Origin of the sequence: Paenibacillus ehimensis NBRC 15659 (genome assembly GCF_004000785.1) — a bacterium.
Taxonomy (GTDB): Bacteria; Bacillota; Bacilli; order Paenibacillales; family NBRC-103111; genus Paenibacillus_G; species Paenibacillus_G ehimensis.
Map to the genome: position 1 here is coordinate 1 of NZ_BILX01000042.1, position 54,299 is coordinate 54,299.

General features: G+C 56.8%; 11 protein-coding genes. All 11 read right to left on the bottom strand.

Features of this window, described 5'->3' with window-relative positions; translation table 11 throughout:
* A partial coding sequence (locus tag PEH01S_RS21730; RefSeq protein WP_127487973.1) for a non-ribosomal peptide synthetase occupies positions 1-3,829 on the bottom strand: 3,829 nt, incomplete at its 3' end.
* Between the two features lie 26 nt (positions 3,830-3,855).
* Positions 3,856-16,875, bottom strand: coding sequence for a non-ribosomal peptide synthetase (locus PEH01S_RS21735; protein ID WP_127487975.1), 13,020 nt, complete (start codon positions 16,873-16,875; stop codon positions 3,856-3,858).
* A gap of 110 nt (positions 16,876-16,985) precedes the next feature.
* Positions 16,986-34,820, bottom strand: a complete 17,835-nt coding sequence (locus PEH01S_RS21740; RefSeq protein WP_127487977.1) for a non-ribosomal peptide synthetase — start codon at positions 34,818-34,820, stop codon at positions 16,986-16,988.
* A gap of 17 nt (positions 34,821-34,837) precedes the next feature.
* Positions 34,838-38,737 (bottom strand): beta-ketoacyl synthase N-terminal-like domain-containing protein, encoded by a 3,900-nt coding sequence (locus tag PEH01S_RS21745; protein ID WP_164827971.1) that lies wholly within the window; start codon positions 38,735-38,737, stop codon positions 34,838-34,840.
* Positions 38,738-38,960: 223 nt separating this feature from the next.
* Positions 38,961-40,877: an ABC transporter permease gene (locus tag PEH01S_RS21750; RefSeq protein ID WP_025850428.1), complete on the bottom strand. Its 1,917-nt coding sequence runs from the start codon at positions 40,875-40,877 to the stop codon at positions 38,961-38,963.
* On the bottom strand, positions 40,864-41,625 hold the full coding sequence (locus PEH01S_RS21755; RefSeq protein ID WP_036714359.1) for an ABC transporter ATP-binding protein: 762 nt from the start codon (positions 41,623-41,625) through the stop codon (positions 40,864-40,866). The genes PEH01S_RS21750 and PEH01S_RS21755 overlap by 14 nt, the downstream gene beginning before the upstream one ends.
* 175 nt (positions 41,626-41,800) lie before the next feature.
* Positions 41,801-46,531, bottom strand: a complete 4,731-nt coding sequence (locus PEH01S_RS21760; protein WP_127487981.1) for a non-ribosomal peptide synthetase — start codon at positions 46,529-46,531, stop codon at positions 41,801-41,803.
* 7 nt (positions 46,532-46,538) lie between these two features.
* Complete coding sequence (locus PEH01S_RS21765) at positions 46,539-49,253, bottom strand: type I polyketide synthase (RefSeq protein ID WP_127487983.1); 2,715 nt, start codon at positions 49,251-49,253, stop codon at positions 46,539-46,541.
* Between the two features lie 23 nt (positions 49,254-49,276).
* Entirely contained in the window at positions 49,277-52,525 is a 3,249-nt protein-coding gene (locus PEH01S_RS21770; RefSeq protein ID WP_127487985.1) for a non-ribosomal peptide synthetase, read from the bottom strand.
* A gap of 193 nt (positions 52,526-52,718) precedes the next feature.
* The gene (locus PEH01S_RS21775) at positions 52,719-53,351 is read right to left on the bottom strand and encodes an HXXEE domain-containing protein (protein ID WP_025850433.1); all 633 of its coding nucleotides are present in this window, start codon (positions 53,349-53,351) and stop codon (positions 52,719-52,721) included.
* 21 nt (positions 53,352-53,372) lie between these two features.
* A complete protein-coding gene (locus PEH01S_RS21780) occupies positions 53,373-53,957 on the bottom strand; it encodes a TetR/AcrR family transcriptional regulator (RefSeq protein WP_127487987.1) in 585 nt (194 codons plus the stop codon).
* Between the last annotated feature and the right edge of the window lie 342 nt (positions 53,958-54,299).

Sequence of the window (54,299 nt, forward strand, 5' to 3'; positions counted from 1 at the left end):
GGTCCTTGCCTAGTTGCGCGACGATGTGCTTGTAATGCCGTCCCATCCTGCTAATCGTCTCCGCTTGAAACAATTTGGTGCTGTATTCGATGCTGCATTCGATCGTCCGCCCGTTTTCGTCCGCATTCAGCGTCAAATCGAACTTGGACAGACCGCTCTCCCGCGGGATTGGAGTTAACCGGAGGCCGCGGATCGCCGCTTCGGCTTCATCGTCCGCATGATTCATATTGAACACGACGTCAAACAACGGGTTGCGGCTCGTATCCCGCATCACCTGCACCTTATCGAGCAGCGCTTCGAACGGATAGCTTTCGTTCTCATAGGCTTCAAGCGCGTTTCGCTTGACTTCCTCCAAAAATTGTAAATACTGTTTTTCTCCCGTCACTTGATTCCGCAGCGCAAGCGTATTGACGAACATTCCCATGATGCCTTGCAAATCGGGATGCGGCCGGCCGGCCGTCGGGCTTCCGATCACGATATCTTCCTGTCCGCTGTACTTGGCCAGCAAAATATAAAAGGCTGACAGCAGCACCATCTGCGTCGTGCTCCCCGTCTCCCGGGCGATGCTCCGCACTTGTTCCGCTTCCGCTTCATTCAGGGAGAAGCTTACGCAGCTCCCCTCGAAGCTCTGCATGGCGGGGCGCGCAAAATCATACGGCAGCTCGAGCACAGGAATCTCGTCCTTGAATTGCTCAAGCCAATACGCCTCTTGCCGGCTCATGCTTTCCGACTGCAGGAGCTTGTTTTGCCAAGCGGCAAAATCTTTGTACTGGATGCGAAGCGGCTCCGGCTCCCCGCCGTTGTACAGCTTCTCAAATTCACGCATCAGCAGCCGGACGGATACGCCGTCGCTGACGATATGATGCATATCGACCATAAGATACGTCCGCCCGCGGCTGTGAACAAGCTCCGCCCGGAACAGCGGCGCCCGCCCCAAGTCGAAGGGCCGGATGAAGTCCCGGATCAGCGTGTCGATGTCCCGGTCGTTCTCTTCCCGTATGCCCATCCGAAACTCGAGACCGTCATGAATGCTTTGCATGATGACGCCCTGCCGGTTTTCGAAGGAGGTGCGCAGCGACTCATGCCTCGAAACCAACGCCCGGAAGATCGCTTCGATGCGTTCCGCATCGAAGTCGCCTTCTACTTCGCAGACCGCCGGCATATTGTAGGCAGTGCCTTTTTCGATCTGCTGGACCATAAACATGCGTTTCTGGGCGGAGGAGGTTTCGCACCATTCCTGCGCTTCGCACGGCTCGATCGTTTCGTACGCGCTTTCGTGTCCGAAATCCCGGCCCGCCTCGATATAGCCGCTCAGTTCCCGGATCGTCGGATGCAGAAACAAATCCTTGAGCGCCAGCTTGACGTTCATCTCCTTGTGGAGTTTGCCGATCAGAATCGTCCCTTTTAAGGAATGCCCTCCGAGATCGAAAAAATCCTCATCGATCCCGATCCGTTCGACTCTTAAGACATCGCTCCAGACGTCCGCAAGCAGCGCCTCGATTTCATTTCTTGGAGCTGCATATTCCTCCCCCCGCGATCCGCGCAGATCCGGCTCCGGCAAAGCTCTCCGGTTTATTTTTCCATTGGGCGTCAGCGGCATGCGGTCGAGCCGGATCACGTGCGCGGGCACCATAGAATCGGGCAAGCTCTTTTTTAACCAGGCTTTGACGGCAGACGCAGACACACCCGGATTTCCTGTAAAATAAGCGGTTAAATCATTCTCCTGCTGTTCGTTCTTCCGGACCAGCACAACAGCCTCCCGCACATCCGGGTGGGCCAGCAGCCGGTTCTCGATCTCCCGAAGCTCGACGCGAATCCCTCTGACCTTCACTTGATTATCGATTCTTCCCAGAAACTGAATGTTCCCGTCCGGCAGCCATTTCGCCCAATCGCCTGTTTTGTACATTTTTTTCCCGGGCTCAAAAGGACTGTCGATAAACTTCTCGCGCGTCAGCTCCGGCTGCTTCCAATACCCCCGGGCCAACCGGTCCCCGCCGATGCACAGTTCGCCGGGCACGCCGATCGGAACGAGGTCGTGATGCTTATCGACGATAAATACTTTCGTATTCGGGATCGGCTTCCCGATCGGGATGCCGCCGCTGCCGCCCGGCTGAACTTGTCTCAGAATCGTGGTGTCTACGGTGTTTTCGGAAGGCCCGTACCGGTTGATGATTTCAATATCCGGATTGAGCTGCCGCGTAACCTCGACCGCTTTGACCGGCAGCTCTTCGCCGACCAGCGTGACAGCCTTAAGGTGCTTGGTATCTTCCGCACGCAAGTATTCCAATATCGTCAAATAGATCGCCGGCACGCTCGTATAATAGGTCACTGCGCCACGCTTCAGATATTCGGCGATCCGATACGGATTCGCCGATTCCTCGTCGCTCGTCAAAATGACGCTGCTTCCGGAAATCAAAGGGGTGAACAAGGCGGTGACAAACCCGTCAAAAGCGTAGTTCGTCGTAACCAGCGTGACATCGTCGGCTGTAAAGCCATACTCCTGCCGCTCCCAGAGCATCGTCATGCTCAGCGTGCGGTGCTCGACCATCACGCCTTTGGGAGTTCCTGTCGTCCCCGAAGTATAGACAACGTAGGCCAAATGATGGGGGTTTGCGACAACGTCCAGCTTGCCCCCATCTCCTGCAAACAGACTCGGGTCAGCGGCATCCAGCAGCGTTCCGCCGAAGGAAATGCCGCCCGCCAGGCTGCGGGTCGATAGCAGCAGCTGCGCTCCCGTCTCCTGGAGGATGAACTCAATCCGCTCCTTCGGATGCTTCGGATCGATCGGCACATAAGCGCCGCCGGCTTTCAAAATGCCAAGCAGCCCGACGGCCAGCTCCGCCGACCGTTCCAGCAGCACGCCGACGATCGCTTCCGGTTTAACCCCGTTAGCCCGCAGCACCCTTGCCAAAGCATTGGATTGTTCGTTTAACTCCCGGTACGTGAGCTGCCGGTCTCCAAACCGTAAAGCTATACGATCCGGCGTTGTCTCGGCCTGTGATTCGAACAGCTCCGGCAGCGTGTTCTTTTGTTCGCTGTATTCCACCTCCGCAGGATTAAAATCGACAAGGATTCGATTCGTTTCTTCTTCATGAACAAGCCGAATCCGAGCGATGCTTTGATCCGGAGCGGTTATCATTTGGCGGGCGATTTCAACATATTTGGCCGCAAACAGCCGGATCGTCCCGGCCTCAAATAAGCCGGCGTTATAGACGAAGTCGGCTTCGATGGAGCCGTCTTCGTCCTTATGGATGCATAAAGCGAGTTCATTTTTGCCGGAGCTGCAAATGTAGTCGATATCGTCGCGGACATGCAGACGATTCATCGTCAGACTGACGGGGGTCAGATCCATGACCGTTTCGCATACATGAGCCTGCCGCAGGATATGTTCCACATCGGCATACTGGTTCTCGTAAGCGTCCAGCAGGCGCCGCTGCGTCTCTTTGAGCAGTTGCTTCACGGTCAGCTCCCCGCGCAGGCTCGTTTTCAAGGGCAGCACCTTCGGGCCAAACGTTTGCTGCTTGCCTTTGCCCGAAGCGTACGCCGGAACGCCAATGATTCGTTCATCATGGCCCGTGTACTTGTACAGCGCAATATCCAAGGCCGCCAAGAAAACCACATACAGCAGCAGGTCATTGTTTTTCGTAACGGAGTTTAATTGGTGAGCCAGCCCTTCCTCCAAGGAAACAGCCAGGCTTTCGCGTTGATAGGCATGGCTGAGGAAACCATCGTAGCGTATGCCGGTTCTATCGATTTCGTCCAAAGCTAAGCTTGTCCAGTACGTACCGGAGCCTGCTGCATCGTCATAGATAAGGCCGTTGTTTTCCATGTCAAACCTCCGTCCCCTCAATCGTCTTAAAAATCAAACTCGGCGCTCCTCAAGCTGTGGACCTCCGCTTTTTCTTGTAAAATATAGGCTTCCTCCTCTTCGCTTAAACGGCAAAGCTCATGAATCGTTTGAAGAGGATCGGTACATATCCTGCCGATGATATACATCAAATCGACAATCGCCCGCTCGATCGTTTGCCGCTTGAACAGCTGTGTGGAGTAGGTAAAATTCAGCTCGATATTATTGTGGGTTTCGTAACCGGATAACGTTACATCCGCCCGGGTTAAGCCGCTGTCCAACGGAACGGGCTTGAAAAGCAGACCATCCATTTCCGAACCGGTGCCATAGTCAATATTGTTCATATGAAAGATGGCATCGAATAACGGATTGCGGCTCTTATCCCGCCGGACATTCACCTTTTCGATCAGTTGCTCCAGCGGATAGCTCTGATGGTCATAGGCGCGAAGCGAGTTTTGTTTGACTTCTTGCAAAAACGCGCTGTACGTCTTCCCGCTCTGCGGCCGGTTCCGCAAGGCCAGCGTGTTCACAAACATGCCCACCATCGATTGCAGATCGGCGTGCGGCCGCCCGGCGATCGGCAGTCCGACCACAATGTCCTCCTGCCCGCTGTACTTGGACAGCAGTATCGTAAAGGCCGACAACAGCACCATCGGCATCGTCGCTTCCTGCTCCTTCGCCATCGACCGAAGCCGAACGGTCGCTTCCTCCCCGAGCGCGAAGTGCAGCGCCTCTCCCTCGAAGCTTTGCATGGCCGGTCTTTCGTAATCGTATGGCAGCGTCAGCACCGGCACGCCATCCTCGAACTGGCTTACCCAATACGCCTCCAGCTTTTCCATGGCGCCTTCCCGCAGCTGCTTGTTTTGCCATGCGGCAAAATCTTTGTACTGAATCCGCAGCGGCTCCAGCGCTTCGCCATTGTAGAGCCGGACAAATTCCTTGAACAGAATGCTGATGGACACGCCGTCCGAGACGATATGGTGCATGTCGATCAACAAATACGTCTTCCCTTCGCTCTCGGCCAGCTCCGCCCGGAAGAGCGGCGCGCGCTCCAACTCGAACGGACGCACAAATTCGGCGGCGATCGTATGAATATCCGTCCGGCTTCTCCGTCTGAAGGTCATCGCGAATGCCGCATCGGAATCGATCCTCTGCACGATATCCCCGTCCACCGCAGCGAAGGAGGTACGCAGCGCCTCGTGCCGTTGCACAAGCCGCTTCAGCGCCGACTCGATCCGCTCCGCATCCGGCGCCCCTTCCAGCTCGAATACGCCGGGCATGTTGTAGGCCGTGCTCTGCCGGTCCAGCTGCTGCACCGCGTACATCCGTTTTTGCGCCGAGGACGCTTCGTACCACGCTTGCTCTCCGCACGGCTGGATGGCCTCATACGCCTGTACGGCGCTGCCTGCGATATAACCGGCCAGCTCTTGAATCGTCGGCCTCCGGAACAGCTCCCGCAGCGGCACGTCGACCTGAAGCCGCTTATGGATTTCGCCCATCACGATCGTCGCTTTGAGCGAATGGCCGCCCAAGTCGAAGAAATTGTCGTGAATGCCAATTTTGCCGACACCCAGCACGCCGCTCCATATGCTCGCCAGCGTCTCTTCGATGCCGTTTCGCGGCGCCTCATAATAGCCGCTGACGACCAGCCCGCTTTCGTCCGGTACAGGCAGCGCCTTCCGGTTTACCTTCCCGTTGCTCGTGAGCGGGATGCGCTCCAGCTGGACGAGATAAGAAGGAAGCATGTACTCCGGCAGGGTTTCTTTCAAGCGCTGCCTTAGCTTCGCTTTATCGATGTCGGCCCCTTCGTGGCCGACAACGTAAGCGCACAAATAGCTTTGCTTCCGCTCGTCCTCTCTGGCGACGACGACCGCTTCCTTGACCGATTCGCACTCGGTCAATCGGGCTTCGATCTCCCCCAGCTCGATGCGGTAGCCTCTGATTTTCACCTGATTGTCCATCCGGCCCAAAAATTCGATCTCGCCCTGCGGCAGCCAGCGGGCTAAATCGCCGGTTGTGTACATCCGCGTTCCGGCGGCGAACGGGTTCTCCACGAATTTCTCGGCCGTCAGCTCCGGCCGATGGAAATACCCCCTCGCAACGCCGTCGCCTGCGATACATAATTGTCCCGGCACGCCGATGGGAACGAGCTGATGATAGGCGTCCACGATATAAACTTGCGTATTGCCGATCGGCTTCCCGATGGTCCCCCCGGCCGATTCGCCCCGCATGCGCTTCGCGGCGGACCAGATCGTCGTTTCCGTCGGGCCGTACACGTTGTACAGGTTCAGCCCCTCATAGCCTTGGAGCTGGTTCCCCAGCGCAGCAGGCAGCTCCTCGCCCCCGACGAGCACCGTGTCCAGCTTGCCCAGAGCATGCCGGAACGCCGCATGCTCCAGCAGCAGCTTCAGGCGCGACGGCGTGCTCTGCATCGCTTCGATTCCGTGCCGCTCGATCAACGCCGCCAGCAGCGCGCCGTCGGTGCCTTCTTCTTCGCTCGCCACGACGACCTTCATCCCGCGCGTCAACGGAAGCAGCGTTTCCAGACCGAAGATGTCGAAGGAAATCGTCGTGATGCACAGCAAGCTCCCGCACGAGGTCAGCTCCGTTTCCTTCGCCATCGCATGAATGAAATTGTTGACCTGCCGATGCTCGACCATGACGCCTTTCGGGTTGCCCGTCGAACCGGACGTATAGATGACATATGCCAAATCGCCGTACGTATTTACGAGCTCCAAATTGCCGGATTCGCCGCTGTAAAGCTCCTCGTCGGTGATGTCGATAACGGTCCTGCGAAACGCTACCGTATCGGCCAGCTTGGCGGATGTCGCCAGTATCCCAAGCTTCGCATCCTCCAGCATGTACTCGATCCGTTCCTTCGGATGCTTCGGATCGATCGGCAGGTAGGCGCCCCCGGCCTTCAAAATGCCAAGAAGCCCGACGATCATCTCCAAAGAGCGGTCGACCATGAGTCCGACAATCGTATCCGCCCCGACCCCTTGGCCGCGCAGCACACGGGCCAATTGATTGGACTTTTCATTCAGCTCCCGATACGTGAAGGACCGGTCCCCGAACGCAACGGCGACCCGATCCGGCCGCTCTTCCGCCTGCGCCTCGAACAATTGCTGGAGCGTCCTCTCCTGCGGATATTCCATTTTCGTCGCATTGAACGCATCCAGCAGCAGCCGCTTTTCGTCCTCGGTCGTCATATCGATCTGCGAAACCTTCACTTCGCAGTTCCCGGCAACGGCTCCAATAATTTGCTGAAAATGGCGCATGACCTTCGTCGCGCTTTGCCGATCGTACGTCTGTTCATTGTAAGAAAACATGATCTTCAGCTCGTCGCCCGGGAACACCATCACATCCAAATCATAATTCGTCTGCTCATGCACGGTGACCTCGTTCAACGTAAAGCCCAGCTCGGGCTCATGCGAGCCTTGAACCCGATCTTCCACATAATAGTTTTGAAAAATCACGATATGATTGACTAATTGCTGCCTCACTTCCGACATGGACTGAATGTCCGCCAGCGGGTAGTAATCGTACGGAGCCGATTCGAGCGAATCGTTCTGCATGTCTTTTAACAGATCGATAAATCGGGTGTTCCGATCGCTTCTCACCCGTATGGGGATCGTATTGATAAACAGTCCGACCATCTCTTCGATGCCTTCCACATCGGCGTTCCGGCCGGAAACGACGGAGCCGAAAACGACGTCTTCCGCATTGACATACTTTTGGAGCAAAATCCCCCATACGGCCTGGATGATCGTATTCATCGTCACCTGCGCTTCTTTGCCGATGCCCGCAAGCGCCTCCGTCATCGCCCTCTCCACGGTAAACGTCAGCTTTGCTCGCTTGAACTCCCCGCCTTTAGCTTTAAAATTGCCGGGCAGCCGGGCGACCGTATCGTAGCCGGCCACGTAGTCCTGCCAATAGTGCCGCGCTTTGTTTTTAGGCTGCTGCTGCAACCACCGGATATAGTCCCGATAACGCGCCGGTTCCTGCAAAGCGATTTTCCGTCCGTTCCGCAGCGAGCCGTAAATCGCGAAGAAATCCCGGATCACGATGCCGCTGCACCAGCCGTCCATTAAAATATGGTGCGAGCTCCAAATGACTTTGTAGCGTTCCCGGCCAAGCTTGAGTACGGACAAGCGGATTAAGCTGTCCTCGCTAAGCGTGAAGCCCCGCTTCCGGTCGTCCGCTTCAAAGGCTGCGATACGCCAAGCCCGTTGCTCCTCTCCCAACCCGCTGAGGTCCTCGTAATGGAAGTCCGTCGCCCGGCCTTCGAGTATCATTTGCTTGGGCGATTTCAAATTCTCGTGAACGATAACCGTTCTTAAAATGTCGTATCGCTCGAAGAGCCGACGGAAGCTCGCTTCGAACAGCGCGATATCCAGCTCGCCTTCGCTTACAAACGACGTTTGTTCAAAATAAGCGCCGGAGTCCTGATCCAGCAAGGAGTGGAACAGCATGCCTTCCTGCATCGGGGTGAGCGGGTAAATATCTTTTATTTTGAATTTCCGCTCTTGTTCATAGCTCGCTTTCAACGCTTCCAGCTCTTCGAGGTCCAAATCGCCTGCCGAATAGTCCGAAGGTGTCGGCTCGACGGAAGGCCGGCTTCGACAATGCTCCACAATGGCCAGCAGGCTGCGTTTGTACAACGCCGCGACGGCTTCCATCGTGCTTTCGTTATATTTGCCGCTGTTATACCGGATCGTGATTTCGAGGCGCCGGTTTGTGATGATTCCGCTTATATCGATGTCAAACTCCTGCTCCCCTTCCGGACTGACCGAAGGGCCGGCGGATAAAGGGGACATTTCAAAAATGCTGTTGACGAACGCCTCGTCGAACTGCCCCAAGTAGTTGAAATTGATCCGGGGCCTCACCTTATTCCAAATCCGCGCTTCTCCTAAATATTTCAAAATGCCGTAGCCGATTCCTTTATGAGGAACCTGCCTCAAGGTTTCTTTGACACTCTTGATCGAATAAGAAAGCGGACGGTCTTTCCGCACCGGGAGAAGGACCGGATAATACGTCGTGAACCAGCCTACGGTCCGGGTAATATCGATATCCCCCTCCAGCTTCTCCCTGCCATGGCCCTCCAGATTCACAAGCACCTGCTCCCCGGCCGTCCATTCCCCGATGGCGAGTCCCAGCGCCGTTAGCAGGATGTCGTTGATTTCGGTACGGTAGGCTCGATTCGTGTCCTTCAGCAAATGCTCCGTTTCTTCCTTGCTGAACGTCGCGCTCACGCTTTGAACATGTTTAAGCTTGCAGCTGTCCTCCGCGTCCTTCCGGTCCGCAGGCAAGACGGGGAGTTCGGCTTTGTCGAGACGGTCCCAATACGCAAACTCCCGCTGCAGCCGTTCGCTTGCCGCTTGCTTCCGCAAATAAGCGGCCCACTCTTGGAAGGAATTCGTTTTGCTCTGGAACACGATCGGATCTCCGTTCAACGCCTGTTGGCAGCCCAAGGCGAAGTCCTCCAGCAAAATTCGCCAAGACACCCCATCGACAACCAAATGATGGATGGCTATCAATAGGTGGTCCCCGTCAGCCGCTTTAAACAATCCCAATTTCACCAGCGGACCCTTCTCCAGATCGATGCTGCTTTGAATCAGGGCGCACTGCTCCTGAATCGTGTCCGGATCGTCAGGTCCTGGACGATAATCGATTACGGTCAAATCGAACAGCGCCCCTTCGGCAGCCCGGTTCACCTGGACGATCCGGTTGTTTTGTTTGCGGTAAACCATCCTCAGCGCATCGTGGTGGATCACGATGCGTTCAAACACTTGGCGGACGATACCCTCCTGAAATCCTTGACGGCTGTACAGCATGACCGCCTGGTTCCAATGATGCGGGTCGGTAAAGCCTTGCTCGAAAAACATCGTTTGGATCGGCGTAAGCCCGACTTCTCCGGTAACCGCCGCTTGCTCGATGCGGTTTTCATTTTGCGTTATTCTACGGCTTATTTCCCTTACGCTGCCGCCTTGAAACAGCTCCTTGATCTCCAGGCGGTATCCATGCTTTTGCAGCTTGGAGACGATGCGGATCGCTTTGATCGAATCTCCGCCAAGCTCGAAGAAGTTGTCGCCGACGCCCACCCGGCTTACGCCGAGCACTTCGCGCCACACCTCGGCCAGCCTCGCCTCCGCCTCGGTTCCCGGCGCCTCGTATTCGCCCGCCCCTCCCTCGAGATCCGGCTCCGGCAGCGCACGGCGGTCCACCTTGCCGTTGCCCGTTAGCGGCATCCGCTCCAGCAGCGTGAAATACGAAGGCACCATGTAGTGCGGCAGACTCTCCCTCAAGCGGCTCCTGATTTCGGTTAGCGCGGCTTTGTCCGGTCCGACGAGATACGCCGCCAAAACGGTCTCCCGCTCCCGGATTTCCTTCGCCAGAACGACCGCTTCCTTGACGGCCGGATGGCCGAGCAGCTTCGCCTCGATTTCTCCCGGCTCGATTCGGAAGCCGCGCACCTTGACCTGATCGTCGATCCGGCCCAAAAATTCAACGGTTCCGTCCGGCAGCCAGCGGGCCAAGTCTCCTGTCCGGTACATCCGCTCGCCCGGCGCGAACGGGTTGTCTACGAACTTCTCCGCGGTCAGCTCCGGACGGCGAAGATAGCCTCTCGCCACCCCGCGCCCGCCGATATACAGCTCGCCGGTCACGCCAATCGGCTGAACCGCCATCGTCCCGCTTAAAATGTACAGCTTGACGCCCGGCAGCGGCTTGCCGATCGGCAAGCTCCGGTATTCGCGCGGCGCTTGCCCCTCCGTTTGCTCAAAATAACTGGCATCGATGCACGCCTCCGTCACTCCGTAGCTGTTAATAATTCTCATGTCTGCGCCGAAGCGGTCGTTCAATTGGCGGAACTCACCTGCAGGCCATTGATCCGAGCCGACGATCAGCGTCCGCATAAAGCTCATATCCCACCCGTGCTCAAACGCGTCGTTCATCAGAGGAAGGACGAGGGCCGGGGTGGATTCGAAAATGGTAACCCGATGCTCCCGCATTAGCCCGTAAATGGCCGCAGGATCCAGCCTGGCGTCGCCCGGGCACAGGATGAGCTCCCCGCCGTTCAGCAGCGCCCGCACCAGATCGCCGGTAAACACGTCGAACGAAAAGCTTGCCCATTGCAGCAGCCGAACGCGCTCCTCCAGGCGGTACTCCCGCCTCCACGCCTCGGACAGGGCAGCCACCTGCCGATGCTCGACCATGACGCCCTTGGGCTTTCCCGTTGTGCCCGACGTATAAATCACGTACGCCAAATGATTCGGCTCCGCCGCAGGCTCCAGGTTCGCTCCATCCGCATCGTAAGCCTCAGCGTCGTCCAACGCCACGATGTTACCCGCATAACCCGTCCGTTCCTGCAAGCGGCGATGACTCAGCACAAGGAGCTGCGCTCCCGAATCGTCCAGCATATATCGGATGCGCTCCCCGGGGTAATCCGGATCAATCGGGACGTACGCGCCGCCCGCTTTCAATATCCCGAGAATCCCGACAACCATCTCCAGCGAGCGCTCCGCCATAATGCCAACCAAGCCGTCAGGGCGCACGCCTTCGGCCCGCAAGGTACGGGCGAGCCGGTTGGCCTGTTCGTTCAGCTCGCGGTACGTGAGCCGTTCAGCCCGGTACACCACGGCCGCGTGGTCCGGCGTGCGCTCCGCCTGTTCCTCAAACAAGCGATGGATCGTCTTCACCCGCGGAACGTCCGCCAACGTGACGTTAAAATCGTACAAAATCCGGCGCTTCTCTTCCGGCGTAATCATCTCGATCTGCGACACCGGAATTTCTGCATTCGCGACGACCGTCCCGATGACCTGCTCCAAATGGCGCTGCACGCCGGCAGCGCACTCCGCATCGTATACATGCTCGTTGTACGCAAGCAGAATTCTCAGCTCGTCGCCGGGAACGATCGTCACGTCAAGGTCATAGTTGTTTTGCTCGTAGAGCGTCGCATCCGTCACTTTCAACTCCGGATTCGTATTCCAGCGGATCATTGCATCGTCGACATAATAATTTTGGAAGGTCACAATATGATTGACCAGCTTCCGCTTGACCTTCGACAGCGCTTGAATGTCCGCGAGCGGAAAATAATCGTATTTTCCGGATTCCAGCGCCTCCTGCTGCATTCGCTGCAGCAAATCGACAAACCGGGTGCTCTTATCGGTTCTCACCCGCACGGGGATTGTGTTGATGAACAGCCCGACCATCTCGTCGAGCCGGTCCACATCGGCGTTCCGTCCCGAGACGACGGTCCCGAACACGACATCCTCCGCATGAACGTATTTTTGCAGCAGTACACCCCAAACGGCTTGGATGACGGTATTCATCGTCACCTGCGCCTTTTTGCCGATCGTTGTCAATGCTTCCGTCCATGCCTGGTTTAGCGTAAATACGAGCTGGCCCTTTTTGTAGGCTTTACCTTCCGGTGCAGCGTTGCCGGGAATTTGCGCTACCGTCTCGTAGCCTTCCACATACCGTTCCCAGTACCGGGCCGCCTTGCTTTTGGACTGCCGCTGCAGCCACTCGATATACCGCGAGTAAGGTACCGGCGCTTCCAATGCCGGCTCTTGCTGATCCAGGAGAGAGTAGTAAATCGTGAAGAAATCGTTCATGACAATGCCGCCGCACCAGCCGTCCATTAAAATATGGTGCCAGCTCCAGACGATCCGGCACCGCGTTCCGCTCAGCCGGAATACGGTCAAACGGATCAAGGGATCTTCGCTAAGACGGAATCCTGCGGTACGATCTGCAGTTTCAAAGGCCGCGACATAATCCGCACACTTCCCTTCCGGCCATGCGCTCAAATCCTTATAACGGAACCTTGCCTGCCGACCTTCGAGTATGATTTGCTTCGGCGTCCTCAAGCTTTCATGAACGACGGCCGCTTTTAAAATATCGTACCGCTGAACGAGCCGCCGGAAGCTTTCTTCAAACAGCGCGATGTCGGGCAAGCCTTCGACCGTAAACGCTCTTTGTTCAAAATAGGCGCTGGATTCCCCATCCATCAGCGAATGGAACAGCATGCCCTCCTGCATCGGCGTGAGCGGGTATATTTCATTGATTTGAAGCTGCATACCGCTTTCATATTTCGTTTTCAGCGCATCCAGCTCTTCCAGCTCCAGATCGCCCGCCATGTAATCGGAAGGCGTTCGCTCCCCATGAGGTTGGCTCATGCAATGGCGGATGACCGCCAGAAGATGGCGCTTAAACGAATCGGCCAGATTCGTTATGGTCGTTTCGTGATGGCTGCCGCTGTTATAGGCAATCGTCAGGGCGAGCCGATCGTCCGAAATGTCACCGACGATATCGATCTCGTACAAAGGCTCGGCGTTCGGGCTGACGGAAGGACCGCCGGACAGCTTGGACAGCTCGAACATGCCGCTGCGAAGCTCCTCGTCGAATTGCCCTAAATAATTGAAGCTGATTTGCGGCCGGGCCTTCCACGGCTTCGGCTCGCCGAGGTGCTTCAGGATGCCGTAGCCGATTCCTTTATGCGGAATTTGCTTCAGTGTTTCTTTTACCCGCTTGATCGAATAAGCGAGGCTGCTGCCCCGGTCCGCTTCCAAGAGAACCGGATAGTGGGTAGTGAACCAACCGACGGTCCGGCTGATATCGAGCTCCCCTTCCGGCGTTTCTCTGCCGTGTCCTTCCAGATTGACGAGCACCCGTTCTTCGGCCGTCCATTCCTGCACGGCGAGCGTCAGCGCCGTCAGCAAGACGGTCTGGATGTCCGTATTGTAGGCACGGTTCGTTCGCTTTACTAAATCTTCCGTATCGTCCCGGCTGAATTCGATTCGAACCTTCCGCTGCGACGCCGGCTTATGCTTGCCGTCCGCTTCGTTCCACGGCCTGTCGGCCGGCAGCGGTTTCACATCGGCCTGTTCGATCCGTTCCCAATAGGCCGCTTCTTCCTGCAGCCGTTCGCTTTCCGTCAATCTCCGCAAATACGCCCCCCACGCTTGAAAGGAGTCGGTTTTCTCCTGAAAACCGATGCGCTCGCCGTTCAGCGCCTGCTTGCAGCCCAAGACGAAGTCTTCCAACAAAATCCTCCACGATACGCCATCGATAACCAGATGGTGGATGGCAATCAGCAGATGATCCCCTTCGTTCGTCCGGAACAAGCCCAGTTTGACGAGCGGCCCATGCTCCAGATCGATGCTGCTTTGAAGCCGATACCCTTGCTCGCGAATCAGCTCTTCCGCATCCGCCTCCTGACGATAATCCGCCACCATAAAATCGAACAACCGGCCGTCGGCAGCCCGGTTCACTTGTCTGATCCGGCCGTTCCCAGTTGGATAAACCATCCTCAGGGCGTCGTGATGAATGACGATGTGCTTGAATACCTCGCGCACGACGTCTTCCCGAAAGCCGTCCTTGCTGTACAGCATGACGGATTGATTCCAATGGTGCCGGTCGGTGATGCCGCGCTCGAAGAACATCGCTTGAATCGGCGTTAACGCGGCCTCTCCCGTGACGGCCTCTTGCCGGATACCGCTTTTTTTCGCAGTGATTTTACCGCTGACCTCGTGAATGGTGCCGTGGTTGAACAGTTCTTGGACTTCCAGCCGGTAGCCGTATCTCTGCAGCTTGGAAGCGATTCGGATCGCCTTGATGGAGTCGCCGCCCAGGTCGAAGAAGTTGTCGCGAATGCCGACCCGCTCCACGCCGAGCACTTCTGCCCACACATCGGCAAGCCTCGCCTCCGCTTCATTCCTCGGCGCTTCGTATACGCCCGCTCTTCCGCCCATACCGGGTTCCGGCAGCGCCTTCCGGTCGATCTTGCCGTTGCCCGTCAGCGGCAGTTGCTTCAGCTGCGTAAAGTACGGCGGCACCATGTATTCAGGCAAATTGTCTTTCAAGTAGCTTTTGATGTCCGAAATATCCGCCTTGGCGGTTCCCACAAAATAAGCAGCCAAATATTTTTCGTTCCGTTCATTCTCTCTGGCGAGCACGACGGCTTCCCTCACCTCGGGATGACCGAGCAGCCGCGCCTCAATCTCTCCGAGCTCGATGCGGAAGCCCCGGATCTTCACCTGATTGTCCGTTCTTCCGAAAAATTCGATATTGCCGTCCGGCAGCCATCTTGCGAGATCTCCGGTCCGGTACATTCGTTCTCCGGCGTGAAACGGATCTTCCGCGAACTTCTCCGCCGTCAGCTCGGGCCGGTTCCAGTAGCCTCGGGCCAGCCCGTCCCCGGCGATCCACAGCTCGCCGACGACGCCTATCGGCGCCAGGCTGCGTTCTTGATCGAGAATATAAACTCTCGTATTGTGAATCGGCTTTCCGATCGGCAGCGTCTTTTCCCACTGCTCCTTCGGTTCATACTTGTACACGATGCAGCCTACGGTCGCTTCGGTAGGCCCGTATTCGTTAATAAGGTCGACTTTCCCTTGGAACTTGCGGTAAATGCTGTCGGTCAGCGGATAAGACAATTCCTCCCCGCCGACGATAAATTTCGAAATGGCGATATCGTGGATCGGCAATCCGTTAATGACGCTTAAATGGGCCGGGGTGAGCTTCATGATGTCTAACGGCTGTTCCACGATATCTAGAAAAGAAAGCTTGTCGCTCGTATCGTAGACCGTTATTTTTTTGCCCGATAAGAGAGGAACGTAAATCGATGTTACCGTTAAATCGAACGAAATGGAGGTGAACAAAGGAAAATCGCCGATGCCGTTTTGCTGATAGTACGCTCTGCAGAAGCTGATGTAATTGATCAGGGAGCGGTGCTCGATCATGACCCCCTTCGGATTTCCCGTGCTTCCGGACGTATAGATGACATAGGCCAAATTTCGGGAGGAAGCGGCCGTCTCCGGATTGCTGGCGTCTCCGGCGAAGAGACTATCGTCCGTCAGATCGAGGAAGGTTCCCTCGAAGGCGAGCCCGCCCATCAGCTCCGGGGTGGATAGAACGATATCGACGCCGGCATCGCGAAGCATGTATTGTTTCCGCTCGTCAGGGTAGCTGACGTCGATGGGCACATAGGCTCCGCCCGCTTTCAACACCGCCAGCATGGCGACGATCAGCTCTAAAGAGCCGTGGGTCATGACCGCGACAAGGGTATCCGGCCGTACGCCCTTCCTGCTCAGCAGCCGCGCCAGCTGGTTGGCCTTTTCGTTCAATGCTTTGTAGGTTAACGACCGGGTCCTGCACACGACGGCGAGACGGTCGGGCGTCTGGTCCGCCTGTGCCTCGAACAGCTCTTTCACGGTCGCTTCGCGCGGATAGTCGGCGAACGTATCGTTAAAGGTATGCAGGATTTGCCGCTTTTCTTCCTCCTCGATCATCTCAATGTCACGGACGGACCGTTCCAGATCGGCAACGAGCTCGCGGACAATGCGGAGATATCTTGCTCCGAAAAGCTCCATCGCTTCTTCTTTGAACAGCCTGGCATTATAAACGAGTGATACGTCCAAGGAACGGGTCCCCTGCTTGTCCAGACATATGGCGAGCCGATTGTGGGCGGACTGGCTTAAACATTCGATATGCTCCGGCGTATGCAAGGTGTTCAAGGCGATATTGACCGAGGTCAATTCCATCACGTTCCGGCATGTATTCGCGCTTCTCAAGACGTGCTCTACATCGCAATACTGATTGTCATATGCCTTCAGCACGCTTTCCTGCACGGCCTTCAGCAGCTGCTTGACGGTCCCTTCCCCGGAGAAGACGGTTTTCAAGGGAAGGATTTTATTTTTAATGGGATGATCCTCTTTCAGCCTGCCTACATAAGCGGGAATGCCAAGTATATACGCCTCTTGATTGCTGTACCGGGACAATTGAACAACCAGCCCCGCCGCAAAAACGACGAATAAGGGCAGGTCGTGGTGATGGGTCAGCGCGCCCAGCTTTGCAAGCAGCGCCCCGTCGACGGAGAAGGTCGCGATTCGCTTCTCGTACTTGCCTTCGCTAAAAAAATCATGCGGCACTGCGCCCCGATCTACATCGCCAAGTCCCAGACTTTTCCAATATTCACTGGACTGCACGATTTTTTCGCCCGATGACAGTTTCTCACCCTGATTGAGCATATTCACCTTCACCCTCTATCCGATCTTCCGGCCGAACCGGACCGGCACACCGGCCGGCTCGAACGGAAAAAAGATTTTATCGTAAGGCCGCTTCGAAAAAGGCAGCAAGATTAAAACTGAAACGCGGTGTTTCGCAATTGGTTGAGCTCGTCCTCGATAGCCGATAGCTTGGCTTCCTCGGCTTGATTGAACAAGCTGATATGCTTAAGCGTTATTTCCGGATTTCGTACGATCTCCGTCACGATTAACCGGAAATGCTCGGCAGTCCGTTCCATCGTCTCCCGCTTGAACAGCGCAGAAGCATATTCCAGCGTTAGCCGGATCCCGGACGCGGTTTCCGCCGCTTGCAACGTCAGATCGAACTTTGAAATTCGGCTCTCGATCCCGATTGGCTTTAGCGTAAGCCCGTCTAAGGCAATGGCCGCCGTTTCTTCCAGGCCGGACATGTTGAACATGACATCGAACAACGGGTTTCTTCCCGGCTCTCTTCGGATATTCGCCTTCCCGATCCATTCCTCCAGCGGGTAGCTCTGATGATCGTGGGCGCGGAGCAAGCCGTCCTTGACCTCCTGCAGGAATGCGCCGTACGTCTTTCCGCCCTCCGGCCGGTTCCGCAGCGCCAGTGTGTTCGCGAACATCCCCACCATCGGCTGCAGGTCCGCATACGGCCGTCCGGCGGCAGGCATACCGACGACGATGTCCTCCTGCCCGCTGTACTTCGACAGCAGAATCGTGAAGACCGACAGCAGCACCATCGGCATCGTCGCTTCATGCTCCCTGGCTATCGCCCGCAGCCCCAGCGTCGCTTCCTCTCCGAGCGCGAAGTGCAGCTTCCCGCCCTCGAAGCTCTGCACCGCCGGTCTTTCGTAATCGTACGGGAGCGTCAGCAGTGGCGCCCCGTCCTCGAATTGACCCGTCCAATACGCTTCCTGCCGCTCCAGCTCACCCGAGCGGAGCCGTTTGTTGTGCCAGGCCGCAAAATCCTTGTACTGAATCCGCAGCGGCTCCAGGCTTTCCCCGTTGTACAGCCGGACAAACTCCTTGACCAAAATGCTCATCGACACGCCGTCCGAAACAATATGGTGCATGTCGATCAGCAGGTACGTTTTCCCTGCGCTTTCGGCCAGCTCCGCCCGGAACAGCGGCGCGCTCTCCAGCTCGAACGCGCGCACGAACTCTGCGGCAACCGTCTGAATATCCGTCTGCCCGCCTTGTCTAACCGCCATCGTGAACGCAGGCTCGCGCTCGATTCTCTGCACAATGTCCCCGTCCACCGTCAGGAACGAGGTACGCAGCGCCTCGTGTCTGTGCACGAGCCGCTTCAGCGCCGTCTCGATCCGCGCCGCGTCCGCTTCGCCCTCCAGCTCGAACACGCCGGGCATGTTGTACGCCGTGCTCCGCTTGTCGAGCTGCTGCACCGCGTACATCCGTTTCTGGGCCGACGACGCCTCGTACCAAGCCTGCTCCCCGCACGGCTCGATCGCCTCGTACGCCCGGGCCTCGCTGCCTTCGATATAAGCGCTAAGCTCTTGGATCGTCGGATACCGGAACAGCTCGCGGAGCGGTACTTCGATCTGCAGCTGCTTGTGGATCTCGCTTATCACGATCGTCGCCTTCAGCGAGTGACCGCCCAAGTCGAAAAAGTTGTCGTGGATACCGATCTTCCCGACGCCCAGCACGCCGCGCCAGATGTCCGCCAGCGCTTCCTGAATGCCGCTCTGCGGCGCTTCGTAGTCGCTGACGAGCAGTCCGCTCCGGTCTGGCGCAGGCAGCGCTTTTCGGTCGACCTTGCCGTTGCTCGTCAGCGGAATGCTGTCCAGTCTGACGAAATAGGACGGGATCATGTACTCCGGCAGGCACTCCTTCAAGTGCTGCTTGAGCTTCGCTTTATCGATTTCGCCGCCTTCCCGAGCGACGACGTACGCGCACAGATAGCTTTGCTGCTGTTCGCCGGCCCGGGCCGTCACCACCGCTTCCTTGACCGACTCGTGGCGGATCAGCCGGTTCTCGATCTCGCCCAGCTCGATGCGGTACCCCCGGATCTTGACTTGATTGTCGATCCGGCCCAAAAATTCGATTTCCCCGTTCGGCAGCCAGCGGGCCAGATCGCCTGTCTTGTACATCCGCGTTCCGGGCGCGTGCGGGTTGTCCACGAACTTCACGGTCGTCAGCTCCGGCCGGTTGAAGTACCCCCGGGCTACGCCGTCGCCCGCGATACACAATTCTCCCGGCACGCCGATCGGAACGAGCTGATGATGGGCGTCCACGATGTAAATCTGCGTGTTGCCGATCGGCTTCCCGATGGTCAGACCGACAGCTTCTCCCTGCATGCGCTTCGCCGTAGACCAGATCGTCGTTTCCGTCGGGCCGTACACGTTGTACACCTCTGGCTGCCCGAAGCTTCGCAGCCGCTGCCACAGCGCCGCAGGCAGCTCCTCGCCTCCGACCAGAAGCTTGCTCAGCCCGCCCAAGGCGCGCCCGAACGCCGGATGCTCCAGCAGCATCTTGAGCCGCGACGGCGTGCTCTGCATCGCGCCGATCCCGTGCCGCTCGATCAAGGCGGCCAGCTTCGTCCCGTCGCCGCCTTCTTCCTCGTCAGCGATGACGACCTTCATACCATGCGTCAACGGCACCAGCGTCTCCAGACCGAAGATATCGAAGGAGATCGTGGTCAAGCACAGGATGCTCGCGCAGTGGTGCAGCTCCGTTTCGCTCACAATGGCGTGAATGAAATTGTTCACCTGCCGGTGCTCTACCATAACGCCCTTCGGGTTGCCCGTGGAACCGGAGGTATACAGCACATACGCCAAATCGCGGCATGTATTCGCGGCCTTCGGATTGCCCGTTTCGCCGTCCCGGTACAGCGCCTCGTCCGTCATATCCAGCACCGTTCCGCTGAACGCCAGACCGCTGCCCAGTTCGCGGGATGTCGCCAACAGTCCGATCTTCGCATCTTCCAGCATGTAAGCGATCCGCTCCTTCGGATGGGTCGGATCGATCGGCAGGTAAGCGCCGCCCGCCTTCAGGATGCCGAGAATACCGACGAGCATTTCCAGCGACCGCCCGACCATAAGGCCGACGATCGTCTCCGGCCCGACCCCGTGGCTCCGCAGCACACGGGCCAGCTGGTTGGACCTGGCGTTCAGCTCCCGGTACGTGAAGGACCGGTCTCCGAACACGGCTGCGATCCGGTCCGGCTGCGCTTCGGCCTGCGCCTCAAACAATTGCGGCAGCGTCTTTTCCCGCGGATATTCCATTGGCGTAGCGTTGAATTCCACCGTCAGCTTCCGTTTTTCGTCCTCAGTGACGACTTCGATCGCGGAAATCGCCGCTTCGGGATCAAGGCACAAGCGGTTTAAAATGTGCGAGTAATTCCGGCCGATCCGTTCGATCGTCTCCGCGCGGAACAGCTTGGTGCCGTATTCGATCGTATACCGGATCGTCTTCTCGCTCTCGACCGCATGCAGCGTCAGATCGAATTTGGAGATGCTGCTGCCGGTAGGGACAAGCTTCAGCGTGAGCTCCGGCGAAGCGGCCACCCGCTCTCCGTCCGCATAGCTCATATTGAACATCACATCGAACAGCGGATTGCGGCTCGTATCCCGCTTCACCCGCACCTTATCCAGCAGCTCCTCGAACTGGTAGCTCTGATTCTCGTAGGCGTGGAGCGCGTTTTCCTTGACTTCCTTCAAAAACTCGCTGTAGCGCTTTTCTCCCGAAGCCCGATTCCGCAGCGCCAGCGTGTTGACGAACATCCCCACGATGCTTTGCAGATCGGCGTGGGGTCTTCCGGCGACCGGGCTTCCGATCACGATATCGTCCTGTCCGCTGTACTTCGACAGCAGAATATGGAAGGCAGACAGCAGAACCATATGCAAGGTGCTGCCGGTTTCCCGGGCCAGCTTGCGCAGCCCTTCCGTCAACGCTTCGTCCAGAGCAAAGCTCAGGACATTCCCTTCGAAGCTTTGCATGACAGGCCGTTCGTCATCGTACGGCAAGTTCAATACCGGGATTTCACCCTCGAACCGGTTCACCCAGTAAGCCTCCTGCCGCCTCATCGCCTCCGATTGCAAAAACTTGTTTTGCCAAACCGCAAAATCCTTGTATTGAATGCGGAGCGGCTCCAACGGCTTGCCGTTGTACAGCTCGATCAACTGCCTCATCAGCAGCCGCATGGACACTCCGTCGCTGATAATGTGATGCATGTCCACCCATAAATACGTTTTGCCCCGCCTCGGAACGAGCGCCGCCCGGAACAAAGGGGCTTTCCCCAGGTCGAAGGGGCGGACAAAAGCCGCAAACCCCGCTTCCGCATCTTCGTCGCTCCCGGCTCTTCGCTCCAGCGTAAACACAAGCTCCGGCTCGATTCGCTGAACGATGCTGCCGTCCAAGCTTTCGAAGGAGGTGCGCAGCGACTCGTGTCTTCTCACCAGCGCTTGGAATGCCGCCTCGATGCGGTCGGGATCGATATTTCCTTCAACTTCGCAGATGGCCGGCATGTTGTAGACGGTACCCTTCTCCAGCTGCTGGATCAGGTACATCCGTTTTTGGGCGGAAGACGTTTCGTAAAACGGCTGCGGTTCGCACGGTTCGATCGAGGTGTAGAGGGTTTGCCCGCTGTTCTCGATGTACCGGCCCATCGCTTCGAGCGTCGGACTGCGGAACACTTCCTTCAACGGCACCTCGACGTTCAGCCGTTTATGGATTTTGCTGACCAGCACGGTCGCTTTTAGCGAATGGCCGCCCAGATCGAAGAAGTTGTCGCGGATGCCGACCCGCTCCACGCCCAATACCTCGCGCCACACTTCGGCCAGCTTTGCCTCCGCTTCGGTTCCAGGCGCTTCGTACTCGCCCTCCGGCCCGCCGCCGAAATCCGGCTCGGGCAGCGCACGCCGGTCGATCTTGCCGTTGCTCGTCAGCGGCATCCGCTCCAGCAGCGTAAAATGAGCCGGCACCATGTAATGCGGCAGGCTTTCCTTCAATGCGCTGCGGATGCCGGCCAGCTCGGCGCTGCCATCTCCGACGAGATACGCCGCCAGAACCTTCTCGTGCTGCCGGTTCTCCCGGGCGATGACGACGGCTTCCTTGATACCCGGAAGGCCAAGCAGCTTCGCCTCGATCTCCCCCGGTTCGATCCGGAAGCCCCGGATCTTCACCTGGTTATCGGTCCGGCCGATAAATTCGATCTGTCCGTCCGGACGCCACTTCGCCAGGTCCCCGGTCCGGTATAGCCGCTCCCCGGGCTCGAACGGATTCTCAATAAACTTCTCCGCGCTTAATTCCGGCCGGTTCAAGTAGCCTCTCGCGAGTCCCGTACCGGCGACCCACAGCTCGCCCGGCACCCCGACCGGCGCAAGATGACCCTGCCGGTCAACGATATATACCCGGACATTGGACAGCGGCTTGCCGATCACGCCCGCGAACGACTCCAGCCCGTCCCGGGGAATCGGCGCCGTCACGCAGCCGATCGTGCTTTCCGTCGGTCCGTAATGGTTCATCAGGCGAACCCGCCGCTGCCGGTCCATCCGGTAAAACTGTTCGATATCCTTGACATTGAATGTCTCCCCGCCGAGGATGATCAGCCGGAGGCGGCCCGTTTCAATCATCCGCTCGACGCCTTCTCCTTGCAGCAGAAGCTGGAAGAGCGACGGTGTCATTTTCAAATACGTGCAGTGTTCCCCGACATACCGGACAAGCGCGTTCGGCTCCTTGTACGTGTCCTCCGGCAGCAGATGCAGCGTGATGCCGCCGGCCAAGGCAGTGTACACCGACGTATAGCCCAGGTCAAACGCATACGAGGAGAGCAGCGCCGTTGCGTCCTCATCCGTAACCGAAGCTTTCTCCAGCATCGCACGGCAGTAATTGGCCAGGCTCGAATGGGTGATCATTACCCCCTTCGCCTTGCCGGTCGTGCCCGACGTGTAGATCACATAGGCCAAGCTGTCGCCCGTATGGACGGGGACGGGATTGCCTCCTTCGCCTTCGCCCGCTGACAACACGTCGTCGCAGAGATCGACCGCTTCGCCGTGGAAATCTACTTTTTCCAGCCCGACGTCTCCGGCGGTCACAAGAACCCGGACGGCCGCATCGGCAAGCATATACCCAATCCGTTCCTGCGGCTGGCCCGGATCGATCGGCAGATAAGCGCCGCCCGATTTCAGAATGCCGAGAATACCGACCGCCATCTCCAGCGATGGCTCCGCCAGCAGCCCGACAATAGTATCCGCTCCCACGCCCCGGCTCCGCAGCGCGCGGGCAAGCCGGTTGGATTGTTCGTTCAGCTCCCGATACGTAAGCAGCCGGTCTCCGCACACAACCGCGGGATGGTCCGGCCTTCTCTCCGCCTGGGCCTCGAACAGCTCCACCATTGTATCGCCCTGCCGCATGTAGTCCGCCTTCGTGTCGTTAAAGTCGTACAGAATCCGGCTTTTCTCTTCCGCCGTGATCATCTCGATCTGCGAGACCGGAATGCGCTCGTTCGCAGCGACGGCTTCAAGCATATGCTCAAAGTGATGCTTGACGCCGGTCACGCTCTCCCGATCATATAGCAACTCATTGTAAGAAAATGTAACTTCCAACTCTTCATTCGGTACGATCTTCACGTTAAAATCAAAGCTGGTCTGCTCGTATCCGTCGAAATCCTGCACGCTGTAGCCCAATCGCTTCTCGAAATCGAAGCCGATGAACTGTTCGTCCACGTAATAGTTTTGGAACGTCATTTTGTTATGAATGAGCTTATCCTTTAAGGCGGTCAGCGCTTGAATGTCCGCGAGCGGATAATAATCGTACTGTGCGGATTCAAGCGATTGCCGCTGCGTTTCCTTCAACAAGTCGATAAACCGGCTGTCCGGACCGCTGCTGACGCGCACGGGGATCGTATTGATCAATAAGCCGACCAATTCGTCAATTCCGCCGATCCCCGCATTCCGGCCGGATACGACAGCGCCGAAAACGACATCCGAAGTATGGTTAACCTTCTGAAGCAGAATGCCCCATACCGCCTGGATCACGGTATTGATCGTCGTCTGCGTGCGTTGGGCGAGCCTCCTGAGCCGCTCGCTTCGCGTCTTGTCGATCCGGAACTCCAGCCGGCCCAGAACGTATTCTCCGGCGGCCGCTTTCGCGGACTCCGGCAGTTTCGCAACCGTCTCGTACTCCTCCAAACGGCGCTCCCAATACGCCCGGGCCTTCGATTGATTTTGGCGCTGCAGCCAGTGAATGTACTCGGCATACCGTTTCGGTAGCGGAGCGTCCAGCGGCTCGTTGTTTTTCAGCTTGGCGTACAGCTCGAAGAAATCTTTCATGAGCACCCAAAGGCTCCATCCGTCGGCCAAAATATGGTGCGAGCTCCAAATCACTTTATATTGCCGGTCGCCAAGCTTCAGGACGGACAGCCGGATCAACAGGTCCTCGCTTAATTCAAACAAGTTCGCCCGATCCGCCCGTTCAAACTGCTCGATGTAGGCCTGCCGGGCCGCCTCGTCCAGATGCATTACGTCTTCGAAATACACGTTCGCCTGCCGCTCCGCCAGCACGACTTGTCTGGGCCGATTTAAGTGCCGGTGAACGATGACTGTCCTTAAAAGTTCGTACCGTTCAATCAGCTTGTTGAAGCTTTGCCTCATCAGCTCCATGTCGAGATGCCCATGGGCCATATAAGTATTTTGCTCGAAGTAAGCGGCGGACTCACGGTCTAATAACGCGTGGAACAGCATGCCCTCCTGCATCGGGGTCAGCGGATAAATATCGGCAATGCGGAAACGGTTATCGGCTTCGTATTTCTGCTTCAAGTATTCCAGCTCTTCCAAAGTCAAGGCAGGGTCCGAAAAATCGGAAGGCGTCGTTTCGGCCGTTTCCCGGCTTTTGCAATGGTCGATAATCGCCAGCAGGTGCTTCCTGAAGCTCGCCCCTACTTCGGCCATCGTGCTTTCGCGATACTTCTTGGCATTGTAGGAGATCGTAAAGGCCAGCCGCTGTCCGGTAATCATTCCGTTGATATCGATCTCGCTGATTCGCTCCCCTTCCAAGCTCTTGCTGTCCCCGCAGGATAGAGGCGACCATTCGAACATATCGGTGCTCAGTTCGCCGTCGAACTGCCCCAAATAATTGAAGCTGATTTCCGGTTCCCGCGAAGGCCATACACGCTTACGGTCCATGTATTTGAAAATCCCGTAGCCAATCCCCTTGTTCGGCACATGCCGGAGCGTTTCCTTGACCCGCTTGACGGCATCGGATAGCGCCGCGTCTTTCATCGTCAGCAGCAAAGGATACTGGGCCGTAAACCATCCTATGGTCCTGTTGACGTTGATATCGCCCGCCAGCTTGACTCTGCCGTGACCCTCCAGATTGATAAGAACGCGTTCTTCCGAAGTCCATTCCCGTATTGCAAGCCCCAAGGCCGTCAATAAAATATCGTTGATGTCCGTGTTGTAGGCCATATTGACATTTCTTAACAAATCGTCGGTTTCTTCCATGCTGAATTCGACGACGATGTCCTGCGCATACTTGATTTTATTGTACTCCTCGCCGATCGCCCGATCTGCCGGAAGCGGCTTAACATCGGCTTTTTCAATCGAATCCCAATACGCAAGCTCCGCTTGAAGCTCATCGCTCTCAAGCTGCTTTTGCAAATAAGCGCCCCACTCCCGGAAGGAGTTCGTTTTGGCTTGGAATTCGACAGCCTCTCCGCTCAGCGCCTGCCGGTAGCCCAATGCAAAGTCTTCGAACAAAATTCTCCAGGATACCCCGTCCACCACGAGATGATGAATCGCGATAAGCAGGTGATCGCCTTCGTCCGTCCGGAACAGGCCAAGCTGAACCAGCGGCCCCTTCGCCAAATCCATCCCGCTTTGCAGTTCGCTGCAGCGAAGCTTCATCTCTTCTTCATAGCCGTCGCATCCGGTATAATCAAACACCTTGAACGCAAACAGCGCCCCATCCGCATCCGCTTCCGTCCCACGGTTATACTGGACGATGCCGTCGTCCTCTTGACGGTAAACCATCCTTAATGCGTCGTGATGCCGCACGATGTGACGGAACACCTGACGGACGATGTCTTCTTGAAAGCGCTCCTTCCTGAAAATCATGGCCGCCTGGTTCCAGTGATGCTTATTCGTCAGCTTCCGCTCGAAAAACATCCGTTGAATCGGAGTCAACGCCGCTTCACCTTCAACGGAGGCTTGCTCGATGCCGGTTTCGCTGCTCTTGATTTTGCTGCCGATGCTTTTTAGCGTTCCGTCGTCGAAAATATCTTTGATTTCCAAGGTATAGCCGTACTTTTGCAATTTGGAGGTAATGCGGATCGCCTTGATCGAATCCCCTCCGAGATCGAAGAAATTCGCGTTGATTCCGACCTGGCTGACCCCCAGCACCTCGCTGCAAATTTCGGTCAGCTTCGCTTCGATATCGTTGTGCGGAGCCTCATACTCGCTCGCGGTCAGTGCGCGGATATCCGGGGCGGGCAGCGCTTTGCGGTCGATTTTGCCGTTGGGCGACAACGGCAGCTCCTCCATGACGACGATGGCCGATGGCACCATATAGTCCGGCAGCCTGCGGCGTAATGCGCTGCGCCATAGCGCAGACAGGCCCGCCGTTTCCAGTGCTGCATTTTCCGGCACCACGTAGGCCACAAGCCACGGGCTCCCCGGCTGATCTTCCCTGGCCATGACGAATGCATCCTTCACGCCTTCGATTTCCCGCAGCGCCGCTTCGATCTCGCCCGGCTCGATTCGGTAGCCCCGCAGCTTGACCTGATGGTCGATCCGGCCCAAATATTCAATCGTCCCGTCGGGCAAAAATCGTGCCAGATCTCCCGTGCGGTACAATACCGGCGTCTGCTCCTCCGCATACGGGTTCGCCACGAAGCTGCTCGCGGTCAGCTCCGCGTCGCCGATATACCCGCCGCCAACCTGCACGCCGGCAATGCACAGCTCGCCCGGTAAGCCTATCGGCACCAAGCCCAGCTCCCGGTTCAGGATATACACGCGCGTTCCTGCCACGGGCCGGCCAATGGGCACCGGCTTTCCTGCAAGAGACGGCATGTCCGTCAGACGGCTGTAGACCGTGACATCCGTACACTCCGTGGGACCGTACGTATTGACCACCTCGGCCCGGCAAGCGTCCGACGCCGTCCAGAGCACAAGCTTGTCCGCCGCAATCGGCTCCCCGCCGAGGAAGACGTGCCGCAGCGTACTTAGCGGCCTGTAGCCCGCGGACGCCGTTTCGTCCAACAGCGGATAAAAGGCGCTTGGCGTCCCGTTCAGGAGCGTGATTCCGTGCCGCTCGATCAGCGCCGTCACTTCGCGCGCATCGTAAGGACCCGTCGGCAGCAGCACCAGCCGTCCTCCGGTGACGAGCGGAGCGAAAATGTTCTTCTGCGTAAGGTCGAAGCTCGGCGACGAGATGAGCAGCACCCGATCCGCTTCCGTCATTTCGAACTCGCTGATATACCACTGGATCAGGTTCGCGAAACCGGACCGATAGACGCTCGCTCCTTTCGGCATTCCTGTCGACCCTGACGTATAGATCACATACATCCGATGCTGCGCGCCGGCCGCGCCGTGCGGGTTATGCTCCGGCTCGTTGTCCAGCCCCTCCGCTTCGTCATCCAGACAAACCAGCGCCATGTCTGGCGCCGTCAAGCCTTCCGCCCATACCCGCTTGGTCACCAGCGCCTTTAATCCGGCGCGCTCCGCCATCATGCCGAGCCGCTCCTTCGGCAGCGCCGGGTCCAGAGGCACATAGGCGCCGCCGGCTTTGAGCACGGCCAGCAGGCTTGTGACCAGCTCCGGGCTGCGCCCCAAGCAGACGCCGACCAGCGTATCCGCTCCGACCCCGAGCGATTTCAGCCGGTGCGCCAGCCGATTCGCTCCCGCATTCAATTCCCGGTAAGTGAGCCGCTGCTCTCCGGCGATGACGGCGATCCGATCAGGCGTTCTGGCCGCCTGTTCCTCGAACAATTCGTGAACCATTTCCTTCCGGTCGTTCGCTTGCGTGCCGCTGAAACGATGAAGGAGCGTATGCAGCTCTTCCCGGTCAAGCATCTCGATTTGCGAAATGCTCCGCTCGGCATGACGGCATATGCCGTTTAAGATTTCGATATAATGCTTAGCCATTCTTTCGATCGTTTGCTCTTGAAACAGCTTCGTGCAGTATTCGAAGCTCAGCTTCAAGGCTCCATTCTTTTCCAGTACAAGTAAGCTGATATCGAATTTGGCAATGCGGCTGGGAATGCCTTTCAGCTCCAGCGCAAGTCCGTTCGCTACCGACGTCGTCCCCGCACCTTCCGGGGCTTCCACGCTATACATGTCAAACAAGACGTCAAACAGCGGATTTCGGCTGATATCCCTGACGATATTCAGCTTTTCCAGCAGCCGTTCCAGCGGATAGCTTTCATTCTCGTAGGCTTTCAGCGAGTTTTCCTTTACTTCGTTCAAAAACGCAAGATACGATTTGTCTCCACGTGGGCGGCTCCTGAGCGCCAGCGTATTCACAAACATCCCCATCACGGATCGAAGCTCCGCACGGGGCCGCCCGGCCACCGGTACGCCCACAACGATATCGTCCTGTCCGCTGTACTTGGACAACAATACGTAGAAGGCGGACAGCAGAACCATCTGCAGCGTGCATTCCCGTTCCTTCGCGAGCTCGCGCAGCCGTTTCGTCGCAGGTTCGTTCACCGTGAAGCCGATCGTATTTCCTTCGAAGCTCTGCAATGCGGGGCGGGCATAGTCGTACGGCAGCTGCAGAGCCTGAACGCCGTCCCGGAATTGATTCATCCAGTATTGCTCCTGCTTCTTCGCGTCTTCCGATTGCAGGTAACGGTTATGCCAGACGGCAAAATCCGAATACTGGATGCGCAGCGGTTCCAATACGGCCCCGTCGTAGAGCATAGCCAATTCGTCGGTGAACGTCCGGATGGACAAACCGTCCGAAATGATATGGTGCATATCGACCAGCAAGTAACGGTTCTCCGGGGTCTTAACCCATTCCGCGCGGAACAGCGGAGCTTTGTCCAGCTCGAACGGCCGGATGAAGCCGCTTGCGATCCCTGCCAGATCGGCTTTGCTCCCCTGCCGAACCTCGAATTGAAACGAAACGTCGCGGGCGATTTTCTGAACGACCTCGCCATCCGCCGTTTCGAACGAGGTTCTTAACGCTCCATGCCGGCGCACCAGCTCTTGAAGCGCCTGTTCGATGCGGCCTTGGTCGGCCTCTTCTCCCAGCTCGAAGATGCCTGGCATATTATACGCAGTGCTCCCGGGATCCCGCTGCTGTAAAGCATACAACCGTTTCTGTGCAGAGGACGTTTCGTACGCTTCCTTCTCCCCGCACGGCTCGATAGGCTCATAGCCGTGCTCGCCGCTTCGCTCAATATAACCGGCAAGTTCGCGGACCGTCGGATGCTGAAACAGCTCCTTGAGCGGAATTTTGACCTGAAACGCCTTGTGAATCTCGCTCGTTACCGCAGTCGCTTTTAACGAATGCCCTCCCAGGTCAAAGAAGTTGTCATCGATGCCAACTCTCGGAACGCCTAACGCCGCTTCCCAGATCGCCGCCAACGTAGCTTGAAGCTCGTTGTGCGGAGCTTCATATCCGGACGAGAGCAGGCTGCCAATGTCCGGCTCCGGCAGCATTTTCCGGTCCACCTTCCCGTTGCCCGTCAGCGGAAACCGATCCATCCGGATGAAGAAGGCGGGGATCATGTAATCGGGCAAGCTTCCTTTTAAGTAGGCTTGGAGCGCCACTTTATCGACTTCCGCGCGGCTTACGAAATAAGCGCATAAATAAGGCTGCTGCTGGTTGTCCTCCTTCGCCAGCACAACGGCATCTTCGATAAGCGCATGGCTGAGCAGCCGGTTTTCAATTTCCCCAAGCTCGATGCGGTAGCCTCTGATTTTCACCTGATGGTCGATCCGGCCCAAATATTCCATCTCTCCGCCGGGCAGCAGCCGGACCCAATCGCCCGACCGGTAAATCCGCTCGAGCTCCTTGTGCGGATGGCGCAAAAAACGCTGCTGCGTCAGCTCTTCGCGGTTTAAATAGCCCCGCGCCACCCCGTCGCCGCCCACGTACAGCTCGCCCGGAACGCCGAACGGTTGAATGTTCAAATGCTCGTCCATCACGTACGTGGACAATGTCGGGATCGCTTTGCCGATATTGCTGATCCCGCTGATGATCTCCTGCATCCCGATTTCTTTATACGTGACGTGCACCGTCGTTTCGGTGATGCCGTACATGTTGATCAGTCGCGTATCCGGGTATTTCTGTTTCCATGCCTTTAGCATTTTCGGCTTCAAGGCTTCCCCGCCGAAGATGACATACCGTAAGCGCAACTGCCGGCTGCGCTCCTGCATTTCCAGATTCATCAAGTTATAAAAAGCGGACGGCGTTTGATTCAGCACCGTTACGTTTTCGTTTTTCAGCAGGGCCAGAAAGCTCTCGAAATCTTTGGTCGCAAACTCCGGCACCACAACCAATTTGCCACCGTACAGCAAAGCGCCGTACATTTCCCAAACGGAAAAATCGAAGCAGTTCGAATGGAACATCGTCCAGACGTCGTTCTCCGTAAAATCAAACGGCATCTTATCGTTGAATAGAAGCCGGACCACGTTGTTGTGCTCGACCATCACCCCTTTGGGCTGGCCGGTCGTCCCGGAAGTGTAGATGATATACGCCAGGTGACGGCTGTGATTGACGGAACAGAGCGGGCCTGCCGGACCGTGATAAATGCGCTCATCCAAAATGTCGATCCGGGTTCCGGTAAAATCGGTGTCTCGAGCCAACCCGCCGGAGGTAATCAATACGCCAAGCTGCGAGTCCTTGATCATGTAGTCGATTCTGTCCTTAGGCAGCTTGATATCGATAGGCAAATAAGCGCCCCCCGCCTTCAGCGTTCCCAGCATGGCTACGACCATCTCGACGGACCGGTCCACCATGACCCCTACGATCGTTTCCGCTTGGACCCCTTGATCCCGCAGCCAGGCGGCGAGCTGGTTGGAGCGCTCGTTTAGCTGCTTGTAAGTGAATGAACGTCCCTCATACACGACGGCGATGCGCTCCGGCGTACGCTCCGCCTGCTCCTCGAACAATTGATGAATCGTTTTGTCCGCAGGATACGTCGCTTTTGTATCGTTCAGCCCGTACAATAATTCGTGCCTTTCGTCCTCGCCGATCATTTCCAGCTCGCACAGGCGCTGCCCCGGCCGCTCCACGATATTTTCCATCAGCTTCAGCCAATGAACGGCCATACGCCCGACCGTTTCCGGCTTGAACAGATCGGTATTGAACTCGATGCCGCATTGGTACCGCCCCTCATGCCGCACTTCAAAAAATAAATCGACCTTCGAGCTGCCCGTCTTGAGCTCATGACAGCTTAGCCGAAGCTTCTCGCCTTGAAAGGTCAGGCTTTGATTGTTGTGAAACGTAAACAGCACGTCAAACAGCGGGTTGCGCCTGACATCCCGGGGAACATGGAGCAGATTGACCAGCTCTTCGAACGGGTAATCGGCATGCTCGAGGACGCTTAACGCATGGTCCTTCACATCCGTGAGAAATTGAACGAACGTCTTGGCGGGAGCCGGAACACTGCGCATCGGAACGGTGTTGACGAACATTCCGAGCAGCGGGCCAGCGTCCGCGTGATTCCTGCCTTCGACCGCCGTTCCGATGACGATATCGTCTTGTGCGGCGTATTTGGACAGCAGCACATAAAGCGCTGCGAGAAAAAACATATAGGGGGTAAAGTGATTCGCTTTGCACCATTCGTCGATGTTCCGGCCGATATGATCCTCAAGCGGCAAAGAAAGGTAGCTTCCGTGAAACGTCTGCCGGGCCGGCCTGCCCGAATCCGTCGGAAGCTGCAAAACCGGGATACGGTCCGCGAACACGCCACTCCAGAATTGCTCCTGCTGGCGGGTCTCTTCCTCGGACCGGTGCCGTTGGTTCCATAACACGTAGTCTTTATACTGAATGCGGGGCGGAGCCAGCTCCAGACCGTCATAGGCGGCCAGCAGCTCCTGCGCGAACAGGACCGCGCTCGCTCCGTCAAAAACAATGTGGTGCGTATCCAGCAGCAGCACATGCTTCGTCTCTTCCAGCTTGAGCAATTTCACTCTGACCAGCGGAAGACAATTCAAATCAAAGGGCTGTATAAATTGCGTGGCTTGCTCTTCCAGATAACGGCTTGCTTCGATCCCTTCCGGCTTTTCGTCGTACGCTATCGGAAGGTCGAGGTCGCGAACGATCCTTTGGACGACCGTTCCGTCCGCTTCTTCAAAATACGTTCTTAGCGCTTCATGTCTGGCGATTACTTGAAGAACCGCTTTCTCCAGCGACGCGACATCCAGACGCCCTTCGATTTCAATCGCGCTGGATACGTTGTAATTCAAGCTTTCCGGATCCAGCTGATGAAGAGCGTACAGTCTTTTTTGTGCGGAGGACGCCGGATAATGCTCACGCGGCTCCGCAGGCAGGATGGTCCGCTCCTCCCGTTCCTCCGCCGTCGCGGCATCCAGCAGCGAGGAAAGATGCCTGATCGTCGGCCGTTCGAACAGGCTCCTGAGCTGGAGCTTCTTGTTGAACTGCTTTTGCAGGGCCGCGAGCAGCCTCATCGCCTTCAACGAATTTCCGCCCAGCTGGAAGAAGTCGTCTTCCGCTGCGGCAGACTGTACCTGCAGGATGTCCAGCCAGAGACGGTGCACCTGCTGCTCCGTTTCGGTGAACCGTTCCTTGGACGCCACGACCTGCGCATTCGCTCTGGTACGGATGTCGTCCACCTGAAAGAAGACGTCCGGAATCATATAGGAAGGCAGCTCTTTCCTGAGTCCGGCGGCGATCGCGCTTGAATCCGCCAATGGTTCGACGGCAGTGACGTACGCGATCAGCCCGGAACGCGCTTCGTCATGCTCGCATGCCGCTTCGGCAATGAGGGCGTGGCTTCTTAAGCGCTCCTCGATCACATGGAGACTGACGAGTCTTCCTTTGATGCGAAGCAGCTTCGCTTCCTCGCCCAGCACCTGCAGCTCTCCGCGCTCAAGCCATCTTCCGCGCAAGTTCGTATTGTAAATTTCGATGTCGCTCGGGCCGATATAAATGTCGCCCACGATCCCCAGTCCCGCAAGCTGCATTTCCCGGTCCAACACGAACACTCTCGCGTCTTCGTGCCGCGCAATGCCGTAATCGGCAGCCTTGACTCCCAGCTTTCGTTCGACATCCTCTTGCTTCAAGGTCGTATATCGGGCAAGAATGCGCTCCACTTCTTCGCCGGGAACGATATTGATTTCGGCCACGGGCCGGGTCTCTTCAGCGATCCGGATTCGCATCAGCTGCTGAAAATACGCCGCCCACCGCTTCGCCGTATCTTCCGATATGACCCCCGTATTATAATCAAATCTTATAATTAGCTCGTTTCCGAATTCAAACAGGGTGACGAACAAATCGTACTTGCTCTCGGCGATGCCGACCGGCACATAGTCCGTTTCCGTTCCATGGAAGGCGTCGCCCGCAAAGCCCCGGACCATGTTAAAGACGACATTGCAGCTTTGCTCCGCATGCGCAGAATCGAAGTAACGGGCCGCTTCCAGCTCTTCAAAATAATGCTTCGCTTTGCCTGCAAGCCGCTCCAACGAATCCGTCTCTTCAACCTCCAAATCGACACCGATCATCTCGACGCAATTGCCTACCAACGATTCGACCCCAACGATATGCTGCCCTGCGAAAGGGACTCCGAAGGCCGTATGCCGGTTTTGCGTCACCTTGCTTAAGAAGGCGGCAAATAACGAAGCTGCTGTGTGAAACAGGCTTGTGCCGCTTGTCGCCGACGCTTTTCTCAGCAGCCGCAGCGTCTCCTTGCTTTCTCTCAGCTCGAAGCGCGCCCCCGTGAATTGCTTGGGTCTAGCGGAGAAATCCGTCGACAGATCGACGAAGCTGTCCGTTTGCGGGACGCCGGTCCCGGGCGGAAATAGCCGCGCTTCGTCACGCTCCTCCGAGCGGAGCCATTCTTCTTTTACCCGCAAATAGCTTCTGAACGGCCAAGCAAGCTCCAGCTCCGGCTCACGTCCGGTACAGTGACTGTTGTAAATTTCGGAGAGCTCATGGTATAGAACCCCGATCGACCAGCCGTCGGCAATGATGTGATGGACGACAAGAGCAAAAATCGACTGCTCCTCCGACTCCCGAATGAGCGCCGCCCGGAACAGCGGTTCGGTCAGCTTAAAAGGTTTTGCCGCGAAAGCCTCAAGCATCACGGCGGCATCCTGTCCCAAGGCGTCCATCGTTTCGATCTGCGCCGGTATCCGGCTCCGTACCGTTTGCGTCCGACTCACCGGATCGACAACCGTCCTGAGCGCCTCGTGACGCTCCATCAGTCGATCCCAGCTTTGCTGGAGGGCGCTCAGATCGATGCTGCCTTTAATTCGAAACGCCAGCGCTTCGTTGAAAGCCGAGCCGCCCCCTGCAATCTCGCATTGTCCCAATATGTTTACTTGCTCTTTGGATAATAGAAAAGCGCGGTTTTCCGTTTCCGGCTCCGCCATCGCGTCGGCTACGAGCTGCTTCATCCTGTCGCGTCTTCGCATCGCCGCTTCCTCTTCGGCCGATCGGACGGTCTGAGCCCGTGCGGCGGCCGTCACGGCAATTTCCTGCAGCGCCGGAGCCTCGGGCGTACGGTCAGTTTGAACCCGTTCGGACGGCCGATCCTTCGAGACGCTCGCGAGATAAAGCGCAATTTTGTTTATATCCGTCAGCTCTTCGTACAGCTTCGAGTAAGGAATATCGACTCCGAATTGACGGACAACCGCAGCACGGATTTTTGTATAGATCATCGAATCGATGCCAAGCTCAATCAAATGTTCATGAGGATCGAGCTCGCTTTTTTTGATTTTCGTCATTCCGGCTACGATGTCGGTGAACTGCTCCAGCATGTCATGGAAGGATACGTTACGCATAAGGGTATGTTTCCTCCTCAATTATAGGTCGCTCCCGCTTCGGAAGCCGCAACTTCCCGCGCAGCATCGGAAGCAAGCTCAAAGCTTGGCCAGCATCTCAACGGGTCAAACGCATAAGTCGGAAGATGAATCCTTCGCACCTGCTGCCGGTCGTACAGGAGAGTCCACGCAAGCTCGGCTCCTCGGGTATAAATCTGCGCGACTCGCAGCAATTGGCTTTCCCGGTTCGCAAGGTCCAGCTCCGCCAACAACTGATTTCCGGTGAGACTTAGCTGCGCCACATCGTTCTCGTTCAATTCTCCGACGTTCTTGACCGCCTTTGACAGCTTTACTTTTTTATGGGTTCCGTAGAATATCCGCTCGGCCGGCTGCGTCTTATGGTCAAACCGCTTCAGCTTCGTCAACAGCTCCGCCGTGGAATACGCCAGCACAGCCACTCTCACCTCATGGTGCTCGCGCGCGGTACCTGACGTATAGCATACGTCCTCGATACGCGCGTCCCCATTCCGCTCAAGGAAGCGGACATAGTCCTCCACCAGCCTTTTCAGCACGGTTTTATGTTTGGCGCTTAGCGTAAACAAATGCAGCGCCCCGTTTGAATCCGCCGGTTGCGCTCCGCCCCCGTCCGTGTCAACGAACTCTTCCAGAATCACATGGGCATTCGTGCCGGAAAAGCCGAAATTGTTGATCGCGCATCTTCTTACTCCGCCGATCGGCTGCCAATCCGCTGCGCTCCGCGCAACATAAAACGGCGACTCTTCGAAACGTATCTGTTGATTTGCCTCTGTAAAATTGGCGAGCGGCGGAATTTGCTTATGCTTCAGCATCAAGCAGCATTTCACCAAGCTCGATAGCCCGGAGGCTTCGTACAAATGGCCGATATTCGCCCGCACCGAGCCGATCGAACAGTACCCGGTGTCGGCCGTATATTGGGCATAGGCATCGGTCAGCCCTTGCACCTCGATGGGATCGCCGGCAGGCGTGCCCGTCCCTTGCGCTTCCACATAGCCTATCGTGGCCGGGTCCACCTTCGCCCGCTGCAAGGCTTCTACAACCGCAGCCGTCTGAGCTGCCGGATTCGGGGCCGACATCCCTGCGGACGTCCCGTCATGGTTCACCGCGCTCCCTTTGATGACGGCATAGACTGGGTCCCGGTCCCGTATAGCTGCGCTTAAGGGCTTGATCAATACGGCAATCACCCCTTCGCCTTCTCCCGTCCCGCCGCCTGACGAATCGAACGGTCTCGACCTGCCGTCGGCGGACTCGAACCCCGCTTTGAACCCGTCGTCGACCGGCACGGTTTTCAAGCGGACTCCGCCCACGAGCGCCTGCTCGCACTGCCCGTTCCGAATGGCTTCGCAAGCGAGATCCAAGGCGACCAAGGAGGAGGAGCAAGCCGTATCGACCATCAGAGCCGGGCCTTTCAGATCAAAAATATACGAGACTCTGCCGGCGATATTCGCGGACAAATATCCCGTCGGCGTACTCGCATCCTGCGACAAAGCGAGCATCCGCTGGTACTTGTAGCCGTCCATGTCCCCGATATAGCCTACATACACGCCGGTTTTCGTCCCTTTCAACCGGCCTCCGCCGTAGCCCGCATCCTCAAGCGCCTTAGCGGCCGTCTCCAGAAACAACCGCTGCGCCGGCGACATCGCGATCGCTTCCACGGGCAAAATTTTAAAAAACGGATAATCGAAGGTATCGATTTCATCCAGATAGGAAACCCGATGATACCGGAGGCGGTCCGGGTCGTACCCTTCTTTGGCCGCATAGGCAGACAAGTCCGCTTGACGGTTGGCCGGGAGGTCCCTGACCGTGTCGAGTCCCGAAATGATCGTTTCCCAATAGTCGTCCAGATTGTCGGCCTTGGGCAGCTTGACGGCCATGCCGACGATCGCCAGCTCCCCGGAGCGGTCATTCCCTTCCTCCATGCGGGGGAGGCGGGCTTGCTCCTGCCTGGCCTTGCTGCCGTATTGGATATGGCGGGCCAGCTCCCGAATGGTCGGATTCGCATACAGATCGGGCATTTTGACCTTGTCCCCATACCGTTCCTGCAGCGCGAAGGCGACCTGATTCAACTGAATCGAGCTGAAGCCCATCTCAAAAAAGTTGTCCGTCACTCCCGCCTCGGCGCCTTCCAGATGCTCTTGGCATACGGCTGCGATCTTCTGCTCCAGACCGCTAAGCTCCTCGTGCTCCAGCCTTTCCTTCCGCTTCCGGGCATCGGCAAGCTCGTTTAAGATCGGCGCGAATTCGCCGGCTTCGAACCGTTCAACCAGACTGAAGCGCTGAACCTTGCCGCTCGTCGTTTTCGGTATTTGCTTGATCGGTACTACATAGGCAATTTGAATGCCTGCTCGTAAATTAACCTCCCTTTTAATGTTACTTTCGACAAATAAGAAGTCTTCCGGCTTTTTGGAAAACTTAATAAAAGCGGCGACCTCTTCGGTTTGTTGTTTATAGTCACGTACCCCTCCTATCGCAACCTCGGCTTCGGTTAACGGTATGCCGGCAACCTCCAGCACGATCCGTTCCAAATCATGGGCATAATAATTTTGACCGTTTAAAAATAAGACATCCTTATATCTCCCGATCACCACCAGTCTGCCGTTTCGCATAAAGCCCAAATCGCCGGTGTTTAGCCACCCCTCCGGATTGAGCACTTCTTTCGTTTTTTCTTCCATATTATAATAGCCGCTCGTCACGTTCTCGCCTTTAATCTCAATAAAACCGACGGTGTTGTCCTTAACCGGTTCCCGCTCCGCATTCGTGATCCGCACGCTCGTATGCTTGATGGGATAGCCGACATCGACAAATGCCGCGGCATGAGCCGAGTGCTTGTCCTCCAGAAAAACGACCTCTTGGCCCACATTCATCCGTCTGCGGTCAATATAATAAGTTCTTATATTCCCCTCCGCAGCCTTCGGAAACGATACGACAAGACTGGCTTCGGCAAGCCCATAGCCCGGGTACATCGCCGCAGGGCTAAGGCTATACCTGCTCATGGCGGTCAAGAATTCCTCGCACAGGTTGGGAGATATCGGCTCCGCCCCATTGAAAATTTTGCGGACATGCGATAAGTCGTAAATGCCGCCGCCATCCGATTTTTTCATAAACTTTAAAAGATACCGGTACCCGAAATTCGGCGAGAACAAAATCGTGGAGCGATGCTTGCTGGCCTTCTCCAGCCAGATCGTCGGCCTTCGGACGAAATCGTTCGTCTGGATCTGCACCTGATCGATGTTGCAGACGACGGGCATCAGATGACATCCGATAATGCCCATATCGTGCGTGAGCGGCAGCCAAGTCAGCAGACTGTCCGCTCCGGTCATGTTCGATATATCGACGATCCCCTCGATATTGGCGAGCAGATTGCGGTGCGTCAGCACGACGCCCTTGGGATCTCCGGTCGAGCCTGACGAGAATTGAATGAAAGCGGTATCATTCGGTTGGGTGTCGTGGACCGTTCCTTCGGTTTCGTGGCCGTAAACCTCCGCGATGGGAATGACCTTTCCGGAAATGTTCGAGAAATCGATGCCCTTGCTGTCCGCATATTTCTTCAGGGTATCGTAGTGCTCCGCATCGCATATCAAATACGGATTGTTCAACCGGTTCCATATTTTAAAAAATTTCAGTCTGTGCTCATCGTTGCTGCCCGGGGTAACGGGCACCGGGACCATTCCGCCGAGAATGCCGGCCCAAAACATATGAATAAAGTCTTCGTTATCCTTTAACTGGAAAACCAATTCATCTTTGTGCCGGATGCCCTTGCTTTGCAGAAAACCTAATATTTTGGAGCTTGTTTTCAATAATTCGCGGTACGAGATTTTCTTTTCCTCGCCCTGCTTCTTCACAAAAACGATATGTCTTTCCTCGACCGACGTTTTGCTTAGAATCATCTCCGTTAATGTCATATGCCCCTCCATTTTTGCGCCATCAAAAATGCAGCTTTTCGAGCTAACATAGGGGAAAAATAGGATAAAAGCCTTGGAATAAGGATACACTAATACCTTCATCTGGTAAATAGGAAAAAGGCATTAGACGCCATTCGCGCCGAAACGACCCAACCAATTCAAGGTCATGAAAAAACCGGCCCTGAGCCAGGCCGGTTTTCCAGTTTCCCGTATATTGCTGCGTCTATTCTTCATACACCATTTTCGTATAATTTTTACTTATTCCGACATAAAATGCGATCATGACCAAGACGAATAGTCCTATTCCCAGCACCATTTGCAGGACAAAATTCACATTCAGCACCTTCTCCAGCATGTCCATCGCCACGACGCTGTGGGCGATTCCGACGATGACCGGCAGCACAAACGCGATACCGACTTGCAGGTAGACGGACCGTTCCACCTCTTTTTTGCTCATGCCGATTTTTTTGAGTATTGCATACTGCTCTTGATCCGAGAACGCGTCGCTCAATATTTTAAAATAGATCGTACTGAACGTGGCCAGCACAAAAACGATCGACATGATCAGCCCCAGGAAGAAAAACGTACCGAGCGTGTAATAATCCTGCGCAAATTGCTTCAAATATCCGTTCACTTTGCCGTCCGGTACGATGCCGGCAAGCGTCTGGACAAGCTTTTCGCTGTTTTCCTGCCCGGTGATCCGAATGCCGTTAAACGTAATTTCCGGGCCGCTCTCCCTCGCCTTCTCGTACGCGCTGTCCGGCACGACATAAATATTTTTTTTGCCGAACTTGGCGACGTTCCCTGTTACGGGCACCTGCCTGGCTTGCTTCAGCGAATACGTGGTTCCGTTCCAACGGATCTCTTCGCCGCCGACCCGAATCGGCGACGCCAGCGTATTTGCATTAATGATAAAGACGGCTTCGTTTTTATCCGGATCAATCCGTCTAAGCAGCTTTTCACATTCCGGATATTGCAAAAATTGAAGCGTCTTTTCAAGCTCGGAGTAACCGATCATATATGCGTCGTTGTTAAAATCGACTTTTTTACCGCTCACATACTCCACTTTCCCCGGCACCAGATGAATGGCGTTCCAGCCGAGCAATTGATGCTCCGACGCGGCGATCGCTTCCATCACTTTCACCTTGACCGCCGGATCGCTGCCCTCATAGCTGATGCTGTACGGCGCTTCGATAAGCTCGTGATCCTTCGCGTACTGCTTGAACGCCAGGCTGACACTGAAGGCGGTTACGGTAGCCGCCGCCAAGATGGCCGTCATCGCCAAGCTTCGATAATTCGACTTCAGCCGAAAAAAAATGTTGCTGACGCTCACCAGCCGGACGTTTTTATACACCATGTGCTTGGCCTTGACCCATCGGCTGAAAATAATCGTCAGGAAGCTTCCGAAGAAGAAGTAGGTGCCGAAGCTGACCAGAATCAGCGTCGCCATCGAAGCGGACAGCAGATCCGAAATCCAGTGCGTAAAGCCGGATGCCACCGCATAGCCTGCGGCGATCAAGATAACTCCCAGAATGCCTTTCGTATAATTCAATTTCGGGACAACGGGCTTCGCTTTCGTCGCATGGATCATTTGGATGAGCTGGCTTTTCTGGACTTCCCGGAAATTTCTGAACCCCAGCACCACGAAGATGAGTCCGAACACAATCACAAGCTGGATGATCGCCTTGATGGAGATCATGAACGGAATCTCAGCCTCCAGATACATCGCTTTTCCGAGAAGCATGAAGAACAGCTTCGAGAACAAAATGCCCGCCGCCAAGCCCAGAACCAAAGACAGCATACCCAGAAGCACACTTTCGATGGCGAACACTCTTCCGATCTTGGAGGTGCTGATACCCATCAGCATATAAATGCCGGTTTCCTTCTGCCGCTGCTTGAAAAAAAATCCGTTCGCATGCCACATAAAGAAAACGACGGTACACATCAAGACGAACCCGCAGGTCATGCTCGCCACCGTAGCCGATTGCAGCCGCGCCGTGATTTGGGCAAACGTATCGTTATATTGAATGGCCACGAAATTATAGTAGGTGGCTACGGTTACAACCAGAACGATCAAGTAAAATCCGTAGATTTGCAAGTTGTTTCTGAGAAGCGTGCAGGCGATCCTAAAGGAATTCATGACTGGTCCCTCCCATAACCGCTAGCATATTCAGCACCTTCTTGAACAGCTCCTGCTTATTGCCGTCGCTATCCAGCCGTCCGTGAATCCGGCCGTCCTTCAAAAACATCACTCTGTCGCAATAGCTTGCGGCTACGGCGTCGTGGGTCACCATAATAATCGTGGTGTCCAGCTTTTTGTTGACGCTTTTGAAGCATTCCAGCACCTCGGAGGACGATTTGGAGTCGAGCGCCCCAGTCGGTTCGTCGGCAAAAATCACTTTGGGCGACGTAATCAGCGCCCGGCATATGGCGGCACGCTGCTTTTGCCCGCCCGACAATTCGTACGGATATTTGTCGAGCTGCTCGGAAATGCCCAGCAATTGCGTAAGCTCGTCGATTTTGCTCAAGATAATATCGAGCTTGACGTTATTCAGCGTAAGCGGCAAGGCAATATTGTCCCGGATCGTCATATTGTCGAGCAAATTGAACGCCTGGAACACGAAGCCGATCGTATCTCTGCGGAACTTCGCCAGCTCCTTGTCCTTAATCGTCGTAATATCGTATCCGTCGATCGTGATGCGCCCCGAGCTCGGCCGGTCGATCGTCGACATCATATTTAACAAAGTCGTTTTGCCGGACCCGGACGGTCCCATAATCCCGACAAATTCGCCTTCGTCAAAATCAAGGCTTACCCCCTTCAAGGCCATAAAGGTGCTTGCCTTTTCGCCGTATTCTTTGGTTACATCCGACACCTCAACAATTTTCATCACTGCAATAACCCCGCTTGTTGGATTTATTCGAAAATGGTTGCTTTTATTATAAAGGGTTGGCGAAACAATCATCTATGGCCTAAGATTACATTTTGCACCGCTAAAGTGACATTCTTGTCACAGTAGACAAAAAAACCGCTTTTTGGGCAAAAGCGGTTGGACAAGAAAGGGATTAGGACTCCACCCATGTGCGAACGGGCTGTTCGGGAGCTTCGCAAACGCGAAGGAACGTCTCCCGCAGGTCGCCAAGCATCCGGCTGACGGCTTCGTCGCGGAAGCAGGCCTTCAGGTAAGTCATATAGATTTCGTAGCCTTCCGGGATGACACACACATCGACACGCAGCGGTGTCCCGGAATCGAAGATGGCCAGCGCTTTTTCGTACTCGTTCTCCAGCGGAACGTCGTGAAACCAGTCCATGCCGCCGGAAACCTCGAAATAAGAAGGCAGGTTTTGGAAAATCATATACGATTCGAATAGCGGCTCATCTTCCGCCACACCGATCCATGCCTTGATTTTCCTCAGCGGCGTATAATCCCATTGCGTGAGCAGGAGCTGCTTCTCTTGAATTTGCTGCAGAAGCTGCAACGCATTCTCGTTCCCGTCCACCCGGATGCGCAGCGGCAGCGTGTTGATCGTGGGACCGACAATGTCTTCCGCCCCTTCGTATTCCGGCTGTCTGCCGTTCGACATGACGCCGAACAGGACCTCCCTTTCTCCGGTATACCGGACCAGCAGCAGCGACCACGCCAATTGGAACAGCACGTTCACCGTAACGCGGCTTCGCAGAGCAAGCTCCCGCACCCGGTGCGGCGCGATAGGCTTGATCTGCACCAATTGCTTCGCAAAGCCCCGCTCTTTGGGCTGCCCGTTGAAAGGCGCATGCTTGATCAGCGGCGTTGCCCGGCGGAAATCCGCCAGCTCCGCGCTCCAATAGCGTCTGGGCTCCTCCAGCTCTCTGGAACGGAGCCAGGCCGCGTACCGGCCATAATACCGTGCAGAGGGTAGCTCGTAAGGCTTCCCTTCAAGCAAGGAGTAATAGCATTTGATCACGTGAATCAATACGATAAAATGGCTCCAGCCGTCCATCATCAGGTACGAGCAGCTCATTACCAATTGATGGTCACGCTCTCCGAGCGTGGCGAACATCACATCGTAGGTCGTCGGCCGGCCGATATATGCAAGCTCGCTTTCCAGCAGCTTGCGTTCCTGATAGCGCTTCAGCTCCTCCTGCTGGCGTTCTGCATCCCACCTGCGCCAATCGAGATATTGAACGGGAACCCGGATGCTGCGGCGCGTCAGTTGCACCGGCTCGGCAAGCCCTTCATAGACGACGGAGGTTTTGGTTAGCGCAAAATGGTTCGCTACCCGCTCCCACGCTTCGGTCATGAGCTCCGGCTCCAGCTTGTCCTTGAAGCGCATGACCATATTGACGAAAAATTGGGCCGGCTCGGGACGCCGCCGCATGACAGACAGCATGTAATCCTGCAAAGGCGTAAGCGGATAGACGTCTTCGATCTCTTCGGGAGCGATTCCCTCTATTCCCGCAAAGTCCTCCCGATTCAGACCCGCAAGCGGAAAATCAAACTCGTACCCGGCCGCCGCTTCGACCGGCGGCTGCTTCTCTGTTCCTCCTATTGCGCCGACCGCACGGCTCAGCTCGGCAATCGTCTGATGCTGGAACACCTGCTTGGTCGTAAGCTCCAGCCCGGCTTGTCTCGCCCGGGCGATCAGCATCATCGTCTTGATCGAATCGCCGCCAATCTCAAAATAGTTTTGGCGAATTCCTACCTTATCCAAAACGAGCAGCTCTTTCCAGATGTTGCACAGCACCTCCTCGACAGGATTGCGGGGCTCTTCGAACCGGTCGCCGGACAGGTCCGTTTCGGGCGCGGGCAGCGCTTGACGGTCGAATTTGCCGCTCGGCGTGAGCGGAAGCCGGTCCAGCACGACGAACGCCGAAGGAATCATATAGCCCGGCAGCCGGTCTCTCAGACTGCGGCGCAGCGATTCGATGTTCGGCGCAGAGCCTGCCTTTCCAGTCACGTATGCCGCAATCCGTTTGTCGCCGGGAGCGTCTTCGCGAACAAGCACAACCGCTTCTCTGACGGAAGGATGCGCGGCAATCGCCGCTTGAATCTCACCGAGCTCGATGCGGAAACCCCGGATTTTGACCTGGTCGTCGGACCTGCCCAGAAACTGAATGCGTCCGTCCGGCAAATAGCGTCCGAGATCTCCGCTCCGGTACAATAGCGCGCCCTCCTGTGCCGCGAATGGGTCCGGGACGAATTTTTCCCGTGTCAGCGCTTCCCTGCGCCAATAACCGCCCCCGACTCCGCGGCCGCCGATGCAGATTTCGCCGGGCACCCCGACCGGCACGGGCCGCAGCTCCCGGTCGGTAATATAGATCGTCGTATTCGGCAGCGGCCTGCCGATATGCGGAGGCCTGTAGGCTTCCCCGTCAGATTCGATGATGCGGAAGGTGCTGGCAATCGTGCATTCCGTGGGACCGTACAGGTCGTATACCTCGAACGGCAGACCCTGCGGCAGCTTGACGGTCCATTGATCCCCTCCGGTAAACAGCCGGCGGAGAGGCGCTTCCGCAGACCAGGGCACGGAGATCAGCCGCTCGGCCAGCGGGGTCGGCAGGAAAGCGAAGGTTATGCGGTTCCCCAGCATCCAATCGCGCAGCCGCTCCGGCTGCATTCTCGTCTCTTCCGAAGGGAGCCATAAAGACGCGCCTGAAACGAGCGCTCCCCAGATCTCGGCTACGGATAAGTCAAAGCCGACCCCCGAGGTAAAGCAGACCCGGTCGGAAGAAGACAGCGCCGAAGCGTCCCGGTACCAGTGCAAGAAATTGACGATCGACGCGTGCGGGATCATCGTTCCTTTAGGCCGGCCCGTGGAGCCGGAAGTGTAGATAACATAGGCCGTTTCGTCCTGAAGCGGCTTGTCTGAGGCGGGGGGCCGGTGTGCGGCCCGGTCACGCGACAAATCCCCGGACCGTTCCGCTTTCTGATCCACATAGAAGATCCGCGCATCGATTGCTTCGGGTAAAATCGGTCGAAGCAGCTCCGCCGTCAGCAGGATGGAAGCGAGCGAATCGCTCAGAATATATGCGATCCGCTCCTTCGGAAGGGCCGGATCGACCGGCAGATAGGCGCCGCCGGCCATCAGTACCGCCAGTTGGGCGACGACCATCTCCGGGGTACGCTCCAAACATACCGCCGTCACCGTTCCGGGACCCGCGCCAAGCTCGCGCAGCTGTACAGCCAGCCGCCCGGCCTGATCGGCGAGACCGGCATACGCCAGGGTGCCGCCGCCGCTTACAATAGCCGGACGCTCCGGCCGAAGGGAAGCCTGCTCCTGCACCATCCGGTGCAGCGTCGTCCCGAGCGGGTAATCCCGGTCCGTCCGGTTCCACTCCTCAAGCAGTACCCGCTCTTCCGCGGAGAGGATCGGCAGAGCGGCGACCGAAGCGTCCGGGCTGTCGGCGATGCCGGAGAGAAGCGTGGTCAGGTGGGTGATCAGCCGCCGCATCGTCGCTTCCTCGAAGAGGCTCCGGTCGTATTCCAAGGCCCCTTTCCAGCCGCTCTCCGTCTCGAACATCTCAAGGCTGAGATCGAATTTGGACGTCTCCGTCTCCACATCGAGCGGTTCGGCGGTGAGTCCGTCCAGGTCGAACGAAACCGGAGGCGTATTTTGCAGCGTGAACATCACTTGAAACAATGGAGAATAGCTAAGGCTCCGCTGCCCTGCCGTCTCTTCGACCAGCAATTCGAACGGAACGTCCTGATGGGCGTAGGCCTCCAGAGCGTTTTGGCGGACCTGCCGGAGCAGATGCCGGAAAGGAAGGCCTGCGCTCACTTCCGAGCGGATGACCAGCGTGTTGACGAAAAATCCGATCAGCGGCTCGACCTCCTTGCGGTTCCTACCCGACAACGTTGTTCCGACGCACAGATCCTCCTCCCCGGTATAGCGGTGCAGCAGCGTCTGGAACGCGGCCATCAACAGCATGAACGGGGTCGCCTGCTCTTCGGCGGCAAAACGGCACAGCCTTTCTTTAAGCTGCTGCGGCACCGTGAAGTGCAGCTTTCTTCCCAGATACTGCCGGACCGACGGTCGGGGGTAATCGGTCGGAAGCCGGAGCAGCGCAGGCGCTCCGGCCAGCCTCCGCTTCCAGTACGACAGCTGCTCTTGAACCGCATCCTCTTGGACCCATGTCCGCTGCCACTCGGCAAAATCGGCATACTGCAACCGAAGGGGCGGCAGCGGCGCAGCTTCTCCGCGAATAAAGGCGTTATACAACCCCAACAGCTCCCGGCCGAACCGGTGATGAGACCAGCCGTCCGTTATAATATGGTGAAAAGCCCAAAGCAGCACATGCTCTTTCTCCGCAAGAGCCAGCAGAACCGCGCGAAGCATAGGACCCCGTCTCAGGTCAAACGGCCTGTTGATGCGGGATATTTGCTCCCGGATCGCCGTCTCCTGCAGCTTGACCGGCCGGTCCCGCAGGTCCTTCCGCTCCAGCGGAACGTTCATCGTATCCAGAACAAGCTGATAAGCGTTGCCCTCTTCTTCGCCGAACACGGTGCGAAGCATCTCATGCCGCTGCACAACCGCCTGCAGGCTCCGCTCCAGCGCTCCGGCCCGGAGAACACCCTTCAGCTTGATGGCGTAGACCAAATGATACGCCGTTGATGCCGGCTCCAAAGAAGAGAAAAACCACAACCGCTGTTGGGCATAGGAGAGCGGACTTTTTCCGTCTTTATTCTGTCGCGCAGGAATTCCCTGCGACTGTGAAAAAACCGGGGCAGCCCCGCCTTGAAGCAGCCGGCCGAGCAGCGCCCGTTTTTCTTCCGACAATTGCGACCTGCGGGCCTCGATCGGATCTGGATTGGCCATCGTTCCTCTACTCCTTTACCGATTGGTCTTGTTCCAGCAGCTCGATGAAGGAAAGCTCGATGCTGTCCGCCAGCTCGGCAATGGTCTGCGCCTCGTACAGCCGCTTCACATTCAGCGGCACCGGATACGTTTCCCGGATGCGGGAAATCACCTGCATCTTGTTGAGCGAATCGCCGCCAAGCTCGTATAGCGGGGTATGGATGTCGATCTGCGGCAGGCCAAGCACTTCCTGGTAAAAGCGGCTGAGGTTCCGCTCCAACATCCGGCGCGGATCTCCATCTTCAAGCCGGCCCGGGGCTTCCGGTTCGGGCGGACTCGCACAAGCGGCTATCTCCGGCTCGGCGGCGCGGATTACGCTCCCGTCCTCCAGACGCCGAAGCGTGTACCGCTTGCGTTCGAACGGATACGTCGGCAGCGGCACGCGGCAGCGCTTCTCCAGCCGGTAGCGCGCCGGCCAATCGAGATCGCAGCCAGCCTCCCACAGAACGGCCAAGGTTTCCGTCAAGGATAAAGCATCGAAGCAGCTTAAAGCATCCCGGCTATCATCGCGCATCGGTGCACCGATGCTGATGACGCGCATAGGCCGCTCCTCCAGCGGCAAGTCAAGCGCCATGCGCAGCCAGCACCCATCACCCGGCGGATCCGGATCATGCCCCAATTCTCCCTGTCTTTCGTTTAAATACGGAATCTGCGCGGCGGCATGGGAAACGCTTCCAAGCACTCTTGCGAACGCCTCCTCCTCACCGCCCTCTTCGAGACTCACGCGGGCTATCGCCAGCCGGATCGCCTCCTCCAAGGGGTATACCCCGGCTATGCAGGCGGCGGCATATTCGCCTTCCTCCTCGCCGCCCACGAGCGCGGGCTGCAGCCCTAATTCCCCGAGGAAGGCGGCAACACTGCAAGAGGCGGCAACGGAAACAATGGCTCTTAAGCGGGGGGGCAGCTGCGGCAGCTCCGCAGCAGGCGGATCGGCACACAGTGCCGACGCAAGCCCGCTCAGCGACATACCGCTGACGGCTTCCGCCTTTTCCAAAGCTTGCAGTAATCCGTGACGAAAGACCGGCTCCGACCGGCACAATTCGAGCAGACCCGGAAGCTTGTTTTCCTCCCAAGGCAGAAACAGCCAGGCCTGTGCCTGATCTTCCGCCGGAGGACGGACCGTCCCCTCTGCAGCCCGACGGTCCAACAGACGCCGAGCTTCTTCCGCATCCCGGCAGACGACCGCTCTGCGCAGCGGATAAGCTTTTCGGCCTACCTGCGTCGTGAATGCAATTTCCTCCATCGGAGCGGACGGATGGGCCGACAAGTAGGCGGACATTCGCCCGCAAGCCGCAACAAGCGCGGGCTCCGTCTTCGCAGATAGCAGCAGCGCGTGCCAGGGTCGAGCAGACTCCGCTTCCTTTATATCAGGCGCTTCCTCCAGCACGACGTGGACGTTGGTCGCCCCGATGCCGAAGGAGCTGACACCCGCCCGCCGCGGGCTGCTTCCGGCCACCCAATCGGACAGCTTCGTATTGACGAAAAACGGACTGTTCAAAAAATCGATCTGCGGATTCGGCTCGCGGAAGTGAAGCGAAGGCGGAATTTGACGGTGATGCAGCGCCAGCACAGTCTTGATCAATCCGGCCACCCCGGCGGCGCAGTCGAGATGACCGATGTTGGTTTTGACGGACCCGATCGCACAAAATCCGCTTCGCTCGGTCCACTGCCGATAAGCCATCGTTAATCCGGCGATCTCGATCGGGTCTCCTACGGAAGTACCCGTGCCATGCGCTTCGACGTACGACACCGTATCCGGGTGAACGCCCGCCGACGCCAACGCATCGGCAATAACCTCCGCTTGCCCTTCCGGGCTTGGCGCGGTGAAGCCTGCCTTGAGACGGCCGTCGTTATTGACGGCGGAGCCGCGGATGACGGCATAGACGAAGTCTCCGTCCTCCACTGCCTTCTCCAGCCGCTTCAGAACGACGACCCCTACGCCGTTGCCGAAGACGGTCCCCTGCGCCTCGCGGTCGAAAGCGCGGCAGACGCCTTCCGGCGAGGTGATCAGCCCTTGCTGATACCTGTAGCCGGCGCGGTTCGGAAAGGTCACGGTGCTTCCCCCCGCCAGCGCCATGTCGCTTTCCCCGCTCAGCAGCGACTGGCAGGCCATGTGGACCGCGACCAGCGAAGTGGAGCAGGCGGTCTGAACCGTCACGCCCGGCCCTTTCAAGTTCAGCTTGTAGGAGAGCCGGCTTGTCAAGTAATCCTTGTCGTTCCCGAGCATGAGCTTCATAAGCTCCTCCAGACCGCTGTGGGGCTCATAGCGGGCAATGTGGTTCAGCATGTAGGTGCTGAGCGAGCAGCCCCCGAATACGCCGATCCGTCCTGCATACGTATCGGGCACGTAAGCCGCATCCTCCAAAGCTTCGTATCCGCATTCGAGGAATAACCGCTGCTGCGGATCGGTCCACTCGGCTTCGCGGGGGCTCATCCCGAAAAATTCGGCGTCAAACAGCTCCGGCTCGTCCAAAATTCCCTTGGCCTTGACATACTGCGGATGATTGAAGATTTCTTCCGGAATCCCGGCTTCTCTCAGCTCCTCGTCCGAGAACTGCCGGACGGCATGGATCCCCCGGCTCAATAGATCCCAGAACGCTTCCGGATTGCCCGCTCCCGGGAACCGGACGGACATGCCGATGACGGCAATGCCCTGTTCCCACAACGCTTCATCTTGGTTCAACTGCTTCGCCTCCCCTTAGCTTCCTATTTTTTAATTCCCGCAGCCCCTCTGGACTCCCTCTGCTTCCGCATCGTCGCTTTGCGCATTTCCGCCCTTGCTTCGGCCGCTGCCGCCCATGTCTTGCATACACGTTCGCCGAATAATCGTTCTGACAGCGAAGCAATCGTCGGATGCATAAAGAAGTCGGTCAGTTGGATGTCGCCATACCCCCGGCTTTGAATTTTCTCTACGAGCTGCGCGGCGTGCACGGAGTGGACGCCCAAGTCCAAAAAATTATCGTGGCGGCCGATCTCCTTCAAACCCAGCACCTCTTTCCACAGGCCGGCCAACAATCGCTCCCCGTCATTGCGGGGCAGCGTATCGACGGAAGCGGGGGCGACCGAAGCTTGCGGACGTGGCAGCGCTTTCTTGTCGATTTTGCCGTTTGGTGTGAGCGGAAGGCTGTCCAAACGTATGAAGTACGACGGAATCATATAAGCCGGAAGCTGCCGGCCGATATGCTCCCTCAGCTCGGCCCCGGAGATCGGCTCCGCCGATACGTAATACGCGGCCAAGTACGCGCCGCCCCGCTCTTCTTGGCCGTCCGCCACTACCGCCGCATGAACGAGCGGATGCCCGGACAAGACCGCAACAATTTCGCCCGGCTCGATCCGGTAGCCCCGAATCTTCAACTGATCGTCCATGCGCCCCAAGTACTCGATCGTTCCGTCGGCCAGATAGCGGGCCCGGTCGCCGGTCCGGTACATCCGGCCAGTCCGGTCGGTCTTATCCTCTGCCGGCTCCGGCACGAACCGTTCGGCCGTCAGCTCGTGACGGCCCAAATAGCCGCGGGCCACGCCCATACCGGCTATGCACAGCTCGCCCGGTACCCCGACCGGCTGAAGCCGGCCTTTTTCGTCCACAATGTAGATCCTTGTATTGACGATGGGGCGGCCGATCGTCAAATGCGCATCGTCCGTCACATCCTTCACCGTGGCCCAGACGGTCGTTTCCGTCGGACCGTACATGTTGAATACCCGAGCCTGCGCCGCCTCCCGCAGCCGCTCAAGAAGCTTCCCGGTCAGCGGTTCGCCCCCGACCAGCACGAAGCGCAGCGCAGCCAGCGCTTCCGTCATCCGCGGGCTGCCGAGCAGCAGCTGCAGCCGGGATGGTGTCGCTTGCAGCAGCTCGACCCGATGCTCCCGGCACAAATCGGCCAGCCGGCCCGGGTCCGTCTGCTCCTCCCGCGAAGCCATGACCACCGTGCAGCCAAGCATCAGCGGCAGCAGCGTTTCGAGCACGAACAGATCGAAGGTTACGGTCGTTAGCGACAATACCGTATGCAGCGAATCGATTGGTATCTCCCGAAGCATGCCGAGAAGGAAATTATGCACGGACCGGTGCTCGATCATGACGCCTTTGGGCTTTCCCGTCGACCCTGACGTATAGATGACATAAGCCAGATCCGATGGACCTGCCTCCTCCCCGGCCGAGGGTGGGGATGGAAAGGCCCATTCCTCTTCCCGGTCCAGCAGCACCGTCTTTCTGCCGCCCGTTCCTTTCTCCGCGTAGGCCGACTCGGTGAGGACAAGCGTGCATCCGCTGTCCTCAAGCATGCCGCGGATCCGCTCTTCCGGATAGTCGGGATCGAGCGGAAGATACGCCGCTCCCGCCTTGCTTACGGCAAGCATTCCCGCAACGAGCGGAACCGAGCGGTCGGCCAGCAGAGCGACGATCTCCCCGCGGGCAATACCGTTCGTCCGGAGCACGCCGGCCAGCCGGTCGGCCAACCGGTTCAATTCCTCATACGTTATCCGTTCTCCGCGGCAGACGAGCGCGGTCCGCTCCGGCGTCTTCGCCGCCTGTTCTTCGAACAGCCGATGGATCGTCTTCTCCTGCGGATATCCGACCCGAGCCCCGGTGAATAAAGCCAGCAGCCTGCTTTTCTCTTCCTCGCCGGCAAGAGTGACGTCCGCTACCGTATCGTCGGGGGACCGAAGAATCTGTTCCGTAACGGTTACGATCTGCTGCAGCATCGTCTGGATTTCCTTTTCGTCAAACAAACGGGTCCGGTAGTCGACGACCAGCTCCAGCCTGTGCATGTCCGGCCATTCTTTGATATGCACGATAAAATCATTCGCCTCATGCCCGCAAAAAGCAGGGTGAACTTCCACCTCGAAACGTTCAAACTTCATGATATCGAACGGCTGGTATTCTACCGAGATGCCGAACAACCGTTGGATATCTTTGACGTGGTGCCTCCTTCTTACGTCTTGAATCAATTTATTGTACGGATATTTTTGGTGGCGCAGCATGACGCTCTGTTCTTTTGATACATTTTGTATCAATGCGCTTAGCTTCCATTCCGGATTCAGGCTTAATCTGGCTGCAACCGTGCTGGCAAACATGCCGACCGTCTCTTTGAGCTTCCTCGCTGTCCGGTTTCCGAAGATCGCCCCGATGACAACGTCGCTCTCTCCGGTTACTTTATAGACGTAAGTGTAGAAAGCCGCCATAAAAACGGTAAACGCGCTCACCTGATGGCTTTGACAAAACCGTTTCAGCCCGGCATAAAGCTCGTCGGACAAAGTCAAGCCTGTTCTTTCCGCAGCCGTGCTTGTAGACAAGGGATTGTAGCTCTTCATCCCTGTGAGCTGCGGAAGCTCGCGGTATTTGTCCGCCCAGAATGCTTGATCCTTATCATGCCGCTCCGACTTTTCATAGTCGAGCTCCGCCAGAATACAATCCGCATAAGCATCCGTCTCCTTCTTTTCGGGAACGGTTCCATTCAGCGAAGCATCATAGTTTCGGCTAATCCGGTTAATGGCCAAAATCATCGCTATGCCGTCGCAGATCGCATGATGCATTTGAAAGCTGTACCAGAGCTCCTCCGGACCGATTTTCAGAATGACGAATTGATACAAATTGGCGGCAAGTCGTTCGCCGGGCGCGCTGTTGTGACCTTTCAGCCATGCCTCGGCTTTGGCTTGCGCTTCGGTTTGCGGCAACTTTTCATCGTGGGAGAAATCGATCGTTTTAATTTCTTGAGGCGTATAGGGGGTGACGATTTGCATGAGCTCCCCGTCCTTGGAGACGATCTTAATGCGAAATGCGTCATTTTGCCGGATCGTCCATTGCATAGCTTGCTCCAACAGCTCAGGGGAGGCCTTTCCTTTCATTTTCACGGTTGCGGAGAGAATCGAAGCGGTTGTATTCGGATAAAGCAAGTCTGTGTACCACACTCTTCGCTGAGCTTGCGTTAAAGGATAGTACCGGACGGCATCCTCGCTCAAAACAGCTCACTCCCTGCTAAATGAGGTTTTTTATTATATTTTAAGCTAATTATAGTATACTTGTCATATTTTGTCTCCCCAAAACAAATATTTTTCTATCTCTGACCGGGAAATACGCCAGCCGTTACGTGAAAATGACCAGGTTCGACAAGCGAATCCCGGTCTTGGAATAAAGAAAATGCGACGCATAGCTTTACATCGTCTTCGGCTTATAAGGTCCTAGCTGCCGGGGAGAAAACCGGTAACGGGAGTTCGGGTCCTTCAGCCACATGTTCCCTTTGATGATCAAAAGATAAACGGCAATGACAAAATATACGGTGCCCGCAATCCAGTCCGTCGCGCTAGCCAGCTTCTGCGTCACGATGTGATGAACGTACCATCCTCCCACCGGAATATGAAGAAACACGACGGCGAACAAACCGGGATTGTATAAGGTCCTTCCTTTCAGATTGGCGAAAATGCCGTGCCAGATCAGTTGGAAAAAACCCATGAGCATCGGAGCGAGGCCAAGCCAGATAACATTCGGATACAGCAGGGGAAGCAGGTAAAAGACGTAGGCGATGACCAGATTGATGACCATGGCCGATTGCGAATTGAGCGGATACCGGTCCGGGTGCCCGCTTTTAAAAATAAGCGCATTGAACAAGCCTCCGAAATAGCCCGGCCAGCGGTACTCTTCGAATTGATGCACCAGAATCGCGACAAAGCTCAGCCACAGCACCACGTTTATTTTCGGAATTCCGCTTCCGCTCACGATCAAGTAGATGCACACGGCCAGTGCTACAAGCATCCCCAGGTCCTGCCAATACTTTCTTAAGAAATTCATGGCTTCTCTCCCCTATTCTCTTTATTTTCCGTGAAAATAGCGTTCCAAGAACCAATCGATCTGCTCCCCGACCGGCAGCATCTTCACGCCGGCTCCCGTTTCGAGAATCGGCTTCATTAAAGCGGGAAGGAAAATCGCGCCGAACAGCTGCGTTATCATCATCATTAACTTGTCCGGACGGTCCTCCTGCGTGATCTGCTGCAATACGGCTTGAATTTTGTGAAAACCCATCTCGCGGAGGAACTCGCCGTATTCGACCTGCGATGCGAACATGGCGGTTCCGGTGGCGATGATTCGGGAGACGAGCTCCGGGTGCTGCTGAATGACCTGTACGTAAAGCGTCAGAAACGTTTTTAACCGCTCTTTCGGCGGCACGGCGGAATCGTCCAATACGTCGAATGTCCCGCGAAAGCCGAGCAGCATAATTTTAATCGCCTCGCTGATTAATTTTTCTTTGGAGCCGAAATAGTAATTGATCAGCGCAATATTGGTGTCCGAGCGGGCGGCGATTTTTCTTATGGTGACGTTCTCGAAGCCTTCGTTCTTGATCATGTCCAAGGTCGCTTGCAAAATTTTGTCTTTGGTTTCCTTTTGATCCGGCGGCATAGGCGCTCCTCCTCTTAGAAGCTGCGTATTAATCAATGTTTTAAACAATGTTTTAATCATTGTTTAATTGAATCGTAACACCCTTTTTATTCCAACGCAATAGGTCAAACGCTGCCGTCTGTGAATAAACCGTGACATGATCCAAGCCCCTTAAGACTGTCATATATTACAAATTAAGTAATACAATGAATTTCGTAACGCATTCCCATCTTCATGGAGGTGTTTTTATGTTCAAGCGTCGCAAGCTTTGGAGTACGGTGGCCGCCGCAATCGTACTCACCCTGGCGGTCCCTGCGGCTATGGCGGGAACGGAAGTCCCGGCCAGCGCCGAGCAGAGGCAGC

What these genes read in the sequence shown, in the direction of transcription:
- PEH01S_RS21735 (WP_127487975.1), bottom strand. Translation starts at nt 16,875, where the DNA reads ATGCTCAATCAGGGTGAGAAACTGTCATCGGGCGAAAAAATCGTGCAG.
- PEH01S_RS21760 (WP_127487981.1), bottom strand. Translation starts at nt 46,531, where the DNA reads ATGGCCAATCCAGATCCGATCGAGGCCCGCAGGTCGCAATTGTCGGAA.
- PEH01S_RS21745 (WP_164827971.1), bottom strand. Translation starts at nt 38,737, where the DNA reads ATGACATTAACGGAGATGATTCTAAGCAAAACGTCGGTCGAGGAAAGA.
- PEH01S_RS21780 (WP_127487987.1), bottom strand. Translation starts at nt 53,957, where the DNA reads ATGCCGCCGGATCAAAAGGAAACCAAAGACAAAATTTTGCAAGCGACC.
- PEH01S_RS21740 (WP_127487977.1), bottom strand. Translation starts at nt 34,820, where the DNA reads ATGCGTAACGTATCCTTCCATGACATGCTGGAGCAGTTCACCGACATC.
- PEH01S_RS21755 (WP_036714359.1), bottom strand. Translation starts at nt 41,625, where the DNA reads ATGAAAATTGTTGAGGTGTCGGATGTAACCAAAGAATACGGCGAAAAG.
- PEH01S_RS21750 (WP_025850428.1), bottom strand. Translation starts at nt 40,877, where the DNA reads ATGAATTCCTTTAGGATCGCCTGCACGCTTCTCAGAAACAACTTGCAA.
- PEH01S_RS21775 (WP_025850433.1), bottom strand. Translation starts at nt 53,351, where the DNA reads ATGAATTTCTTAAGAAAGTATTGGCAGGACCTGGGGATGCTTGTAGCA.